The sequence below is a fragment of the Roseivivax lentus genome, from assembly GCF_900156805.1.
In the GTDB taxonomy this organism is placed as follows: domain Bacteria; phylum Pseudomonadota; class Alphaproteobacteria; order Rhodobacterales; family Rhodobacteraceae; genus Roseivivax; species Roseivivax lentus.
Genome location: NZ_FTOQ01000011.1, coordinates 57672 through 113079, shown reverse-complemented (window position 1 = coordinate 113079; position 55408 = coordinate 57672). Strand labels below are relative to the sequence as shown.

Annotated in this window: 58 protein-coding genes, 1 tRNA gene, 1 other RNA gene, 1 pseudogene and 1 riboswitch (2 of these 62 only partly in view); of the genes and pseudogenes, 25 read left to right on the top strand and 36 right to left on the bottom strand. The window is 67.1% G+C overall.

Features of this window, described 5'->3' with window-relative positions:
* The 9 genes in view from BW990_RS15700 to ureG are tightly spaced (at most 11 nt apart) and all read left to right on the top strand, a layout consistent with a single transcriptional unit that may run on beyond the window.
* A protein-coding gene (locus BW990_RS15700) for an urease accessory protein UreD (protein ID WP_234990275.1) crosses the window boundary here: on the top strand, positions 1-792 show its 3' portion. Its footprint begins 9 nt before the window's first position; the window shows 792 of its 801 coding nt (coding positions 10-801); the start codon falls outside the window, past its left edge; its stop codon occupies positions 790-792.
* Position 793: 1 nt separating this feature from the next.
* Positions 794-1096: an urease subunit gamma gene (locus BW990_RS15695; RefSeq protein ID WP_076449433.1), complete on the top strand. Its 303-nt coding sequence runs from the start codon at positions 794-796 to the stop codon at positions 1094-1096.
* Positions 1097-1107: 11 nt separating this feature from the next.
* On the top strand, positions 1108-1413 hold the full coding sequence (locus BW990_RS15690; RefSeq protein WP_076449431.1) for an urease subunit beta: 306 nt from the start codon (positions 1108-1110) through the stop codon (positions 1411-1413).
* Complete coding sequence (locus BW990_RS15685; protein WP_083950650.1) at positions 1413-1769, top strand: lysozyme inhibitor LprI family protein; 357 nt, start codon at positions 1413-1415, stop codon at positions 1767-1769. Before BW990_RS15690 ends, BW990_RS15685 begins: the two co-directional genes overlap by 1 nt.
* 9 nt (positions 1770-1778) lie before the next feature.
* Positions 1779-3539 (top strand): urease subunit alpha, encoded by a 1761-nt coding sequence (gene ureC / locus BW990_RS15680; RefSeq protein WP_076449429.1) that lies wholly within the window; start codon positions 1779-1781, stop codon positions 3537-3539.
* 1 nt (position 3540) lies between these two features.
* The gene (locus tag BW990_RS21535; RefSeq protein WP_143526237.1) at positions 3541-4008 is read left to right on the top strand and encodes a hypothetical protein; all 468 of its coding nucleotides are present in this window, start codon (positions 3541-3543) and stop codon (positions 4006-4008) included.
* On the top strand, positions 4008-4562 hold the full coding sequence (locus BW990_RS15675; RefSeq protein ID WP_083950649.1) for an urease accessory protein UreE: 555 nt from the start codon (positions 4008-4010) through the stop codon (positions 4560-4562). Before BW990_RS21535 ends, BW990_RS15675 begins: the two co-directional genes overlap by 1 nt.
* Positions 4552-5196, top strand: coding sequence for an urease accessory protein UreF (locus BW990_RS15670; RefSeq protein ID WP_076449428.1), 645 nt, complete (start codon positions 4552-4554; stop codon positions 5194-5196). Before BW990_RS15675 ends, BW990_RS15670 begins: the two co-directional genes overlap by 11 nt.
* On the top strand, positions 5193-5819 hold the full coding sequence (gene ureG / locus BW990_RS15665; RefSeq protein WP_076449426.1) for an urease accessory protein UreG: 627 nt from the start codon (positions 5193-5195) through the stop codon (positions 5817-5819). Before BW990_RS15670 ends, ureG begins: the two co-directional genes overlap by 4 nt.
* Positions 5820-5826: 7 nt before the next feature.
* On the opposite strand, the gene BW990_RS15660 is transcribed toward ureG, so the two are convergent.
* From BW990_RS15660 to BW990_RS15600, 13 genes are all read right to left on the bottom strand, one after another.
* Complete coding sequence (locus tag BW990_RS15660; protein ID WP_076449424.1) at positions 5827-6255, bottom strand: c-type cytochrome; 429 nt, start codon at positions 6253-6255, stop codon at positions 5827-5829.
* Positions 6256-6357: 102 nt separating this feature from the next.
* Positions 6358-8931: an HWE histidine kinase domain-containing protein gene (locus BW990_RS15655; RefSeq protein ID WP_076449422.1), complete on the bottom strand. Its 2574-nt coding sequence runs from the start codon at positions 8929-8931 to the stop codon at positions 6358-6360.
* A complete protein-coding gene (locus BW990_RS15650) occupies positions 8928-9497 on the bottom strand; it encodes a heme oxygenase-like domain-containing protein (protein WP_143526236.1) in 570 nt (189 codons plus the stop codon). The genes BW990_RS15655 and BW990_RS15650 overlap by 4 nt, the downstream gene beginning before the upstream one ends.
* A 119-nt stretch (positions 9498-9616) precedes the next feature.
* Complete coding sequence (locus BW990_RS15645; RefSeq protein WP_076449418.1) at positions 9617-12787, bottom strand: valine--tRNA ligase; 3171 nt, start codon at positions 12785-12787, stop codon at positions 9617-9619.
* Between the two features lie 686 nt (positions 12788-13473).
* Entirely contained in the window at positions 13474-13683 is a 210-nt protein-coding gene (locus tag BW990_RS15640) for a DUF1127 domain-containing protein (RefSeq protein ID WP_076449417.1), read from the bottom strand.
* 268 nt (positions 13684-13951) lie between these two features.
* Positions 13952-15040, bottom strand: a complete 1089-nt coding sequence (locus BW990_RS15635) for a TonB family protein (RefSeq protein WP_076449415.1) — start codon at positions 15038-15040, stop codon at positions 13952-13954.
* The gene (locus BW990_RS15630; protein WP_076449413.1) at positions 15037-15426 is read right to left on the bottom strand and encodes a biopolymer transporter ExbD; all 390 of its coding nucleotides are present in this window, start codon (positions 15424-15426) and stop codon (positions 15037-15039) included. Before BW990_RS15630 ends, BW990_RS15635 begins: the two co-directional genes overlap by 4 nt.
* Positions 15423-15815, bottom strand: coding sequence for an ExbD/TolR family protein (locus BW990_RS15625; protein WP_076449412.1), 393 nt, complete (start codon positions 15813-15815; stop codon positions 15423-15425). Before BW990_RS15625 ends, BW990_RS15630 begins: the two co-directional genes overlap by 4 nt.
* On the bottom strand, positions 15812-16420 hold the full coding sequence (locus BW990_RS15620) for a MotA/TolQ/ExbB proton channel family protein (RefSeq protein WP_076449410.1): 609 nt from the start codon (positions 16418-16420) through the stop codon (positions 15812-15814). Before BW990_RS15620 ends, BW990_RS15625 begins: the two co-directional genes overlap by 4 nt.
* 45 nt (positions 16421-16465) lie before the next feature.
* Positions 16466-17215: an ABC transporter ATP-binding protein gene (locus tag BW990_RS15615; RefSeq protein WP_076449408.1), complete on the bottom strand. Its 750-nt coding sequence runs from the start codon at positions 17213-17215 to the stop codon at positions 16466-16468.
* Positions 17212-18201 carry a FecCD family ABC transporter permease gene (locus BW990_RS15610; protein WP_076449406.1) on the bottom strand — a complete coding sequence of 330 codons (990 nt, stop codon included), beginning with the start codon at positions 18199-18201 and terminating at the stop codon, positions 17212-17214. Before BW990_RS15610 ends, BW990_RS15615 begins: the two co-directional genes overlap by 4 nt.
* Entirely contained in the window at positions 18198-19022 is an 825-nt protein-coding gene (locus BW990_RS15605) for an ABC transporter substrate-binding protein (RefSeq protein ID WP_234990274.1), read from the bottom strand. The genes BW990_RS15610 and BW990_RS15605 overlap by 4 nt, the downstream gene beginning before the upstream one ends.
* Complete coding sequence (locus BW990_RS15600; protein ID WP_076449402.1) at positions 19009-20850, bottom strand: TonB-dependent receptor plug domain-containing protein; 1842 nt, start codon at positions 20848-20850, stop codon at positions 19009-19011. Before BW990_RS15600 ends, BW990_RS15605 begins: the two co-directional genes overlap by 14 nt.
* Before the next feature lie 152 nt (positions 20851-21002).
* Positions 21003-21192: riboswitch (cobalamin riboswitch) on the bottom strand.
* Positions 21193-21952: 760 nt separating this feature from the next.
* Between BW990_RS15600 and mraZ the strand changes: the two genes are divergently transcribed.
* The 9 genes from mraZ (at position 21953) to murD (ending at position 32748) form a co-directional block, all read left to right on the top strand.
* On the top strand, positions 21953-22471 hold the full coding sequence (gene mraZ / locus BW990_RS15595) for a division/cell wall cluster transcriptional repressor MraZ (RefSeq protein WP_076449400.1): 519 nt from the start codon (positions 21953-21955) through the stop codon (positions 22469-22471).
* 3 nt (positions 22472-22474) lie between these two features.
* On the top strand, positions 22475-23482 hold the full coding sequence (rsmH, locus tag BW990_RS15590; RefSeq protein ID WP_076449398.1) for a 16S rRNA (cytosine(1402)-N(4))-methyltransferase RsmH: 1008 nt from the start codon (positions 22475-22477) through the stop codon (positions 23480-23482).
* Positions 23482-23829 (top strand): cell division protein FtsL, encoded by a 348-nt coding sequence (ftsL, locus tag BW990_RS15585; protein WP_076449396.1) that lies wholly within the window; start codon positions 23482-23484, stop codon positions 23827-23829. The genes rsmH and ftsL overlap by 1 nt, the downstream gene beginning before the upstream one ends.
* Complete coding sequence (locus tag BW990_RS15580) at positions 23826-25607, top strand: peptidoglycan D,D-transpeptidase FtsI family protein (protein ID WP_076449394.1); 1782 nt, start codon at positions 23826-23828, stop codon at positions 25605-25607. The genes ftsL and BW990_RS15580 overlap by 4 nt, the downstream gene beginning before the upstream one ends.
* A gap of 100 nt (positions 25608-25707) precedes the next feature.
* On the top strand, positions 25708-27198 hold the full coding sequence (locus BW990_RS15575) for a UDP-N-acetylmuramoyl-L-alanyl-D-glutamate--2,6-diaminopimelate ligase (protein ID WP_143526235.1): 1491 nt from the start codon (positions 25708-25710) through the stop codon (positions 27196-27198).
* A gap of 67 nt (positions 27199-27265) precedes the next feature.
* Positions 27266-28696, top strand: coding sequence for a UDP-N-acetylmuramoyl-tripeptide--D-alanyl-D-alanine ligase (locus BW990_RS15570; RefSeq protein WP_076449392.1), 1431 nt, complete (start codon positions 27266-27268; stop codon positions 28694-28696).
* Positions 28697-28729: 33 nt separating this feature from the next.
* The gene (mraY, locus tag BW990_RS15565; protein WP_076449390.1) at positions 28730-29812 is read left to right on the top strand and encodes a phospho-N-acetylmuramoyl-pentapeptide-transferase; all 1083 of its coding nucleotides are present in this window, start codon (positions 28730-28732) and stop codon (positions 29810-29812) included.
* A 259-nt stretch (positions 29813-30071) separates the two neighbouring features.
* Positions 30072-31280, top strand: coding sequence for a Coenzyme F420 hydrogenase/dehydrogenase, beta subunit C-terminal domain (locus tag BW990_RS15560; protein ID WP_076449464.1), 1209 nt, complete (start codon positions 30072-30074; stop codon positions 31278-31280).
* Between the two features lie 64 nt (positions 31281-31344).
* Positions 31345-32748 carry a UDP-N-acetylmuramoyl-L-alanine--D-glutamate ligase gene (gene murD / locus BW990_RS15555; RefSeq protein ID WP_076449389.1) on the top strand — a complete coding sequence of 468 codons (1404 nt, stop codon included), beginning with the start codon at positions 31345-31347 and terminating at the stop codon, positions 32746-32748.
* Here the strand turns inward: murD and BW990_RS15550 are convergent.
* Together BW990_RS15550 and BW990_RS15545 are read right to left on the bottom strand one after the other, a co-directional pair.
* Positions 32721-33410, bottom strand: coding sequence for a hypothetical protein (locus BW990_RS15550; RefSeq protein ID WP_076449387.1), 690 nt, complete (start codon positions 33408-33410; stop codon positions 32721-32723). The genes murD and BW990_RS15550 overlap by 28 nt on opposite strands.
* Before the next feature lie 84 nt (positions 33411-33494).
* Positions 33495-34682: a BaiN/RdsA family NAD(P)/FAD-dependent oxidoreductase gene (locus BW990_RS15545; RefSeq protein ID WP_076449385.1), complete on the bottom strand. Its 1188-nt coding sequence runs from the start codon at positions 34680-34682 to the stop codon at positions 33495-33497.
* A gap of 135 nt (positions 34683-34817) precedes the next feature.
* On the opposite strand from BW990_RS15545, the gene BW990_RS15540 reads away from it, so the two are divergent.
* From BW990_RS15540 to BW990_RS15520, 5 genes are all read left to right on the top strand, one after another.
* Positions 34818-35555, top strand: a complete 738-nt coding sequence (locus tag BW990_RS15540) for an alpha/beta fold hydrolase (protein WP_076449384.1) — start codon at positions 34818-34820, stop codon at positions 35553-35555.
* Positions 35556-35609: 54 nt separating this feature from the next.
* An RNA gene (gene rnpB / locus BW990_RS15535) (RNase P RNA component class A) lies at positions 35610-36020 on the top strand.
* Positions 36021-36124: 104 nt separating this feature from the next.
* Entirely contained in the window at positions 36125-36292 is a 168-nt protein-coding gene (gene rpmG / locus BW990_RS15530; protein ID WP_057816833.1) for a 50S ribosomal protein L33, read from the top strand.
* 116 nt (positions 36293-36408) lie between these two features.
* On the top strand, positions 36409-36918 hold the full coding sequence (locus BW990_RS15525; RefSeq protein WP_076449382.1) for a GNAT family N-acetyltransferase: 510 nt from the start codon (positions 36409-36411) through the stop codon (positions 36916-36918).
* Between the two features lie 111 nt (positions 36919-37029).
* Positions 37030-37899, top strand: a complete 870-nt coding sequence (locus BW990_RS15520; RefSeq protein WP_234990273.1) for a formate/nitrite transporter family protein — start codon at positions 37030-37032, stop codon at positions 37897-37899.
* Positions 37900-38031: 132 nt separating this feature from the next.
* On the opposite strand, the gene BW990_RS15515 is transcribed toward BW990_RS15520, so the two are convergent.
* The 8 genes from BW990_RS15515 to BW990_RS15480 all read right to left on the bottom strand — a co-directional run bounded on the left by BW990_RS15515 (position 38032) and on the right by BW990_RS15480 (position 45356).
* A complete protein-coding gene (locus BW990_RS15515) occupies positions 38032-38505 on the bottom strand; it encodes a hemerythrin domain-containing protein (RefSeq protein WP_076449379.1) in 474 nt (157 codons plus the stop codon).
* A gap of 158 nt (positions 38506-38663) precedes the next feature.
* Positions 38664-39599, bottom strand: coding sequence for an AEC family transporter (locus BW990_RS15510; protein ID WP_076449377.1), 936 nt, complete (start codon positions 39597-39599; stop codon positions 38664-38666).
* A gap of 18 nt (positions 39600-39617) precedes the next feature.
* Positions 39618-40418, bottom strand: a complete 801-nt coding sequence (locus BW990_RS15505) for an MBL fold metallo-hydrolase (RefSeq protein WP_076449375.1) — start codon at positions 40416-40418, stop codon at positions 39618-39620.
* Positions 40418-41221, bottom strand: a complete 804-nt coding sequence (locus BW990_RS15500) for a TatD family hydrolase (RefSeq protein WP_076449373.1) — start codon at positions 41219-41221, stop codon at positions 40418-40420. Before BW990_RS15500 ends, BW990_RS15505 begins: the two co-directional genes overlap by 1 nt.
* 164 nt (positions 41222-41385) lie before the next feature.
* Positions 41386-42528 (bottom strand): DNA polymerase III subunit delta', encoded by a 1143-nt coding sequence (locus tag BW990_RS15495; RefSeq protein WP_076449372.1) that lies wholly within the window; start codon positions 42526-42528, stop codon positions 41386-41388.
* Positions 42525-43157 (bottom strand): dTMP kinase, encoded by a 633-nt coding sequence (gene tmk, locus BW990_RS15490; protein WP_076449371.1) that lies wholly within the window; start codon positions 43155-43157, stop codon positions 42525-42527. The genes BW990_RS15495 and tmk overlap by 4 nt, the downstream gene beginning before the upstream one ends.
* Positions 43154-44353 (bottom strand): D-alanyl-D-alanine carboxypeptidase family protein, encoded by a 1200-nt coding sequence (locus BW990_RS15485; RefSeq protein ID WP_076449370.1) that lies wholly within the window; start codon positions 44351-44353, stop codon positions 43154-43156. The genes tmk and BW990_RS15485 overlap by 4 nt, the downstream gene beginning before the upstream one ends.
* Before the next feature lie 70 nt (positions 44354-44423).
* Positions 44424-45356 carry an SPOR domain-containing protein gene (locus BW990_RS15480; RefSeq protein WP_076449369.1) on the bottom strand — a complete coding sequence of 311 codons (933 nt, stop codon included), beginning with the start codon at positions 45354-45356 and terminating at the stop codon, positions 44424-44426.
* A gap of 217 nt (positions 45357-45573) precedes the next feature.
* Between BW990_RS15480 and BW990_RS15475 the strand changes: the two genes are divergently transcribed.
* Positions 45574-45663 (top strand) — tRNA-Ser (locus BW990_RS15475).
* 349 nt (positions 45664-46012) lie between these two features.
* Here BW990_RS15475 and BW990_RS15470 read toward each other — a convergent pair.
* The 13 genes and pseudogenes from BW990_RS15470 to BW990_RS15420 form a co-directional block, all read right to left on the bottom strand.
* Positions 46013-46312 carry a recombinase family protein gene (locus BW990_RS15470; protein WP_200798060.1) on the bottom strand — a complete coding sequence of 100 codons (300 nt, stop codon included), beginning with the start codon at positions 46310-46312 and terminating at the stop codon, positions 46013-46015.
* 160 nt (positions 46313-46472) lie between these two features.
* Positions 46473-46679, bottom strand: a complete 207-nt coding sequence (locus BW990_RS15465; protein ID WP_076449368.1) for a YdeI/OmpD-associated family protein — start codon at positions 46677-46679, stop codon at positions 46473-46475.
* A 116-nt stretch (positions 46680-46795) separates the two neighbouring features.
* Positions 46796-47152: a phasin family protein gene (locus tag BW990_RS15460; RefSeq protein WP_076449367.1), complete on the bottom strand. Its 357-nt coding sequence runs from the start codon at positions 47150-47152 to the stop codon at positions 46796-46798.
* A 221-nt stretch (positions 47153-47373) separates the two neighbouring features.
* Positions 47374-48909, bottom strand: coding sequence for a peptide ligase PGM1-related protein (locus BW990_RS15455; protein ID WP_076449463.1), 1536 nt, complete (start codon positions 48907-48909; stop codon positions 47374-47376).
* 364 nt (positions 48910-49273) lie between these two features.
* A pseudogene (locus BW990_RS22320) lies at positions 49274-49550 on the bottom strand (transposase); the annotation flags it as partial.
* Between the two features lie 128 nt (positions 49551-49678).
* Entirely contained in the window at positions 49679-50290 is a 612-nt protein-coding gene (locus BW990_RS15445) for a CPBP family glutamic-type intramembrane protease (RefSeq protein WP_076449366.1), read from the bottom strand.
* A 29-nt stretch (positions 50291-50319) separates the two neighbouring features.
* Positions 50320-51186, bottom strand: coding sequence for a tetratricopeptide repeat protein (locus BW990_RS15440; RefSeq protein ID WP_076449365.1), 867 nt, complete (start codon positions 51184-51186; stop codon positions 50320-50322).
* Between the two features lie 37 nt (positions 51187-51223).
* A complete protein-coding gene (locus BW990_RS21930; protein ID WP_159441674.1) occupies positions 51224-51394 on the bottom strand; it encodes a hypothetical protein in 171 nt (56 codons plus the stop codon).
* A 48-nt stretch (positions 51395-51442) separates the two neighbouring features.
* Positions 51443-51616, bottom strand: a complete 174-nt coding sequence (locus tag BW990_RS21925) for a hypothetical protein (protein WP_159441673.1) — start codon at positions 51614-51616, stop codon at positions 51443-51445.
* A 31-nt stretch (positions 51617-51647) separates the two neighbouring features.
* Positions 51648-51842 carry a hypothetical protein gene (locus tag BW990_RS15435; protein ID WP_076449364.1) on the bottom strand — a complete coding sequence of 65 codons (195 nt, stop codon included), beginning with the start codon at positions 51840-51842 and terminating at the stop codon, positions 51648-51650.
* 14 nt (positions 51843-51856) lie between these two features.
* Entirely contained in the window at positions 51857-52582 is a 726-nt protein-coding gene (locus BW990_RS15430) for a hypothetical protein (protein ID WP_143526232.1), read from the bottom strand.
* Positions 52579-53556 (bottom strand): prenyltransferase/squalene oxidase repeat-containing protein, encoded by a 978-nt coding sequence (locus BW990_RS15425; protein WP_076449351.1) that lies wholly within the window; start codon positions 53554-53556, stop codon positions 52579-52581. The genes BW990_RS15430 and BW990_RS15425 overlap by 4 nt, the downstream gene beginning before the upstream one ends.
* Positions 53553-55049, bottom strand: a complete 1497-nt coding sequence (locus BW990_RS15420) for a radical SAM/SPASM domain-containing protein (protein ID WP_083950644.1) — start codon at positions 55047-55049, stop codon at positions 53553-53555. Before BW990_RS15420 ends, BW990_RS15425 begins: the two co-directional genes overlap by 4 nt.
* Positions 55050-55194: 145 nt before the next feature.
* Between BW990_RS15420 and BW990_RS15415 the strand changes: the two genes are divergently transcribed.
* On the top strand, positions 55195-55408 hold the 5' portion of the coding sequence (locus tag BW990_RS15415) for an acyl carrier protein (protein ID WP_159441672.1). Its footprint extends 65 nt past the window's final position; 214 of the gene's 279 nt are visible here — the first part of the coding sequence; the start codon lies at positions 55195-55197; its stop codon lies beyond the right edge, outside the window.

Sequence of the window (55408 nt, the reverse complement as noted above, 5' to 3'; positions counted from 1 at the left end):
GCGGACGGGCAGGGCTGGCTGTCGGTGAAGGCCCGCGACGGGCAGAGCGTGCTAGACCGGTTCCGCACGCGCGGCGCGCTCAAGATGCTGTTCCCGGTGCGCACGCCCCGGGCCGAGGCGATCCTGATCAATACCGCCGGGGGCCTCACCGGCGGCGACCGGCTGCAACTCAGCGTCGAGGTGCAGGCGGGCGCGCATCTGACGATGACCACGCAGGCCGCCGAACGGGTCTACCGGGCGAGGGAGGATACCGCGCGCGTGACCAGCGACATCACCGTAGGCGCGGGCGCGCATCTGTCCTGGCTGCCGCAGGAGCTCATCGTCTATGAGGGCGGCGCGCTCGACCGCCGCCTCGCCATCGACCTCGACGCGTCCGCGAGCCTTCTGATGGTGGAGCCGGTGATTTTCGGCCGCCGCGCCATGGCCGAGACGCTGCGCGCGGGGCACCTGTCGGACCGCATCCGCGTCAGCCGCGCGGGCCGGCCGCTCTATCTCGACGGTACCGAACTGCATGGCGACATCGCCGCGACGCTGGCGCGGCGCGCGCTGGGGCAGGGAGCGGGCGCGATGGCGAGCCTGCTCTACGTCGCTCCGGATGCCGGGGCGCATCTCGATGCGCTGCGCGCGGCGCTGCGCGCGGCGCTGCCCGCCACCGGCGGCGCGTCGCTGCTGGCGCCCGACACGCTGGCGCTGCGATGCCTCGCCGAGGACGGCTTCGCCCTGCGTGCCGCCCTTCTGCCCATTCTCGACCGGCTCAGCCGCGATACACTTCCTGCGTCCTGGAGGCTCTGACATGAACCTGTCACCCCGCGAAAAAGACAAGCTGCTGGTGGCCATGGCTGCCGAGGTGGCGCGCAAGCGGCTCGCGCGCGGCGTCAAGCTCAACCACCCCGAGGCCATTGCGCTCATTACCGACGCGGTGGTCGAGGGCGCGCGCGACGGGCGCTCGGTCTCCGAGATGATGCAGGCGGGCGCCGAGGTCATCACCCGCGATCAATGCATGGAAGGGGTGCCCGAGATGATCCACGAAGTGCAGGTCGAGGCGACCTTCCCGGACGGCACGAAGCTCGTCACCGTCCACAACCCCATCCGCTGAGAGGTGCGCCCATGATCCCCGGAGAGCTCTTTCCCAAAGCCGGCAGCCTGACGCTGAACCCGGACGCCCCGGTGACCACGATCATGGTCGCCAATACCGGCGACCGGCCCGTGCAGGTCGGGTCGCATTACCATTTCGCCGAGGCCAACCCGGCGCTCGATTTCGACCGCGAGGCCGCGCGGGGCCAGCGGCTCGATATCGCCGCGGGGACCGCGGTGCGGTTCGAGCCGGGCCAGCGGCGTGAGGTCAACCTGATCCCCTATTCCGGCGCGCGGCGCGTGATGGGGTTCAACCAGGCCGTGATGGGGGAGCTCTGATGCGCCATCTGATCTGTGCTCTTGCGATGCTCGTGCCGTCGGTCGGCGCGGCGCAGCAATTCGACTGCGCCCGCGACCAGACGCAGATGGCGCTCAACTGGTGTGCGAGCCAGGACTGGGCGGTGGCCGATGCGGAGCTGAACCGGCTCTGGCGCATCGTCAAGCCGCGCGCCGATGCCGCGGGCTGGGGGCAGAGTCTGCTGACCGAACAACGCGCCTGGCTCAAGACGCGCGATGCGCGCTGCGAGGCCGAGCGCGACCGATATGCCGGAGGCTCCATCGCGCCGCTGGTCTATTACAGCTGCATGGAAGAGATGACCTTGCGCCGGAACGACGATTTCCGCGCGATGCGATAGGAGAAAGACATGCCCGCAACGATCAAACGCGCCGATTACGCGGCCATGTTCGGCCCCACCGTGGGCGACCGGCTGCGGCTTGCCGATACCGACCTCATCATCGAGGTGGAGCGCGACCTGATCGCCGAACGCGCGGGCGCAGCCAGCTCCGGCGGGACCGGGGCGAACGCGCTGCATTACGGCGAGGAGGTGAAGTTCGGTGGCGGCAAGGTGATCCGCGACGGGATGGGGCAAAGCCAGGCCACGCGCGCCGAAGGTGCGGTCGATACCGTCATCACCAACGCGCTGATCGTCGACTGGACCGGCATCTACAAGGCCGATGTGGGCCTCCGGGACGGGCGCATCCACAAGATCGGCAAGGCCGGCAATCCCGACACCCAGCCCGGCGTGGACATCATCGTGGGCCCCGGCACCGAGGCCATCGCGGGCGAGGGGCGCATCCTGACTGCGGGCGGGTTCGACAGCCACATCCATTTCATCTGCCCCCAGCAGATCGAGGACGCGCTGCATTCGGGCCTGACGACCATGCTCGGCGGCGGCACCGGCCCCGCCCATGGCACGCTCGCCACCACCTGCACGCCCGGGCCCTGGCATATCGGGCGCATGCTGCAGGCCGCCGATGCCTTCCCGATGAACCTCGCCTTCGCGGGCAAGGGCAATGCCTCGCTGCCGGGCGCGCTCGAGGAGCAGGTCAATGCGGGGGCCTGCGCGCTCAAGCTGCACGAGGACTGGGGCACCACGCCCGGCGCCATCGATTGCTGCCTCTCGGTGGCCGACGCGATGGACGTTCAGGTGATGATCCACACCGACACGCTCAATGAATCGGGCTTCGTCGAGCATACGGTCAAGGCCATGAAGGGCCGCACGATCCATGCCTTCCATACCGAGGGCGCGGGGGGCGGGCACGCGCCCGACATCATCAAGATCTGCGGGCTCGATCACGTGCTGCCATCGTCGACGAACCCCACGCGCCCCTTCACCGTGAACACGATCGAGGAACATCTCGACATGCTCATGGTCTGCCACCACCTCGACAAGTCGATCCCCGAGGATATCGCCTTCGCCGAAAGCCGCATCCGGCGCGAGACCATCGCGGCGGAGGACATCCTGCACGACATGGGGGCCTTCTCGATTATCGCGTCGGACAGCCAGGCCATGGGGCGCGTCGGCGAGGTTCTGATCCGCACTTGGCAGACCGCCGACAAGATGAAGAAGCAGCGCGGGCGCCTGCCCGAAGAGACGGGCGAAAACGACAATTTCCGCGTGCGCCGCTACATCGCGAAATACACGATCAATCCGGCCATCGCGCATGGGATCGCCCACGAGATCGGCTCCGTCGAGGAGGGAAAGCGCGCCGATCTCTGTCTCTGGAACCCAGCCTTTTTCGGGGTGAAGCCCGAGATGGTGCTGATCGGCGGCTCCATCGCCTGTGCGCAGATGGGCGATCCCAATGCCTCCATCCCGACGCCGCAGCCGGTCTATTCGCGGCCCATGTTCGGGGCCTACGGGCGCAACGTGGAGCGCTCCGCCGTGATCTTCGTGTCCGAGGCGGCGCAGGCCGCGAGCGTCGGCAAGGCGCTGGGCCTCGCCAAGGACACGGTCGCGGTGCGCCATACCCGGCAGATCGGCAAGAAGGATTTGAAGCTCAACGACGCGACGCCCGAGGTCGAGGTGAACCCCGAAACCTACGAGGTGCGCGCGGATGGCGAATTGCTGACCTGCGAACCGGCGGAGATCTTGCCCATGGCGCAGCGGTATTTCCTGTTTTGATATGACTTCTGAGAAGGAGCGATACGAGGAGCTTGCGTTAAACTACCTATTAGCCGCACAGAAACTCTGGAAGCCGGATCCGAGTGATTATGGCGATCCAAACCATTTGATTGCTCCAACTCTGCAATGCTTGGCAAACGCGTTCGAGTTAGCTTTCAAGTCTTTGCTTTTAGCAGAGGGGAAATCAAGCGAAGACATTCGAAAAGACTACGGACACGATCTCATCAAGCTATGGGAATGCGAAGCCTTGAAAGGTCCGCGCAAAGAAATGCAGATCAGTGCCATGTATAACGAGTTCTACGAACAGTTTTTGGTCCTGAGCAAAAGGCATATGAATTCAAATGGAGCGAAGTACCTTCTGCGACATCCGTCGGAGGATAGGATAATGGTATATCCGCCAGATGACTTAATTGTAGCTGCAAAAACGATATTGGGTTCAATTATTCACGAACCCAACGGAGTATCGTAATGACCGACCTGCCCATCGCCCAGACCCTGCACCGCAAGGCCGCCCATGACACGGACGCAATCTGCCGGCTCGACTACGCCGCGCGCTTCCTGCGGCGCAAGCGTCTGACCACCGAGGACGGCCGCGCCTTCGTCGTCGATCTTCCGCAGACCACCTCGCTCGACGATGGCGACGTGCTGGAGCTTTCCGATGGCAGCCGCGTCGCGATCCGCGCGGCGGAAGAGGCGGTGCTGGAGGTGCGCGGTGCGAACCTCGCGCGCCTCGCCTGGCATATCGGCAACCGCCACACGCCCTGCCAGATCGAATCCGACCACCTGAAGATCCAGAACGATCCGGTGATCCGGCACATGCTGGAGCATCAGGGCGCGGAGATCACCGCGGCCACCGCGCCCTTCACGCCTGAAGGCGGCGCGTACGGCCATGGCCGGACGCATGCGCATGAACACGGCGCGACGGCGCATTCCCACGGCCATTCGCACAGTCACGCGCACACTCACCAACACGAACACGGCCACGCCGAAAGCCACAGCCATTCCCACAGCCATGACCACTGACACGGACCTCCTGATCCTCGCGCAATGGCTGTCGCCCGCCTATCCGCTGGGTGCCTTCGCCTGGTCGCAGGGCCTCGAGATGGCGGTTGCCGACGGGCATGTGACCGACGCGGCGACGCTGCGGGACTGGGTGGCCGATACGCTCGAGCATGGGGCGGGGCGGTCGGATGCGATCCTGATCCGGCTGGGCCATGCCTGTGAGGCGGACGCGCTGGCGAGGCTGAACGAAACCGCGCTCGCCTTTGCACCTTCGCAAGAGCGGAGGCTGGAAATGACCCGGCAGGGCACGGCTTTCTGCAAGACGACCGCCGCGACCTCCCGGATCGACCTGCCCGACATGGTTCTACCCGTGGCGCTTGGCCGGGCGGCAAGGCTCACAGGGCTGGATCTTGACCTGACCGTGGCGCTCTACCTGCAATCGCAGGTCTCGAACCTCGTCTCGGCGGCGCAACGGCTCATGGCGCTGGGTCAGACCGAGGGGCAGGGCGTGGTCGCCGGGTTGCGCCCGCTCTGCCGGACTATCGCCGAGGCGACGCGGGGCGCGGGTGAGGACGATCTTTACAGCGCGGCCTATCTCGCCGACATCGCATCCATGCGGCACGAAACCCTGCAACCGAGGCTCTTTCAATCATGACCCAGATGAACGGACCCCTGCGCGTCGGCATCGGCGGCCCCGTCGGCGCTGGCAAGACGACGCTGACCGCGCGGCTGGCCGAGCGGCTGAAGACGGACTTCTCCATCGGCGTGATCACCAACGACATCTACACCAAGGAGGATGCCGAGGCGCTGATGCGCATGCAGATCCTGCCCGCGGATCGCGTGATCGGGGTGGAGACCGGGGGCTGCCCGCATACCGCGATCCGCGAGGATGCGTCGATCAACCTCGCGGCGGTGGACGAGATGCAGAAGCGCCATCCGGAGGTGGAGATCGTGCTGATCGAGTCGGGCGGCGACAACCTGTCCGCCACCTTCAGCCCGGAACTGGCCGACGTCACCATCTACGTGATCGACGTCGCCGCCGGAGAGGAGATTCCCCGCAAGGGCGGCCCCGCGATCACCCGCTCGGACATCCTCGTGATCAACAAGACCGACCTTGCGCCGCATGTGGGCGCCTCGCTCGAGGTGATGGAACGGGATGCGACGCGGATGCGGCAGGGCCGGCCCTTCCACTTCACCGCCTTGCGCCACGGCGAGGGCGTGGAAGCGGTCATCGCGACGCTGCAGGAGGCGGGCGGCCTCGTCCGGCAACCGGCCTGAGGCCCGGTCAGGGCACGTAATCGGTCGGCGGCGGCGATTGGATCGTCTCGAGATATTCCACCAGCGCGATCAGGTTGCGCGGGGCCTCCACGGTCACGCCGTTGCCGGTATCGAAGGGCACGAGCGGCGGGTCGAGGAATCCCGAGAAGGCCGGCATTCCGGCCCGCGGATTGGTGCCTTTCGCGTAGCCGTCGATGATCGACATGACCTCCAGCATGGGCCAGATGCCGTCCCGCCGCGCCGCGATGCGGGTCAGGTCCGGCGGCGTGGTGCCCGGGCTCGCCCCGGGGCCGCCGCCGGTCGCATCGCTGCCATGACAGCCCGCGCAATTCTCGGCAAAAAGCGCGCGGCCCGAAACGGGTGGCTCGGGGGTGCAGGCGGACAGCACACCGGCAAGCGCGAGCGGCGGCAGGACGAAGGACGGGATGCGGGACATGGGCGGGCTCCGGCGGGGCATATGTCGGGCCGAGCCTAGGGGCCGCGGGCCTGCGCGTCCTTGATGCGGGTCAAGGTTTGGGTGGGCAGTGTCGGGGGGCGGTCAGGCGTCGCTCAGCCCCAGCTCGACCAGTGCGGCCCCGATCGTGATGGACGAGAACGGCTTCTGGACGATCGCACAGGCGGGATAGCGCGCCCGAAGCTCGCCCAGATCGCCATAGCCCGTCGTCAGCACGATGGGCACGCCCAGCTTGGCCAGCCTGCGCGCGATCTCGAGGGAATCCTGGCGGCCCAGATTGACGTCGAGCAGTGCGACCTCGAAGCGATGCGTGCCGATCAGGTCCAGCGCCTTGCGCACCGTGCCCGCCATCTCGGTGCCGGTCGCACCGAACTCGGTCAGGATGTCGGCGCCATCCATGGCCACGATCATCGAATCCTCGACCACGAGGGCCGGGCCGGTCAGCTTGGGCCGCCCTTTCAGCGCGGCGTTGCGATTGGCGCCAAGCTGCACGACGGCGGTGGTCTCGCTCAGGTAATCCGCGGGCACGACGAAGCGCGCGACGACCCCTTCGGGCGGGAAGGAGATCGTGGATTCGCCGCCCAGTTCGAAGGCGATGGACTTCTCGATGATGGTGGAGCCGAAACCGCGCCGCGTGGGCGGGCTGACCGGGGGGCCGCCGATATCCTGCCAGTCGATCTGCAGCGCCCCGGCCCCGGTGCGGCTGAGAGTGATGCGGACGCGGCCCTTCGGCGCGCTCAATGCGCCGTATTTCACCGAGTTCGTCACCATCTCGTGCACGACCAGCGCGAGGACGGTGTAGACCTCCGAGGTCACCAGCACGTCCGCACCCGAGAGGTCGAGACGCGAGGCGGAGGCGGAATCGCTGAAGGCGGAAAATTCGAGGTTGATCAGTTCCTTGACCGGCAGCGGCGCCCAATCCTCGCGGGTCAGCTGGTCGTTGGCGAGCGCCATCGCGTGGATGCGACCGTCCAGTGTCCGGGCGAAATCCTGCAGCGTCATATCGTCCTGGCGCGATTGCGACACCAGCCCGCGCATCAGGTTCAGGATGTTGCGCACCCGGTGGTTGAGCTCGGCGATCAGCAGCTCCTGGCGCACGTGGCTGCGCTGCCCCTCGTCGACGTTTTCATTGCTGATCCGCAGGAACACCTCGAGCAGAAGGGTGCGCAGGTAACGCGCCGATTGCAGCTCTAGCGGGCTCCAGGGTTCGGATTGGCCGGTGACGGTTTCCTGCCAGGCTTCGAAGCTCTTGCGCGGGGTCAGCCGGATGCCGTTCGGCCCCAGATCCCGCGGTTTCTCGGGCTGTCCAGCCCAGTCCACGTTCTGCGTCACTTCGCGGCGGCACAGGATCAGGTAGTCCCGCGGCCTGCGCGAGAAGGGGATGGCCAGGACGCCCGCGCAGACCGGCAGCAGCGCCGGCGCGCCGGCATGGTCGGTGCCCAGGCAGTCGGTCGCGAAGACCTCGCTCGCCTCAGTGGTGTTCAGAAAGCGCAGCAGCTCGGGCACATGGGCCGGATCCGGGGTCGCGCCCCATTGAAACAGCTTGTCGCCGGTGAACAGGATCGCGCCGTCATGCGGGATCGCCTGCTGCAATTCCGCCGACAGCTCGCGCAGGGCCCGCGCCAGGCTCGATCCGTCCGCCACATGCATCAGAAGCTTGCGGTGCAGATCGGCGGTGCGCGCCTGCGCCTCGGAGATCTCACGCTCCTCGAGGCTCATCAGTTCGTAGGAGAAGAGATGCGTAAACAGCTCGATCGCCGTGCGCTTCTCGAACGGAATGTAATGCGGGCTGCGGTGGTGGCAGGCGAACAGCCCCCAGAGGTCGTCATCCTTCAGGATCGACACCGACATGGAGCTCTTCACACCCATGTTGCGCAGGTATTCCAGATGCACCGGCGAGACCGCGCGGGTCACCGCGAGCGACAGTTCGATCGGCTGACCCTCGGGCGTGCGTTCCGGCAGAATTGCGGCGCCCTTGTCCGAGACATCGGCGATCAGGCGCAGAAGCGCGCGCTTGTAGAGGGCGCGCGCCTGCTGCGGAATATCCGAGGCCGGAAAGCGCAGGCCCAGATAGGACGGGCTGTCGTCGCGCTTGGCCTCGGCGATCACCGTGCCCGACTGGTCCGGGGCGAAGCGATAGACCATCACGGTGTCGAATCCCGACAGGATCTGCATGCCCCGCGCGCCCGCGCGGCATTTCTCCTCGAAGGTGGCGGCCTCCCGGACGCGCTGGATCAGCGGGTAGGTCTGGCTCAGCGCGTCGGAATCCTGGCGTGGCTCGTGGGTTTCGAATTCGAAGATCAGGTGCCGGCCGCTTTGATGGATCGACAGGTCATAGCTGTGCCGGCCCATCGGGAAATCGAAGATCCGCGTGGCCGAGCCCGCGCCGTCGATCGTCCGCATGTGGCCGCGGATACGTTCGAGCGCATCGGCGCCCAGAAGCGTGTCGAGGCCGACGCCGATGGCGTCCCGGACCGCGATGCCGAGCACCGCCGCGAGGTTCTCGGAGGCATGCTGCACGATCCAGTCCGACGAGACCGCCATCAGCGCGCCGTAGGACTGGACACGTCCCAGAAGGTGAATCGCTTCGCGGTCGCAATTCGTCAGGTCGACGCGGGTCTCGGTGCGGCGGGCGCCGGAAGGGTTGGGCGGGCTCATGTCGCCATCTCCGCCGTGCCGAAACCATGGAGGCCGGCCGCGGCGCGGAACAGCTCGAAGCCGCGCCGCGCGTCCTCGATCAGCGCACTCAGCGCCACCTCGTCGCCCTCGAGCCCGTCGATCCGGGTGCGGAAGGCCTGCCAGGCGAGGCTGGGCGGACGGGCGGCGAAGGCGCGGGGGACGGCCAGGCGGGCCTCGGTCAGGCGGCGCTTGATCACTTCCGTGCCGAGCCGCGAGCCCAGGGTCAGGTAGCTCACCGCTTCGGGCAGGAGCGGGCGGCCCTGCGGCAGGCCCGGCAGCACGCGCCCGGCGAGATCGGCGGAAAGATCGTCGATCAGCGCATCGAGAAGGGCGGCATCCTCGGACACCACGCCCGGCCCGCCATGCGCCCGCAGTGCCACGAGCGCGGTCAATTGCGCGGCCATGAAACGGTCGAGATGGGGCGCGGGGGCCGCCATGAAGGGTGCGAAGCACTCTTCGACGGAGCGATGCGCGTCCTGCGTCGCTTCTCTCAGTCGGGCTCGGCTCGCCCCGCCAGCCGGCGTGGCGATGCGCTGATGGATCATCGGTGTTTCCAGTGGTCTGCCGTGCCGGCGCATGGACGCGTCAACACAAATATCGGATCCCACCGTAAACAAATTTGGACATTCCTCGCAATCCACAGGACTGCAAGACCGGTTTTCGCTTAGCCGATTTCCTTCAGGCGAGAAAGCGCCGCCTGCAGGGCCGCGATGTCCTCTTCGCGCGCGGCGAGATTGTCGCGGGTTTCCTCCACGACCTCCTCGGGCGCGCTTTCGGCGAATTTCGGGTTGGACAGCCGACCGCGCAGCCCCTTGGCTTCCTTCTCGATCTTCTGGAGGCTCTTCTCGAGCCGGGCGATTTCTTCGCCGACATCGATAAGTCCTTCCAAAGGCAGGCCAAAACTGGCCGCGCCCACCGGGATCGTGACGGTGCCCTTGGGGAAGGCCTCGACGGTCTCGAGGCTCTCGATCCGCGCCAACCGCTGGATCAGCGCGGCGTTGCGGTCCCAGGCGGCCTGGCCGTCGGCATCGAGCCCGGTCACCAGCATCGGCGCGTAAAGCCCCACCGGCACGCGCATCTGCGCGCGCGCGGACCGGGTGCCCTCGATCAGCGAGATGGCCCACCGCATCTCCGCTTCGGCGGCCGGATCGACCAGCGCCGCGGCGGTGTAATCGGGCCAATCCGCATGGACGCAAAGCGTGTCACGCTTGGCGGACAGATTCCAGAGTTCTTCAGTCACGAATGGCATGAAAGGATGCAGCAGGATCATGCATTGATCGAGCACCCAGCCCATCGTCTCGCGCGTCTCGGCGATGATCGCCGCGTCTTCGGAGGCGTAAAGCGGCTTCGAGAACTCGACATACCAATCGCAGACCACGCCCCAGACATAGGCGTAAAGCGCGTTGGCCGCATCGTTGAAGCGGAACTGCGCCAGCGCCTTGTCGACGGTCTCGCGCACCCGCGCGGTCTCGCCCACGATCCAGCGGTTCGCGGTCTGGCTTGCCTCGGGCGGGGTGGTAGCGGCCACCCGGTCCTCGAAGACGCCGTTCATCTCGGCGAAGCGGCAGGCATTCCAGAGCTTGGTGCCGAAATTGCGGTAGCCCGCGATGCGGTCCTTGGAGAGTTTCAGGTCGCGGCCCATGGCGGCCATGGCCACCAGCGTGAAACGCACCGCATCCGCGCCGTATTCGTCGATGAGGTCCAGAGGATCGAGCACATTGCCGAGCGATTTCGACATCTTCTTGCCCTTCTCGTCGCGCACCAGCGCATGGACATAGACGGTGTCGAAGGGCCGTTCGCCCACCACGGCGTATTGCATCATCATCATCCGGGCGACCCAGAAGAAGATGATGTCGAAGCCGGTGATGAGGACAGAGGTCGGGAAGTATTTCTGCAGCTCCGGCGTCTGTTCCGGCCAGCCCAGCGTGCCGATGGGCCAGAGCCCCGAGGAGAACCAGGTGTCGAGCACGTCTGGATCGCGCCAGACCGGGTAGATCAGATGGGTCGGGTCCTGGCTGACGTTGTATTGCGCGAGGCTTTCGGCCAGCGCGTGCATCGCGGCGTCGCGGTCGGCGACCTCGGTCACGGTGGCCGCGTGCAGCGGCGCGGGCAGGGCGCGCAGGTCGGCGTGGAACTTGTCGGCCACCGCATCGAGGTCGGCGGCGCAATGGAAGGTCGGCTCGGCATGGTTGAACGCGCCGTCGGTCAGTAGGCGGCCCAGCTCGACCTCGTCGAGATCGCCGTCGCCTTCATCGTCGCTGAAACCCGTGTCCCAGACATCGAGCCCGTACCAGACCGGGATCTGGTGCCCCCACCAGAGCTGGCGCGAGATGCACCAGGGCTCGATATTCTCGAGCCAGTGGAAGTAGACCTTCTTGTCGCGCTCGGGCAGGATCTCGACCGTGCCGTCGCGCACGGCGTCGAGCGCCGGACCGACGATCTTGTCGGCGGCGACGAACCATTGATCGGTCAGCATCGGCTCGATCACCACCTTCGAGCGGTCGCCCATGGGCTGCATGATGAGCTTTTCCTCGACGAGGGGGACAAGCACCTCCTCAGGCGGTTTACCGCCTTCCTCGGCGGCTTCCCTGCGCTCCGCCTTGCGGCCGAGGCGCGGATCGTGGGCGGGCACCATGACCGCGAGGCCCTCCTCGGTGATCTGGTCGACGACGCGCTTGCGTGCCTCGAACCGGTCGAGCCCGCGCAGCTCGTCGGGCACGAGGTTGATCGCGTCGACCTCGGCTTCGCTCAGCGTGTCCTCGCCCTTGGCCACCGCCATCGCCGTTTCCGCGGCCTCGGCATAAGGCGCCCCGTCAGCGCGCATAGCGCCCTTGGTGTCCATCAGCCGGTAGCAGGGGATATCGCCGCGTTTCGCCACCGCGTAGTCGTTGAAATCATGCGCGCCGGTGATCTTCACCGCGCCCGAGCCGAAATCGGGATCGGGATATTCGTCGGTGATGATCGGAATTAGGCGGCGATGCTCTTTCGGGCCGACCGGGATCTCGCAAAGCTGGCCCACGATGGGCGCATATCGCGTGTCGGACGGATGCACCGCGACCGCGCCGTCGCCCAGCATCGTCTCGGGGCGCGTGGTGGCGATCGAGATGTAGTCGCGCTCTTCCTCGAAGAGCACGTTCCCGTCTTCGTCCTTTTCCACGTAGGTATAGGTCGCCCCGCCCGCGAGCGGATACCTGAAGTGCCACATATGGCCCTGGACTTCGACATTCTCGACCTCGAGATCCGAGATCGCGGTTTCGAAATGCGGATCCCAGTTCACCAGCCGCTTGCCCCGGTAGATCAGGCCCTTTTCGTACATGTCGACGAAGACGCGGATCACCGCGTCGTGGAAATTGCCCTCTTCGCCCTCGGGCGCATTCGGGGCACCGGACATGGTGAAGGCCTCGCGCGACCAGTCGCAGGAGGCGCCGAGGCGCTTGAGCTGCCCGATGATCGTACCGCGGGACTTGATCTTCTGCTGCCAGACCCGCTCGAGAAACGCCTCGCGGCCCATCTCGGCTCGCGTGGGCTCACCATTTGCAGCCATCTCACGCTCGGTCACCATCTGCGTTGCGATGCCCGCATGATCGGTGCCCGGCTGCCAGAGCGTGTCATGGCCCTGCATCCGGTGCCAGCGCACGAGGATATCCTGCAGCGTGTTGTTGAAGGCATGGCCCATATGCAGGCTGCCCGTCACGTTCGGCGGCGGGATCATGATCGAGAAGGTCGGCGCGCCGGGCTTGGCATTGGCGCCCGCGGCGAAGGCCTGCGCGCTCTCCCACGCTTCGGAAATGCGGCCTTCTGCGGATTTTGCGTCGAAAGTCTTGTCCATTGCCATGGCGCGCGGGCCTCCTTGATCGCTTCCCCGTCTCCTAGCGAAGCCTGTCGGCAAGGGAAAGCGTCCGCGCCGCCCAAATCCCGCAAAATGGCGGTTGGGCCGGGACGCGATGCAAAGGGGGGGCAAGGGCGGGAGGAAGCGGCGACCCCCAAGGGAGGAGGAGAAGAGGGCCGCCGCAGGTCCCGAAAGTCCCCAAGGGAGGAGGAGGGAACTTCCGACCGGGTTGGATGCCGCGCAAGGCGCGTCGCATCCGAAACTCTGGGTGGCGACGACCCCTCAAGGGAGGAGGAGAAAGGGGCCGCCGCCGTATCGAAGACCCCAAGGGAGGAGGAGAGGCCTTCGTCTCGTTCGCCGCTGCGGGATGTGCCCGCGCTGCGTATCAGGTCGCGGCGACCCTCCAGGGAGGAGGAGAGGAGAGCCGCCGCGTGGTCCAAAGGCCCAAGGGAGGAGGAAAGGCCTTCAGCTCTGGTGAGAAAGGGACCTTGCCGGTCCGTTCCTCGAAACGTGTGCGGCGACACCAGGGAGGAGGAGGGTGCCGCCGCGATATCCGAAGGCCCAGAGGGAGGAGGGCGGGCCTTCAAGATCTGCACGGGTAACTGCCAAGACCCGAGAAGGTTTCCTCATAATGTCAGAAACGACATGGTGTTGCGAAACCGCCTCGGTCAGCGTCCGTTGCCCCGGGATGTTCAGTTGTCGTAGGCCGCCTGGTAGGCGACGCTGCGCAGCACCGAACGGTTCAGGCCGAGATCGTTCAACTCGCGATCCGAAAGGCTCATCAGTTCGTTCAGCGTCTGGCGGTAGACTTTGCGGCGCGCCAGCTTCGCGGCCAGGTCGGACTTGATCCGGGCGAAGAGACCGGCATTGGCGCCGCCGGTGTAGGTTTGCGAATAGGACATCGGAATGTTCCTCGAATTCTGGTGTGACTGTGCGTCTGTTTGGGACAAAGATGGGGCGAATGCTGCGGTTGCACAATGGACGGTTCGTCAAAGCTGCCATGTCGTGGTTGCATAAATGATATTGTTTTAATTCAGCGTGTTGCATGTCTTCCTTGATTGGTTCCCCGAAGTGACGCGGCGTCACAATAGCTGTTTTGAGGAAATTTCCGGCAGTTTTGTTATCCGGTAACGCCGCATTGCGGCATGATTTGCGGCGGACGGGTCGTTATTACCGGCGCGCAAAGCTCAAAGGCAGGTCGAAAGCGTAGCTGGCGGCCTGCAGCACGCCCGGTGCCCGCGGCAAGCCCGCGCGCCGCGCGGCCTCGAGCGCGGCACGGTCGAGCTGCGGATCGCCCGCCGACGCCACGAGCGCCACGGAGAGAAGCCGCCCCGAGGGCGCGACGTTGAGGCGGACCGTGGCCCGTCCCGTCGCCCGGCTGCCGCGCGGATAGCGTTGCGCGCGGGCCACCGCCTGCCGGATCGCGGCGCCCCATTGCGCCCGCGCATCGCGAAGGGCTGCCGCCGAGGGTCCGGGCGCCGGGGCGGGGTTTGCGGTTTGCGCGGGCGCAGCGGTTCCGCCCGCGCCCCGCGCCGTCCGTCCAGCCTGGACTGCGGGCGGCGGGGTGGGCGGCTCGGCCCCGGGCGCAGGTTGTGCACGCTGCTCCGCGCGGGCAGGCGCGGGTTCGTGCGCGAGTCCATCCGGGCGCAGCGCGGGCCGGGCGGAAAGACGCGGCGCGCGCGCCTGCGGATTGACCGGCAGGGTCGGCCTCCGGGCGGTTTCGGTTGCCGCCTCGGGCACCGGGTCGCGCGCCATGTCCGGCGTGGCTGGCGTCTGGGGCAGGGCGATCCGGGACGGCGCGGCGGGTGTTGCGGGCAAAAGGGGCGCGGTCTCCCCGGATCCGGTCGGGGCGGCAATCGCGGCAGGCGCGCCGTCGGGCACGGCCAGCGTGCGCGGGCGGAGCGTTTGCTCCGGCATGGCGGGCGCGCCTTCGGGCGCCGTTTCGGGCGGCTGCAGGCGGTCGGGTTGCGGCGACGTGCCGGGGGCGGGCGCTGCTTTCGGGACCTGCGGCGCCACCCCGATGGTAGCCGTCGGGGCAACCGGCCCCGGGATCGCTTCAAGCCGCGCGAGCGGCGCGGTCCAGCGGGCCACCAGCGCCGCGATCTCGCCCGTTTGCGGCATCACGGTGACGTCCTCCGCGCCCCCCGCGCCGCCAGCGGTCCCCCCGCCCACGCGCCCGGTGGCCTCCAGCCAAGCGAAGGCGCCCAGATGCAGGCCGAGGGCCAGGCCGCCGAAGACGGCTGCGACGCGCAGGCTCATGGCCGGGGCACCTGCGTGGCAAGGCTGATCTCGTCCGCGCCCGCAGCGGCCAAATCCGCAAGAAGGCGGGCCAGCGCCGCCGCGGGAAGGTCGGCATCGGCCTCGATCCGCACCGGGCCCGCCTTTGCGGCCGCCGCTAGGGCTTCGGTGCCGCGCAGGTCGCCATGGGACAGCCGGCCATCGGCGGCCACGTAGAGGGGCCGCGCCGCGATCCGTGCCGGGTCCGCCTCGGCCTCGGGCAGGGCGATATCGAAGGGCGCCACGGGCACGATCTGCGCGGTCATCAGGAAGAACACGAGCAGCAGGAAGACCACGTTGATCATCGGCACGACCGCCTCGCGCGAGCGGCGGCGCGGGCGCAGCGACAGACGCGGCGGCGGCGTCATTCGATCACCGCCAGCCGGTGATACCCGGCCCGGTTCAGCCCGGCGACGAGCGCCACCAGATCGCCGGTGCGGGCCGTTTCCCGTCCGCGCAGCACGAGGATGTCCCGGGGCCCCTCGGTCAAGGCGGGCAGGGCCGCGAGAAGGGCCGCCATGTCGGCCATGGGCGCGCCGTTCAGCCACAGCCCGTCGGCGCCCAGCTCGATCAGCCGGGGCGGGCCGGAATAGGCCGCCGCCGCCTCGCCCGTGCCCGGCGCGAGGGCCAGGGCCGGGGCGGTGCCGAACCGGGCCGCGAGCATGAAGAAGACCAGCAGCAGGAACACCACGTCGATCATCGGCGTGAGCGACGGCTTGCGGCGGCGCGCCGCCGGGGAGGCGAGCCCCAGGCTCATGCCCGGTTCAGCACCCGGCTGGCCAGGTCATCGAGGTCATGCGCGACCCGGTCGTTGATCGAATCGAACCACGACAGCGCGACCGAGGCCGGGATCGCCACCGCCATGCCCGCCGCGGTGGTCAGAAGCGCCTCCCAGATGCCGCCCGCCAGCGTCGCGGGATCGGCCTGCGCGCCGGTCTCCTGCAGCGCCTGAAAGGCGTCGATCATGCCGAGCACCGTGCCCAGAAGCCCGACCAGCGGCGCGATGGTGGCAATGAGGTCGAGCGCGCGCAGACCGCGCGCCGCCTCCATCAGCGTGGCACGGGCGACGCGCAGGGTTTCCTCGCGCGCGGCTTCGGGGGGCCTTGTGCGCGCGGCCTGCATGGTGGCGCGCAGGACCCGCGCGCGCAGGCCCGTGCGCCCCGCGAGCGTCGCCTCGGCGGCCTCGGGCGCGTTCTCTTCCCAAAGCGCCACGGCCCGTTCCGCGGGTCCGCGCCGCCACGCGCCCATCCGCGCGAGCGACCATGTCTTCCACAGGATCACCGCAAGCGTCAGCACCGACAGCCCGGCAATCACCCAAAGCGCGGGGCCGCCGCGGTCGAGAAAGGCCAAGAGGTTATCCATCGGGGCACTCCGGTCGGGGGGCGGGTCTGAATGAGCGCGCGGGCGTCATGCCAGCACGCCCCGCGGGTCGATGACAAGGCCAGCGTCGGTCTCGATCAGCGCGGCATCGAGGCGGAAGACGGAGGCGAGGTTGGTTTTGCTCAGCACGTCGCGCGGCGCGCCGTCGGCCACCTTGCGGCCCTTGTCGAGCAGGACAAGCCGCGTGCAATGGCGCGCCGCGAGGTTCAGATCGTGCAGCGAGGTCAGCACTGCGCGTCTGTCGCGCGCGAGTTGCGCGAAGAGCTCGAGCGTGGCGATCTGGGCGGCGGGGTCGAGCCCGGCGATGGGCTCGTCCGCCATCAGCAGCGGCGCCTCTTGCGCCAGCGCGCGGGCGATCAGCACCCGGGCCTGTTCACCGCCCGACAGGGCCGTGGCGCGGCGCGAAGCGAACGTCTCGAGCCGCATGGCCGCCAGCGCGCCCTGGATGGCCGCGCGGTCCGCCGGCGTGCCGCCCCGTCCATGCGGCAGGCGGCCAAGTGCGACAAGGTCGGCCACGCTGAGCCCCCAGGCGATCTCGCGGTTCTGCGGCAACCAGGCGGCGGCCCGGGCGCGGGCGCGGGGCGGCAGCGCGGCCAGCGACGAGACCCCGTCGGCGGCGATGAGGCCGAGCGCGCCGCGCATCAGCGTCGTCTTGCCCGCACCGTTCGGCCCCAGAAGCCCCACCACCTCGCCCGGGGCGACACTCAGATCCACCGCGTCCACCACCGGGCAGGCGCCGCGCCGCACCGTCAGGCCGCGAAGCGTCAGCGCGCTCATGCCAATTCCTTTCGCGTGCGAAAGATCAGGTGCAGGAACAGCGGCGCGCCGATCAGCGCCATGACCACGCCGAGCTTGAGATCGCGGTCGGGCAGGATCAGCCGCACCGCGAGGTCGGCGGCCAGCACCATCGCCGCGCCGCCAAGCGCGCTTGCGGCCAGAAGCGCGCCGGGGCGGGCCCGCATCAACGGGCGCAGAAGATGCGGCACGACAAGGCCCACGAAGCCGATCGCCCCCGCCACCGCCGTGGCCGCCCCGACCGCGGCGGCGGTGCCCACGAGGACCTGCAGGCGCAAACGCGCCATCGACACGCCAAGCGCCTCGGCGGCATCCTCGCCCAGCGTCAGCGCATCGAGCCCGCGGGCTGTCAGCGCCAGCACCGCGAGCCCGGCAAGGATCAGCGGCGCGGCCAGCGACACATGCTCCATCGACCGGTCGGCGACCGAGCCCAGAAGCCAGAAGACGACCTCCGCCGCGGCATAGGGATTGGGCGAGAGGTTCAGCACCAGCGACGTGAGCGCGCCCGCCAGCGCAGACACCGCGATCCCCGCGAGGATCAGCGTCAGCGACCCGCCCCGCGATCCGGCCAGAAGCAGCAGCAGCGCCACGGCGCCCGCGGCAAAGACCAGCGCGGTCAGCGGCAGGGCCAGCGCGAAGGCCCCGGCCAGCCCGGTCTGCAGCGCGATCACCGCGCCGAGGGCCGCGCTGCCCGAGACGCCGATCAGTCCCGGCTCGGCCAGCGGATTGCGCAGAAGCCCCTGCATCGCCGCCCCCGACATGCCGAGCGCCGCGCCCACGACGGCGGCGAGGCAGGCGCGCGGCAGGCGGATGTCCTGCATCACGATCACGGTCAGCGGATCGCCCTGCCCGAAAAGCGCGGCGAGCGCGGGCCCGGGGCGCAGCGGCGCATAGCCTACCAGAAGCGAGGCCCCGATCATCAGGACGACCAGCGCGGACAGCGCGGCAAGGGTCACGGCGCGCATCATCGGGCGTCCTCTGCCAGTGCGCGCAGATCGGCGATGGCCTGAAGGAGCGCGGGCGTCTCGCAGCTCCAGGCAGCCCCCGCCTCGATCCGGCGCAAAGGGGCCACGGCGCGCAGGGCGGGATGGCCGGGCAGGTCCGTCGCGCGCGTCGGGCGGGCATAGGGTGCGGGCGTCAGGATCAGGTCGGGGGCCGCCAGCACCGCCTGTTCAAGCTGCAGCGTGCCATAGCTCAGCCCCATCTCGGCGGCGATGTTGGTCAGGCCCGCGGCCTCCATCAGCGCATCGGCCAGCGTGCCGCGTCCCGCCGTGCTGCCCATGGGATAATAAAGCAGCGTGCGCGGCCCGTCCGGCAGGGGCGGGGTCCGGTCGAGCCCGGCCTCGAACGCGGCGATGAGATTGCGGGCGGCGTCCTCGCGGCCCAGAAGCGCGCCCATGCGGGCCATGTGCTCGGTCACCTGCGAAAGCGACGTGACCGGCGGGAACAGCGCGACCTCGTGGCCCAGACCCTCCAGCATCTCGACGGTGGCGCGGGTGGTGAAGGTGCCCGCGAGGATGAGATCGGGCTCCAGCAGCACGACCTCCTCGGCGCCGCCGCCATTGGCCGGGATATCCGCGAGCGCGTCCGCATAAGCCGAGGAGCGCGGATCATGGGCGAGGGCGGAGACCGAAATCAGCTGTCCGGGTGCTGCCAGCAGATGCGCCAGCTGATCGGTACAGACATTGAGAGAGACGACCCGCGCGGGCGCGCCCCAGGCGGGTACGCCGAGGACCGCGCCGGCGATTGCCAGCGCGGCCCCGAAGCGCATGAGATCAAAACGAGGCACGGACCCCGAAATAGGCCGAACGGCCCGGCGCGTCGTAATCGGGAATGATCTCGTAATCGCTGTCGAAGAGGTTCTCGACGCGCAGATAGGCCTCGATATCCTCGGTGACCGCGTAGGCGACGCGGGCATTGACGACGGTGTAATCGTCGACGCTTTCGACGCTGGAGAAATCCGCGTTGAACGTGTCGGGGAAGTCGGCGACGTGGCGCAGGGTCACCCCGCCCGAGACGCGGTCGGTGATCTCGGCGTCGAGCCCCAGCGCGAGGTCGTAGCGCGGCACGTTCAGTTCCGGATCGTCGCTGGCATCGCGCGCATCGGTGTAGGTGAACGCGCCGGAAAGGCCGATGCGCGCGCCCAGGGGCAGGAAGGCCGCGATCTCGAGCCCTTCGGTGGTCGCGGTGCCGTTCGACTGGGCATAGGCGCCGAAGGGCGCGACGGTGCCGTCGAAGACGATGAGATCGTCGATCTCGGTCTTGAAGAGGGTGGCGGAGACCGATGCGCCGTTGGCATAGACCTTCTCGATGCCGAGATCGTAGCTGAGGCTTTCCTCGGGATCGAGTGAGGCGTCGCCATAGGTCGGATCGTAAAGCTCGTAAAGCGACGGCGCGCGGTAGCCGTTGGCCACGCTCGCGCGGACGGTGATGTCGGGCGTGGCCCGCCAGGTCACGGCGCCGCGCGCGGCGGTGAAGTCGCCGAACTCGGAATGGTGGTCGTTGCGCACCGACAGCGCGAGGTCCAGGTCCGGCGTCGCGGCATAGACCAGCTCGGCGAAGAGCCCGCCCGTCTCCACCTCGTCGGAGGCGACATTGGCCTCCTCGATGGTGCGGTCCGCGCCGAAGGACAGCAGCGTGCCGCCGCCGATATCCCATTCGCCCAGATAGCCGATCTTCTTGCGTTCGCCCTCGAAGGTGGAGGTGCCGAAGCTGTTGGTGGAATCCCGGCCGATGCGGAACTGCGACAGCTCCAGCGTGTGGGTCAGGGCGCCGGTCTGCAGCTCGGCATAGCCGCGATAGCCGCGCTGGTAGGTCTCGAATTCGCCGTCTTCGACATCGGCGGGCGTCAGGCCGAAAGTCGGGTCGAAATCGCCCTTGGAGGCGTTGTAGAAGCCGGTCAGACCGACCCGCAGGGTGTCGGTGACGTCGACATAGGCATCGAAGCTGGCCTGCTTGGCCGCAAAGCCGTCATCCTCGTCGTAGCCGGGCAGGTCCACCGCGCTGTAGCCCTCGGATTGGGTGCCGCCGAGGCTGAAGGCGAAGCCCGCCCGCTCGGTCGCGAGGCCGTAGGAGAGGGTCGCGCTCTGCGTTTCGTAAGCGCCCGCCTCGAGCACGATCTCGCCTTCGCGGCCGGGGGCGTCGGGGGCCTGTGCGGCGGTCAGGGCGATGATGCCGCCCACCGCGTCGGCCCCGTAAAGTGCCGATTGCGAGCCTTTCACGATCTCGGCGCCGGTGACGCCGCCCGAAAGTATGTTGGACCAGTCGAACTGGCTTTGCACGCCCGAGGGATCGGTGACGTCGATGCCGTTCACGAGGACCGGCGCGTAGCGCTGGGGCAGGCCGCGCAGGCGCACGAAGGCGGGCTGGCCCGGCCCGCCGGTCTGGGTGTAGCTGACGCCGGGCTGGGCGGCGACGGTTTCGGCCAGGGTCTGCGCGGGCGCGTCTTCAAGCTCTTCCTCGCCGATGACGGTGGCCGTGGCGCCGGTGCGCGACAGCGGCAGGTCGGTCACGTTGCCGTAGACCGTAATCGGCGCAAGCTCGAGCACGTCCTGGGCGTGAACGGAGAGGGGAAGCGACAGCGCAAGCACGCTGACGCCGGAGAACAGGCGGGACATGGGTGTCCTTTCCCTTGTCTGTGCCGCGGCGCCGTTTGGGCAAACCGCGGCGGTCTGGTTTGGTGTTCTTGGAAAGGACATGCCCTCCCGGTGAACGGCGTAGGATGTCACCACTCCGGAAAGACCGTTTCCCGGGACGCGCCCCGCGCCCGAAAAGGGTGATCGCCGCGGCAGGTCTCCTGGCTTCGCGGGTCGTCACGCTACGCGGGCCTTCCCGGACGTCTGCATCCAGTGGCATGTGCCGCGCGCGCTCGCCGCTGACAGTTGCGGGGGCAGCCGTGGATTCGCACCACGTTCCCTATTCACCGGGCAGTCGCCCGGACCGAGGCCTTTTCGGGGTAGAAGCCTTGCTGCGCGAAATCAAGAGCCGATCGCGCGGCCCTGCCAAAAGGTCGTGCTGCGGTGCGGCGCATGGGATTGCCCGCGCTGCGCGCCTGGCGGGCGGCGCGCTTCGTTCGCGAAATGGGATTGTATGGGTCCTGGCGATCAGCGGGTGTCGGGGGCTGCCTGTTGCAGGTCTGAATCACCGTGGATTTCTATGGGAACGGCCCCGTGCGCGATGGATTCGGCTGCGCTATTCAGGGCTTCGAGGGCGGTGCGGCGGCCGTTTTCGCGGAAGATCGGAGATTTTCTTGGAATTCATGGGAAATGGGTCTCGCCCGAGTTTGCTACCATATTTTGTTATAACTTGTGCGGTTCAAACAATATAAGCGCATAATTAGGTGGTTTTGGTCCACAAGATGTTGTCCAAGGGTCTGCCCGAAAACAACATTTCGCGTCGGGCCGGCAAAAAATTTGTTGCGTACCATGATTTCCCATGTCATCCATTGTTCATCGACGAGGGCAGGGAAGACAGCGGACACAAAAACCAGCCGCGACACTTCTCCCGAAAAACAATAAAAGAGCGGGTTTCATACAGGCACCTCGCTCTCGTCGACCAAAATGGAATTCCAGCGCGTGGGCGAGCAGACATCCCCCCAGGTGGCACGCGCAGCTGGGATCCTCCCGCCCCAAGCGGGACCAGGCGGCGGGTTGATCGATGGCAGCGGATCAACCCGCCGTTTCTACGTTTACCGGGGGCGGACAGTGAAAGGGCCGGGCAGTGGGCCGCAGGCTGAGGTTCAGAGGTGAAGGTCGGCAGAAGGTCGACAAGAAGGGGCGGGTGTCTATCCCGGCCTCTTTTCGCCGTGTCCTCGAAGCGGGCGATCCCGGCTGGGATACCGGCAAGCAGCCCGAATTCGTGATCGTCTACGGCGATCACCGCCGCAATTACCTCGAATGTTACACCATCGCCGCCATCGAGGATGTCGAGGAGCGCATTGAGGAGATGCCCCGCGGCTCCAGCGAGCGACGCCTGCTGGAGCGGACCTTCTCGGGCATGTCGGCGGACGTGGTCGTGGACGATACCGGTCGCTTCGTGCTGACCCAGAAATTGCGTGACAAGATCGGCGTGAACCTCGACAGCGAGGCGTTCTTCATCGCATCCGGCGACACGTTTCAGATCTGGAACCCCGACACCTATGAACAGGAGCAGGCCCGGACCGAGCAGCTGCTCGACGATCTGCCCGAGGATGTGGACGTGCTCGCGCTCCTGCCCAGGAAGAAGCCGCAGGGAGACTAAGCCATGACCGAGGGCGCCGCGCCCAAGCCCGATGCGCCGCATGTGCCTGTCTTGCTGCGGCCGCTTCTGGCGGCGGTGGCGCCGGTCGCGGGCGTCTGGATCGACGGCACGTTCGGCGCGGGCGGATATGCGCGCGGCCTGATCGATGCGGGCGCGGCGCGGGTCATCGGCATCGACCGTGATCCCATGGCGCATGAGATGGCCGCGGCGTGGCTGCCGGAGTATCAGGGACGCATCGAACTGGTTCGCGCCAATTTCGCCGAGATGGACAGCGTTGCCACGGAAGTGGACGGCGTCGTGCTCGATCTCGGGGTGTCGTCCATGCAGCTCGACCGGGCCGAGCGCGGCTTTTCCTTCATGCGTGACGGCCCGCTCGACATGCGGATGGGGCAGGAGGGCCCGTCGGCGGCCGATATCGTCAACGAGGCCAGCGCCGAGACGATTGCCGACATCCTGTTCGTCTACGGCGAAGAGCGCGCCTCGCGCCGCATCGCCAAGGCCATCCTGCGCGAGCGCGCGGTCGAGCCGATCACCACAACCCTGCGCCTGGCAGGCATCATTGAGGGCTGCCTGCCGCGCCCCAAGCCCAACCAATCCCATCCCGCCACGCGCAGCTTCCAGGCGCTGCGGATCGCGGTGAACGACGAATACCGCGCGCTGCATGAAGGGCTGATGGCCGCCGAGCGGGCGTTGAAGCCCGGTGGCGCGCTGGCCGTGGTGACCTTCCACTCGGTCGAGGACCGCATGGTCAAGCGGTTCCTGCAATCGCGCGCAGGCCAGACCGGGCGGGCCAACCGCTTCCAGCCGCAGGTCGACGAGCCCGACCCGCAATTCGAGCTGATCTCGAAGAAGGCCATCGGTCCCGATGCCGAGGAACTGGCGGAAAACCCGCGCGCGCGCTCGGCCAAGCTGCGCGTCGCCCGCAGGACCGCGGCGCCCGCGGGCGGGATCGACGCCAAATCCCTCAACATGCCGGAACTCAGGCCGGAACGCACAAAGGGCGGACGCTGATGCGCACGTTTCTCTACATCCTCACCTTCATGTCGGTGATCGGGCTCGCCTTCTGGGCCTATCACGAGAATTACAAGACGCAGGAGGCGTTGGCCGACGTGCAGGATCTGCGCCGCGACATCGGCGCGCATCGCGAAAGGCTGGCGGTCCTGCGCGCCGAATGGGCGTTCCTGAACCGGCCCGAACGGCTGCGCGACCTCGCGGAACTGAACTTCCCGCGGCTGGAGCTGATGCCCTTCCTGCCCGAGCAATTCGGCCGCGTCGACCAGATCTCCTATCCCGCGCCCCCGATCATCGAGTTCACCGATCCCATCGATCTGTCCAGCGAAGGAGGACAGCGCCCATGATCCGCACGCCGCTGCGCCCGCTGGCGCGCATCCTCGAGGCCCGCCAGAAGGGCGAGAACCCCGACGCGATCGAGCGTGAGAATCTGCGCATCCGGCACGAGCAGATGCGCGACACGGCGCGGGTGCGCGCCGAGGGGCGGCTTCTGGTGCTGGGTGTCGCCTTCTTCTGCGCTTTTGCCATCACCGGCGCGCGCATGGCGACGCTGGCCGCCTCGGAACCGGCAGAGCCGCGAGCGCATACCCAAGGCGCCTCCATCGTGTCGAGCCGGGCCGACATCGTCGACCGCAAGGGCCGCATCTTGGCCACCAACATGGACACCTATTCGCTTTACGCCCATCCCCAGCAGATGATCGAGCCCGAGCGCGCGGCGCAGGCGCTGGCGGGCATTTTCCCCGATCTCGACGAGGCGCGGCTGCTGAGGGATTTCACCGGCAATCGCAAGTTCGTCTGGGTGCGCAAGAAGCTGAGCCCCGAACAGAAGCAGGCCGTGCATGATATCGGCGAGCCGGGCCTGTTGTTCGGCCCGCGCGAGATGCGGCTTTATCCCAACGGCACGCTGGCGGCACACGTGATGGGCGGCACTCGGTTCGGGCAGGAGGGCGTGCATTCCGCCGAAGTGGTGGGCAGCGCCGGGATCGAGCGGTATTTCGACGCGCTTCTGCGCGATCCGGCGCGCGAGGGCGCGCCGCTGGCGCTGTCGCTCGACCTGACCGTGCAGGCGGCGGTGGAGCGGGTGCTCGCCAGCGGCATGATGCTAATGAACGCCAAGGGCGCCGCGGCGGTCCTGATGGATGTGCATACCGGCGAGGTCGTCTCCATCGCGTCGCTGCCGACCTTCGATCCCAATGACCGGCCGATGCCGCCCGTCACCGGCTCGCCCGCCGACAGCCCGCTCTTCAACCGGGCGGTGCAGGGGGTCTACGAGCTGGGTTCGACCTTCAAGATCTTCACCGCAGCACAGGCCATGGATCTGGGCCTTGTCGCGCCCGAGACGCAGATCGACACCAAGCCGCCCATGCGCGTCGGCGGGTTCAATATCGGCGAGTTCCGCAACAAGAATTACGGCACGCTGTCGATCGAGGAGATCATCATTCACAGCTCCAACCGGGGCACCGCGAAGCTGGCGCTGCAGATCGGCAACGAGCGGCAGCAGGATTTCCTGCGCAAGCTGGGCTTCTTCGAGCCGACGCCCGTCGAGATCACCGAGGCGCAGGGCGGCCAGCCGCTGCTGCCGAAGACCTGGACCGACCTGTCCAGCGTGACGATCTCCTACGGGCACGGGCTGTCCTCGTCGCCGCTGCACCTCGCGGCGGGGTACTCGGCCATCGCCAATGGCGGATACGCGGTGAAGCCCACGCTGCTGCGCCAGCCGGGGCCGCAATACGGCCCGCGCGTCATGTCCGAACGCGCCGCCGAGCGCTCGCGCGTGATGCTGCGCAAGGTGGTGACCGAAGGCACGGCCAGCTTCGGCGAGGTGAAGGGCTACCAGGTGGGCGGCAAGACCGGCACCGCGGACAAGCCCCGGGAACGCGGGGGCGGCTATTACGACGACAAGGTGATCGCGACCTTCGCCACGATCTTCCCCGCCCATGCGCCGGAATACGTGCTGGTCGTGACGCTCGACGAGCCGGTGGACACGATGGGCGAGAAGCCGCGCCGCACCGCGGGCTGGACCGCCGTGCCCGTCGCGGCCGAGATGATCGGACGTATCGCGCCGCTTCTGGGCCTGCGCCCAGATTACGGCGTGCCCGATCCGATCCACCTGGCCTCGGACTGAGCGGTCTTCGCCCTTGAAAACCGTTCCGGAAACAGGGCAACAGGGTTGAAACGAGGGTGAGAGGCGCGGGTATCCGATCCCCGCGCGCGGGAACGAGACCATGAACGTGGAAAGCGGCGTGAAATCCTTGGGCGAGCTGGGCCTGACCGCACGGGGCGGGCGCGACGTCGCGGTGACCGGACTCGCCGTCGATTCGCGCGAGGTCCGCGACGGCTTCCTCTTTGCCGCGCTGCCGGGCACGCGGGTGCATGGCGGGGAGTTCATCCAATACGCGCTGCGCCAGGGGGCCGCGGCGATCCTGACCGATGCCGAGGGCGCGGCGATCGCCCGCGACGTGCTCGATGCCTCGGATGCCGCGCTGATCATCGCCGCCGATCCGCGCCAGGCGCTGGCCTATACGGCCGCCCTGTGGTTCGGGCGCCAGCCCGAGACCATGGTCGCCGTGACCGGCACCAATGGCAAGACGAGCGTGGCGAGCTTCACGCGCATGATCTGGCAGGAGCTGGGGCTGCGGGCCGTCAATCTGGGCACGACCGGGGTCGAGGGCGACTGGTTCGCGCCGCTGAAACACACCACGCCGGAGCCGATCACCCTGCACCGCGCGCTGGCCGACGCGGCCGCCGCCGGCGTCGATCACGCGGCGATGGAGGCTTCCTCGCACGGGCTCGAACAGCGCCGCCTCGACGGGGTGCAGCTGCGCGCGGCGGGGTTCACGAATTTCAGCCAGGATCACCTCGATTACCACGCGAGCTTCGAGGATTACTTCGCCGCCAAGGCCGGGCTTTTCGCCCGCGTCCTGCCCGAGGAGGGGGCGGCGGTCATCAACATGGACGACGCGCGCGGCGTCGACATGGCGGCCATCGCCAAGGCGCGCGGCCAGGACCTGATCACCGTGGGCCGCGACGAGGGCGTCGATCTATGCCTGATGGCGCAGCGTTTCGACGCGACGGGGCAGGACGTGCGGCTGCGCCATCGCGGCGCCGTGCGGCAGGTCCGGCTGAACCTGATCGGCGGCTTTCAGGCCGAGAACGTGCTGATCGCGGCGGGTCTCGTCATGGCCTGCGGCGAGGATGCGGATGCCATCTTCGAGGTGCTGCCGCGGCTCGTCACCGTGCGCGGGCGGATGCATCTTGCGGCCACGCGCGAAAACGGCGCGACCGTCTTTGTCGATTATGCCCACACGCCCGACGCCGTTTCGACCGCGCTTCAGGCGCTGCGCCCGCATGTGATGGGCCGGCTTGTCGCTATCGTCGGCGCGGGCGGGGATCGCGATGCGGGCAAGCGGCCGCTGATGGGGCAGGCGGCGCATGACCATGCCGACCTGGTGATCGTCAGCGACGACAATCCCCGCTCGGAGGAGCCCGCCGCGATCCGCGCGGAGGTCATGGCCGGCGCACCCGGCGCGCTAGAGGTCGGGGACCGCGCCGAGGCGATCCTGCGCGGCGTCGATGCGCTGGGCCCGGGCGATGCGCTGCTGATCTGCGGCAAGGGCCACGAGACGGGCCAGATCGTGGGCGACACGGTCTATCCCTTCGACGATGCCGAACAGGCCTCCGTCGCGGTGGCGGCACTCGATGGCGGGGTGCCCTGATGGCCGCCGTCGTGTCTGCGTATTTGCAAAGAGGCAACGCAGCTTTCCGGGCGCGGGAGGGCAGGCGGTGAGCCTCTGGACGAGCGAGGAGGCGGCCCGCGCCACCGGCGGGCGCGCGACGGCGGAATGGCGCGCGCGCGGCGTCTCGATCGACACCCGCACGCTGAAGCCCGGCGATCTTTTCGTCGCGCTGAAGGCCGCGCGGGACGGCCATGACTTCGTGGCCCAGGCGTTGGAGAAGGGCGCGGCGGCCGCGCTTGTCAGCCATATGCCCGAGGGGGTCGCGGCGGACGCGCCGCTTCTGGTGGTCGGCGACGTGCAGACCGGCCTCGAGGCCTTGGGGCAGGCAGCGCGCGCGCGTAGTGCCGCGCGGGTGGTCGCCGTGACCGGATCGGTCGGCAAGACCTCCACCAAGGAAATGCTGCGCAAGGTCCTGGCCGGGCAGGGAAAGACCCATGCCGCCGAGGCCTCCTACAACAATCACTGGGGCGTGCCGCTGACGCTGGCGCGGATGCCCGCGGATACCGAATTCGCGGTGATCGAGATCGGCATGAACCATCCCGGCGAGATCGCGCCGCTGGCGCGCATGGCGCGCCCGCATGTGGCGATGGTGACCATCGTGGCGCCCGCCCATCTGGAAGCCTTCGAGAATATCGAGGGGATCGCGCATGAAAAGGCGTCGATCTTCGAGGGGCTCGAGCCCGAAGGCACGGCGATCTACAACGGTGATGTGGAGACCGCGCCGATCCTGCGCGCCGCCGCGGAGGCCGCCGCCCAACGCGCGGTGAGCTTCGGCGAAAGCGCCGGTTGCGCCTATCGCGGCACCGGCATCCGGGTGGGCGACAGCGCCACGGTGGGCCAGCTGCAGGCGGAGGGCGAAGAGGTGCTCTACAAGGTCGCCGTGCCGGGGCGGCATTTCGCGGTCAACGCGCTCGCGGTCCTGGCCACGGTGGATGCGCTGGGCCTCGACCGGGCGCGGGCGCTGCTCGATCTCGGCGCTTGGACGCCCGGGGCGGGACGCGGCCACCGCGAGCGGATCAGCCTCGACATGGCCTCGCGCGATGCCTGGCTCGAACTCATCGACGACAGCTACAACGCCAACCCGGCCTCGATGGGCGCGGCGCTGGAGGTCCTCGCGGGGGCGGTGCCGCGTCACGATGTGGGCCGCGTCTCGAAGGGCCGCCGCATCGCCTATCTGGGCGACATGAAAGAGCTCGGCCCCGACGCCAAGGCGCTGCACGCGGCGCTGGCCGATCATCCGGCGATGGCGCAGATCGACCGGGTGCATTGCGTGGGGCCGCTCATGCACGCGCTCTGGACGGCGCTGCCCGCCGAGCGGCGCGGCCACTGGACCGAGGAGGCGGACGCCATGCGCGCGCGTCTCGCCCGCGATCTCGATGCGGGCGACGTGGTGCTGGTGAAGGCGTCGCTGTCGATGGGCCTCGGGCGGCTCGTGGATGCAATCCGGAAAATGCGCCAAGGCGCGGCGCCGTCCTGACCGGGCGGCCGATCTGAGAAAGGACCCTTTCGCATGCTCTATTGGCTCGCTGAGCTGTCGGACGGGGGCGGTGCCTTCAACCTGTTTCGCTACATCACCTTCCGGGCGGGCGGGGCGTTCCTGACCGCGCTGATTTTCGGCTTCCTCTTCGGACAGCCGCTGATCAACGTGCTGCGGCGCACGCAAGGCAAGGGCCAGCCGATCCGCGGCGACGGGCCCGAGGGCCATATCGCCAAGGCGGGCACGCCGACGATGGGGGGCCTGCTGATCGTGGGGGCGCTCTTGACCTCGACGCTGCTCTGGGCGCGGCTCGACAATCCCTTCGTCTGGCTCGTGCTCTTCGTGACCATGTCCTACGCCGCGATCGGTTTCGCCGACGATTACGCCAAGGTCAGCAAGCAAAGCTCGGCCGGGGTGTCGGGCAAGGTGCGGCTGCTGCTGGGTTTCCTGATCGCCGCGGTGGCGGGATTCTGGGCGAGCCTCTATCACCCCGAGGCGCTGACCGGGCAGCTGGCCTTTCCGTTCTTCAAGAACTTCCTGCTCGATCTGGGGCTCCTCTTCGTGCCCTTCTCGATCATCGTCATCGTCGGGGCGGCCAACGCGGTGAACCTCACCGACGGGCTCGATGGGCTCGCGATCATGCCGGTGATGATCGCCGCGGGCACGCTGGGCATCATCGCCTACGCGGTGGGACGGGTGGACGTCACCGAATATCTCGACGTGCATTACGTGCCCGGCACCGGCGAGCTTCTGATCTTCACCGCGGGCATCTTCGGCGGGGGCTTGGGCTTTCTGTGGTACAACGCGCCGCCCGCGGCGGTCTTCATGGGCGATACCGGCTCGCTGGCGCTGGGCGGCGCCCTCGGGGCCATCGCCGTGGCCACCAAGCACGAGATTGTGCTGGCCATCGTCGGCGGGCTTTTCGTCGTCGAGGCGCTCTCGGTGATCATCCAGGTCCTGTATTTCAAGCGCACCGGCAAGCGGGTCTTCCTGATGGCGCCGATCCACCACCATTACGAGAAGAAGGGCTGGGCCGAGCCGCAGATCGTGATCCGGTTCTGGATCATCTCGCTGATCCTGGCGCTGATCGGGCTCGCGACGCTGAAGGTGCGCTAGGCGCCGGACCCGCGGGCGGCGTCCGTCCGGGCGGCCTGCTGCCTTCGTGACTTGCGCTCACAAAGCGAGGGGGCTGTCTGCCCCCTCGCGCTCCCCCGAGAGGTATTTTCGGTCCGGCCGTGCCAGGGGCGGCGCGCGAGAGACCCGGGCCCGGGACGCGCGGTCGGGAGGCCGGGCCCGTGGATCGGTGGTTTCTTCGCGGGCGAGTGTCAGCTAGACTTGACAGTGCCACAGCCCAGGAGCGCCGATGCCCCGCGACATGACAGGTCCCACACGTCCCGAGATCGGCGGCGCCGCGCGGCCCGGGCTCTGCACCGATTGCGGCGTGAGCCGGATGGGCGACGGGCGGGCCTGCGGGCGCGCCTGCCAGTTCATCCAGCCGGATTATCCGCGCCTCGAGGCCGCGGTGCATGGCCGCGCCGCGGATGAGGCGGGCGACGAGGCGTTCTTCGGCGTGACGCGGGCCATGTATCGCGCGCGGCTGTCTCCCGCGGCTCCGGGCGCGCAATGGACGGGCATCACCACGGCACTCGGGGCTGCCCTGCTGGCGCAGGGCGCGGTCGATGCGGTCATCTGCATGGGACCCGATCCGGCGGATCGCTGGCGCCCGGTGCCGATGATCGTCACCGAGCCTGCGGACATGGCCCGGGCGCGCGGCATGCGGATGGGCTACGCGCCGCTGCTGGCCGCGCTGGAGCCTGCCCGCGCGGCGGGCCACCGGCGCATCGCGGTGATCGGCATTCCGTGCCAGGTCTATGCACTGCGCGCGCTCGAGGCGGAGATGGGCTTCGACGAGATCACCGTGATCGGCACGCCGTGCTCCGACAACACCACGACCGAGAATTTCCACGCCTTTCTCGCGCGGCTCGACCCGTCGCCGGAGACGATCTCCTATCTCGAGTTCCGGGCCGATTACCGCGTCGAGCTGCGTTTCGACGATGGCCGCAAGCCGCGCACGATCCCGTTCCTGAACCTGCCGCTGTCGGATCTTCCGCCCGATTTCTTCCCGATGACCTGCCGGACCTGCGTCGATTACACCAACCGGCTGGCCGACGTGACCGTGGGCTACATGGCGGGCGAGGGCGCGCAATGGCTGATCGTGCGCAATGCGCGCGGGGCGGCGCTGCTCGATCGGCTGGGGGAGCGGCTGGTGCGCTCCGCGCCGGGCTCGAGGGGCAAGCGGCAGGGCGCCGTGCAGGGCTTCAAGACCAATACCGAACGGGCGGCGGGGGGCCTGCCGTTGCGGCGCATGCCGCGCGCGCTCAGGCCCATCGTGTCGTTCCTGCAGCCCCGGATCGGGCCGCGCGGCCTCGAATTTGCGCGCGCCCGGCTCGAGATGAAGGCGATCGAGACCGTCCTGCATCTGCGCCGCGCCCATCCCGCGAAGATCAAGAACATGGTGCCGGCGCATGTCTGGCGGCTGGCCGCGCGCTACGGGCTCGTCCCCGGACCGGGCGAGCGGCGCTGAGGTCTTTCCAAGCCTGCGCGGATCCCCTAGCGCTTGGGGGCAAGCAGGCAGGCAGGGGGCAGGCATGATTCCGGTGGATGGCGTCGCGGGCGAGAAGGTGGGTGTTCTGGGACTGGGCCGGAGCGGCCTCTCGGCGGCGCGGGCCCTGCGTGAGGGCGGTGCCGTGCCGATCCTCTGGGACGACAACCCGGCCGCGCGGGCCGCGGCGGAGGCCGAGGGCTTCGAGACCCGCGACCTCGGCGCGGCGGGGGCGATGGACGACCTGACGCTCCTGGTCACGAGCCCGGGCATCCCGCATCTCTATCCCGAACCCAACCGGGTCATCGCCGCGGCCTATGCCGCCTGCGTGCCCGTCGACAACGATATCGGGCTGTTCTTCCGGGCGCTCTCCTCCGGGGCGTGGGACGATCTGGAAACGCCGCCCAAGGTCGTCGCCGTCACCGGATCGAACGGCAAATCCACCACCTCGGCGCTGATCCATCACATCCTCTCGGAGGCGGGGCGCGAGGTGCAGCTTGCGGGCAATATCGGGCGCGGCGTGCTCGATATCGACCCGCCGGGCGAGGCGGGGGTCATCGTGCTGGAGCTGTCCTCCTACCAGACCGAACTCGCGCGCGCGCTGACGCCGGATATCGCCGTTTTCACCAATCTCTCGCCCGACCATCTCGACCGGCATGCGGGGCTCGGCGGATATTTCGCGGCCAAGCGACGGCTTTTCGCGGAGGGCGGCCCGGACCGCGCGGTGATCGGTGTCGACGAGCCCGAGGGGCGGTACCTGGCCAACCAGCTGGCCACCGCGCGTTCGGATGACCGGGTGATCCGGGTCTCCGTCGGGCAGAAGTTGTCGGGGCCGGGATGGATCGTGCAGGCGCGCAAGGGGTTCCTGACCGAGTGGCGCAAGGGCAAGCAGGTCGGCGCGATCGATCTGCGCGAGATCCCGGGCCTTCCGGGCGCGCACAATCACCAGAACGCCTGCGCGGCCTATGCCGCGGCGCGCACGCTGGGCCTTGGGCCGCGTCAGATCGAGGCGGCGCTGCGCACCTTCAAGGGCCTGCCGCACCGCAGCCAGATCGTCGCCGAACGGGACGGCGTGCGCTTCGTCAATGACAGCAAGGCCACCAATGTGGACGCGGCGCTGAAGGCGTTGCTGGCCTTCGACCGCATCCGCTGGGTCTGCGGCGGGCTGATGAAGGAGGGCGGGCTTGCGGCGCTGGCGCCGGGTCTGCCGCATGTGGCGAAAGCCTACGTGATCGGGCGGGAGGCGGCGCAATTCGCGCTTGGCCTCGACGGGGTCGAGGCGGAGGTCTGCACCGATATGGGCACCGCCGTCGCGCGCGCCGCGGCCGAGGCCGAGCCCGGCGACGTGGTGCTGCTGGCGCCGGCGGCGGCGAGCTTCGATCAATACGACAATTTCGAGAAACGCGGCGAGGATTTCGCGGCTCAGGTGGCGGCGTTTCTGGGATCCTGACGCAGCGTGTGAAGCACGCCTGCGGCGAGGGCTGCGGGATGCACCGCGCCAAGTTGGGCGGGGATATGCGGCAGGGCCAGCAGCCGGGCCACGGCGAAGCGGTGCATCGCCCCGCCTGACCGGATGAGGCGTCCATCCCGGCCCACATGCACGAGAACACCGCCATGTTCGCGGCGGTAATAATCCGGCGTGTCGATCCTGGGTCGCAATCCTTCGCGCTTGGCGTATTCCCACAAGCGGTCAAGCCGCTCGTAGCGGTTGTCGAGCGCCTCCTGCGAGGTCAGCTGGTCGGGTGCTTCGCCGCGGGCGATCTGCGCGGACAGCTTCTTGTAGATCGGCGTCTCGCGCCACGGCACCCCTTCAAGGAAATGCATCCGGCAGGACACTTCCTTGGTGCTTTCGACGATGGGCGTGACGGCGAGGTCCCAGTCCCCGGGTATCACCTGGCCGGAATTCGACCGCCGGAGCGGCAAGCTCTTGCCGCCCGCATAGGCGAATTGCACGCCGCGCGGGTCGATCCAGATACATTCGTCGCTGAGTGGCGCATCCGGGCCGTAGCGCCATCGGTTCCACGCGTCGCGCAAAGCCTTTCGCGGCACCTGCGCTTCCATGGCGCGGGCCAGCTCGACGAATACGGATTTATCGCGACGGGGCTTGAACATGGCGGTGAATGTAATGGTTCTGTGACGGCTTCAACAGAGCCGTCGCGGAACCTTTTCCGACGTCGGGCGGCTGTTACCGCAGCGTCACATCGTGGCCGCGCCGGAAATCGCCTGACCGGCGGCCCAGCCCGAGGACCAGGCCCACTGGAAGTTGTAGCCGCCGAGCCAGCCCGTGACGTCCACCGCCTCGCCGATCATGTAGAGGCCCGGAAGATGCTCCGACATCATCGTCTTCGACGAGATCCGGTCGGTGGCGATGCCGCCCAGCGTGACCTCGGCGGTGCGATAGCCCTCCGATCCGCCGGGGCGGAGCTGCCAGTCGCCGAGCGCGGCGGCGATCTCGGCGATGCGGGCATCCGACAGATCGCCCAGCCGGCCCGCGAGGTCCATCTCGCCCGCCAAGTACTCGACCAGTCGTTGCGGCAGGTGGCGGGCAAGCTCTGTCGCGATCTGTTTCTTGCCGTCGCTGCGGCGCTTCTCGGACAGGATCGCGCCGAGGTCGATCCCGGGCAGCAGGTCGAGCGAGAGCGCGTCGCCCTCGCGCCAATAGCTCGAGATTTGCAGGATCGACGGGCCCGAAAGGCCGCGATGGGTGAAAAGAAGCGCCTCTTCGAAGGCGGTGCCGTTGTAGGCCGCGCGGGCGGGGCAGGCGACGCCCGACAGGGGCTTGAATCGCCCGTCGGGGAAGGCCAGCGGCACCAGCGCGGGGCGGGTTTCCGTTATGTCATGTCCAAAGCGGCGGGCGATGTCGTAGGACAATCCTGTCGCGCCCATCTTGGGGATGGATTTGCCGCCCGTGGCGAGCACGAGGTTGCGCGCGCGGACCGTGTGGCGGGTGCCTTCCCGCTCCAGTATCGCGGTGAACACGCCATCCGCATGGGACAGGTCCGCGAGCGACGTGCGCAGCCACAGATCGGCGCCCGCGGCGTCCATGTCATGTCGCAGAAGCGCGATGATGTCCTTGGCGGAGGTGTCGCAGAACAATTGCCCGAGCGTCTTTTCGTGCCACGGGATACCGGCTTCGGAGACGCGGGCGATGAAATCCCATTGGGTGTAGCGCGACATGGCCGATTTGTGGAAATGCGGGTTCTCGCCGAGATAGCGGTCGAACCGGATGTCGAGATTGGTGAAATTGCAGCGCCCGCCACCCGAGATGCGGATCTTCTCGCCCGGCGCTTTCGCATGATCGATCACCAGCGTGCCGGGCCCGGCATGGGCCGCACACATCATGCCCGCCGCGCCGGCCCCGAGGATGAGCGTTTTCACCTGCATGCGGCGCGGAAAGCACGGGCGGCGGGCTTTCGCAAGGGGCTCCGCAGCCGGGGGGCAGATTCGCCGCAGCCGATTTGCTAGCCTTCGCGCAAAGGCACCGGCCAACAGGTGCATCAGAGCAGGAAGAGACCGACCGTGAACGTCCCCCTTCGCGCGCAACCGCAATCCGAGGCCCTGGTGCTGATCCCGGGGCTTGCCGGGGATGCCACGCTCTTTTCCCATGCCCTTGCGCGGCTGTCCCGCGCGCGGCCCGTGACGCTGGCCCTCCCGGTGGGCGGCGAGCGGGTGGAGGAGATCGCGAGCGCGATCCTCACGCAGATGCCGCAGCGCGTGGCGCTGGTGGGCCATGGGCTCGGTGGCGTCGTGGCCTTGGAGATCCTGCGCCGCGCGCCGAAGCGCGTGGCCCGACTCGCGCTGATCTCGGCGATGCCCTTTCCCGACACGCCCGCCGAGGCGGCCGAGCGCGACGCGCGGCTGATCGCCCTGCGCGCGGGCCGGATCGCGGACTGGGTCCGGGCGGAGTTCGGCGGGGCCATTCCCGGCGACGCGATCCTGCGCGGCGCGCGGGTGGCGCGCATCGCGGAGATGGTCGAGACGCTCGGCACCGATACGGTGCTGCGCCAGGTACGCGCGCTGCAGCGGCGCGGCGATTACCAGAGCGCCTTCCGCCGCTTCCGCCAGCCGATCCACCTGATCGCGGGCAGCGCCGATCCGGTCTGCCCGCCGCGGCGGCAGCAGGTCCTGTCGGGGCTCGCCCCCGATGCCCGGCTCGTCCGCATCGAGGAGGCGGGGCATTTTCCCATGCTGGACGCGCCCGAGGCGGTGACCGAGGCGCTCGAGGCCTTCGTCGAGGCGCCCTTGGTTCTGCGCTGAGCCGCGGCCTGCGCGATTGACCGCCTGCGCATCGCGGCGTATGCCCGGGCTCGCGCGGAGGGCCGGACGGCCGCTTCGTCCCGCGTCTTCGGGCCGGGACGGGGAGGAAAGTCCGGACTCCCTGAGGCAACGGTGCCGGGTAACGCCCGGGCAGGGCAACCTGACGGACAGCGCCACAGAAAACAGACCACCGCCGGGCAACCGGCGGCCAGGGTGAAACGGTGGGGTAAGAGCCCACCGGGGGACGGGCAACCGGACCCGCACGGCAAGCCCCACCGGGAGCAATGCCAAATAGGGACCTCGCGCGGGCTGATCCTTTCGGGGATATCGCCGCAGGGCCGCTTCAGCCCGAGGGGTCCGGGTTGGCAGCTTGAGCCGCTCCGCGAGGGGCGGCCCAGAGGAATGGTCGTCTGGGACGGGCTCGCCCGTCCGACACAGAATCCGGCTTACAGGCCCTCCGCGCATGATTTCCGGCCCCACGCCGGTTGACAGTGGGCGCGCCATGCGTAAAAGGCGGGTCTGACCGATTTCACGGACCCCGCATCCGGTCCGTTGCAGGAGACTTTATCATGGCGAAGCCGACCACCATCAAGATCCGCCTGAACTCGACCGCGGGCACCGGCCACTTCTACGTGACCAAGAAGAACGCCCGGACCATGACCGAGAAGATGTCGATCCGGAAATACGACCCGGTCGCGCGCAAGCATGTCGAGTACAAGGAAGGCAAGATCAAGTAAGAACGCCTCTTATTTGACTAGCTGTCGCGCCGTCCGTGTCCCGGGCGGCGTTTTTTCTGGGCCGACGGGGCATTGCCGTTATCCTTGGGATCCATTCACCGGGGATGGAGGACCCCATGAATTTTTTCGATCGTTTTTCAATCCGTACCGCCCAGGCCAGTGATTTTACCGCGGTCGACCGGCTGTTCAGCGAAAGCTATCCGGTCCTTCTGCGGACGGCCTATTCCGAAGATATCTGCACCAGGGCGTTGCCGCTCATCTCGCGGGCGCAGCCCGACCTCGTGCGGTCGGGCAAGTTCTTCCTCGTGCATCGCGGCTCGAAGCTGGTGGGCGCGGGGGGCTGGACCCGCAGCGCGCCGGGCACCGGGATCGTCACCCCGGGCGTCGGCCATGTGCGCCATGTGGTCAGCGATTACCGCTTCCAGCGGCAGGGCATCGGGCGGCGGCTGCTCGATTACGTCATGATCAACGCGCAGGGCGACGGGTTGAGCGCGCTGCGCTGCTTCTCGACGCTGAACGCCGTGCCGTTCTACACGGCGATGGGCTTCACCGAGGAGGGGCCGGTCGATCTGCCGCTGCCGGGCGGCGTGCATTTCCCCGCGATCCGGATGCACGCCACGCTCTGACGGGCCGCGCCCGGCGCATTGCGGGGGCTTGCGGGAACCGATCGTTCCGTTGCTGGTTGGGTCTTGTCGCGCGACGCATTCTGCCGCGCTCTTTGTCTCCGAAGGAACGATATGAGTAAAGATATGCCTCGAAAGGCCGACGAAAGCGAAGCGGACAGGGATATCTATTCCAACGAGGAAGCCTCCCAGATCGCCCGGCATCGCTCGCTGGCGCCGCGGGCCGTCTACGAGGTCATCAACCTCGAAGGGCGGGAGGAACTGAGACGCCCCCTCTGGTCGCTCTGGTGGTCGGGCATCGCCGCGGGCATCTGCATCTCCGCCTCGGTGCTGGCCGAGGGGATCCTGCACGTGATCTTCGAAGGGCATCCCTACCAGGGCCCGATCGAGAACCTCGGCTACACGGTGGGCTTCATCCTGGTGATCCTCGCGCGGATCCAGCTGTTCACCGAGAACACGATCACCGTCGTGCTGCCGGTCCTGAAGGAAAAATCGCTGACCATGCTGACCTGCGCCGCACGGCTCTGGGGCGTGGTCTTCGCGGCCAACATGGTGGGCACGTTCTTCGTGGCGTTCCTGAGCATCTACGGCGGCACGGTGATCCCCGAATATGTGGAGGGGATGAAGGCGATCTCGCATCATTTCGCCCATTATTCCCCGGTCGAGGCGTTCAAATACGGCATCCCCGCAGGCTTCTTCATCGCCGCGATCGTCTGGATGCTGCCTTCGTCCGAGGGCTTCGAGATCTTCGTGATCTTCCTCTTCACCTATCTCATCGCGATGGGGGAGTTTACCCACGTGGTGGCGGGCTCGAAGGAAGCGTTCCTGCTGATGCTGGCGGGCGATATCTCTGTCGCGACGGCGTTTTTCGGACTGATCCTGCCGGCCTTCCTCGGCAATGTGCTGGGCGGCACGGGGCTTTTCGCCTTGCTGGCCTACGGTCAGGTGGCGTGGGAGATTGATCCCGAGACCAACGGGAAGTAGCGCCGTTCCTTAGCTAGCATTCACGCGCCGGGATCGGCTCCGGCACGCGGATACAAGAAAGCCCCGGCGGATGGCCGGGGCTTTTTCGTTGGATGCTCTGGGCGCGGTATGAGGGCTGGGGCGGCCGTCGCGTCAATCCTCGAGGGAATCCGCGCGCTTCTTGTCGACCAGCGTCATCTCTTCGGCCTTGCGGTCACGGAAGCGCTGGCCGTAACCCTCGATCTCATCCTCGGAGATCACTTCGCGGGCACGGCCGAAGACCTCGTCCTCTTCCTCTTCCATGTGATGCTCGTAATCGTGGCGCAGCGTGTTGAACTTGTTGAGCCATCCGGGGCTCGACATGTCCATGTCGTTCAGTTCCTCCATCAGATCGTCGAGCGCGCCGTGTTCCTCCACCGAATGGCGGGCGCTGTCCTGACCCCAGGTCTTGGACATCAGCTTGGAATAGAAGGTCTCTTCCTCCGCCGCGGCATGGCTTTTGACGTCGTAGAAGAATTCCTTCCACGCGGCCTTGCGGTCCTCGCTGGCGCCGGTCGTGTCGGCGATGCGGGCCATGAGCGTGCGGTGGTTCTCGTGATCGGCGATGATCGCGTCGTAGATGGACATGGAATGCGCTCCCTCTCGTGGGTCGCATCATCATGCGCCCGGTGTTTCAGCTCGACCAGCCTGCAGGACGAAACGGGACCTGGGGATAGAGGCGGCGTCGCGCGGATCGCAGGCCGGTCGGGAAAGAAACGTGTAAGTCGGGGTCAGGTTCCACCGGGTCAGGGCAGAATCGCGAGCCAGACCCAGACCGTGCCGACCGACAGCCCCGTCGCGAGCAGCACCGAGGACGCCGCGACGCGTTTCGCGCGGCCGTACATGTTGGCGAAGACATAGGCATTGATGCCCGGCGCCATGGCCGCCGTGATGACCGCCGAGCGGAACTCGGCCACATCGAGCGCGAAGGCCTTGCCCAGCGTCCAGGTGATGGAAGGATGCAGCACCAGCGACACTGCGCAGACGAAGGCGATGATGCGGAAATCGCCCTCGGGCCGGTAGCGGTAAAGCACGCCGCCCATGCCGAACAGGGCTGCCGGAAGCGCCGTGCGCACCATCATGTCGAGCGCGTCCTCGACCGGGCGCGGCAGGCCGAGATCGAAATAGTTGAAGAGCGCGCCCAGCACGATCCCGATTACCAGCGCATTGCGGAACATCGCCTTCAGCACGGTGCCCGGCAGCGACGTGGCGGGCGCGCCGTTGTTGCGGGCGCGCACGATCTCCATCGTGGTGATGCCGAGCCCGTAGCAGAACGGCGAATGCATCGCGATGATGGCGAAATTCGCCTCGAGCGCGGTCTCGCCATAGGCGCGTTCGGTGATCGCAAGGCCGATCAGCACCGAGTTGGCGAAGAGGCAGCAGAAGCCGATGGCGACCGCGTCCTCCCATTCCCGTTTGAAGAGGTATCGGCCCGCGAGAAGCCCCGCAAAAAAGCCGGTGGCGGAGCCCGTGTAGAACGAGATCAGCAGCGCGGGGTGGAAATTGTCGCCCAGATCGAGCGTCCAGAGCGCCCGGAACAGCAGGCAGGGAATGGCGAATTGCTGGGTGAAGACCATCAGCCCGTCGACGGCGCTGTCCTTGAAGAGGCCCCGCCAGACGGCGACATAGCCCGCGCCGATCAGCACGAAGACCGGCAGGATGACCTCGAGCAACGCCTGCATGCGCCTCAGGCCCAGTCGTCAGATGTCATAGCGGATGACCATGCCGTCATAGGCCGGGGTGATATGCTCGGGCGTCTCGGCTGCCAGCGTGGCGTAATCGAGGTCGATATGCATGTTGGTCAGCACCGCGCGGCGGGGCTTCGCGCGTTCGATCCAGCCCAGCGTCATGTCGAGATGCGCATGGGTCGGGTGCGGCGTGCGGCGCAGCGCGTCCACCACCCAGCAATCGAGGTCGTGCAGCTTGGCCCAGCTGTCTTCGGGGATCTTCGCCACGTCGGGAAGATAGGCGAAATCGCCGACCCGGAAGCCGAGCGCGTCCATGGAGCCGTGTTCCGCCTCGAAGGGCGTCAGGGTGACCGGCCCGCCCGCGCCGTCGATCGTGAACGGGCCGTCATGGATCGTGTTCATGTCGAGGATCGGCGGATAGGGGCTGTCTTCGGGTTGGATGAAGGCATAGCCGAAGCGCGCATAAAGCGCCTCCTGCGTCGGGCCGTCGGCCCAGACCGGCAGGCGGGCGCGCATGTTGAAGACGATCATGCGCAGATCGTCGATGCCGTGGACATGGTCCGCGTGGGAATGGGTGTAGACCACCGCGTCGAGCTCGCCCACGCCGGCGCCCAGAAGCTGCGCGCGCAGGTCGGGCGAGGTGTCGATCAGCACGCGGGTGGTGCCCTCCGCGCCTTCACGCTCGATCAGGAGCGAGCAGCGGCGGCGGGTGTTCTTGGGGTTCTCGGGGTCGCAATCGCCCCAATGCCCGCCAAGGCGGGGCACGCCACCCGAGGAGCCGCAGCCGAGGATGGTGAAGCGCAGTTCGCCCATCACGCGGCCTTGGCGTATTGGGCGGCCTTCCAGAAGAGCCGGTCGAAATTGGCCTCGGTCCGGGCGGCGAAATCGGCGTAATCCATGCCGAAGACCTCGGCGCCCACGCGGGCGGTGTGCACGGTGTAGCCGGGCTCGTTGCGCTTGCCGCGTTGGGGCGGGGGGGCAAGGTAGGGGCTGTCGGTCTCCACGAGGATGCGTTCGGGCCGCGCGGTGGCGAAGATGTCGCGCAGATCCTGGCTTTTCTTGAAGGCGGCGATGCCGGACATCGACAGGTAGAAATCCATCGCAAGCGCGCGACGGGCAAGCTCCGGCCCCGACGAGAAGCAATGCATCACGCAGCTATAGGGCTTTTGCGCATAGCCTTCCTCGAGGATGTCGGCCATGTCGTCATCGGCATCGCGGGCATGGATGATGAGCGGCAGGCCGGTTTCCTGCGCCGCTTCGATATGGATGCGAAGCGAGGTTTGCTGACGCTCCGCGCTTTCGGCGGTGTAGTGGTAATCGAGCCCGGTCTCGCCCAGCCCCACGAATTTCGGATGCGCGCTGAGCCGCACGAGTTCCTCGACCGAGGTCATCGGCTCGTCCGCAGCGCTCATCGGATGGGTGCCCGCGGCATAGAAGACCTGCGGGAAAGCCTCGGCGATGGCGCGGACCTGGGGTTCCTGGCGCAGCCGGGTGCAGATCGTGACCATGCGGTGCACCCCGGCCTCCGCCGCGCGGGCGACGATCTCGGCGCGTTCGCCGTCGAAATCGGGAAAATCGAGGTGGCAATGGCTGTCGGTGATGCGCGGTTCGCTCATGAACGCTCCTCGGGCCTTCGGTTGTGGCTCGGTATCTAGGATGGGGCCAGAGGGGTCAAGGTGGCCCGGGGACCTGCGCCGGATCCTCGGGCGGGCTTGCGTATTTGCAAAGAGGCAAACCAGCAGGGGCCCGCGCCGAGACGGGTGGGCGGGCGCGCGCCGTCTCAGCGGCGCAGGGCCGAGGCCGTCTCGCGCATCTTCATCACCGTGTCGAGCACCAGCGAGGCGGGATCGACATTGACCGCCCGGCCGTGCCGCGCCCGGTCGCTCGTCACCTGCGCGATGTCCGCCCAGGCGCGCCCCGCCGCAGGGCCCGGCGCGAGGCGGGCAAAGAGCGCGGCTTCCTCGGGGGCGGCGGGCCGGGCCGGGGCCGCGCCGGTCACGCCCGTGCGCGCAAGCCGCGCGAAGGCCAGATCGGCCAGCGTGAAGAACAAATCGCGCCGCTCTTCCTGGCCGCGCTGGGCGAGGCTGTCGGCCAGCTTCAGCGTGCGCGGCATGTCGAGATCGGGCATCGTGCCCATCACCTCGAGAAGCGCCCGGTAGAGCGCCAGCCCGTCCAGCCCGACGATCCGCATCGCCGCGCCGACCGAGCCCGAGGATAGTTCCGACAGGGCGGCGGCTTCCTGCGGCGAGAGCGCCGCGCCCGCCTGATCGAGCGCCTGGGCCATGTCCTCGGGTCCAAGCGGGGTCAGGCGCAATTCGCGGCAGCGCGACCGGATCGTCGGCAGAAGCCGGGCGGGCTGGTGCACGACCAGAAGAAGGACGGTGCGGGCGGGCGGCTCCTCGAGGAGTTTCAGAAGCGCGTTGGCGGCGTTCACGTTCATCTCGTCGGCGGCATCGACGATCACCACGCGCCGCCCGCCATCGGTGGCCGAAAGGGCGAAGAAGCTCTTGAGCTTGCGCACCTGGTCCACCCGGATCTCGGCCGCGAGCCGGTCGCCCTTGTCGTTGGGCCCGCGGGTCAGCGCGAAGAGGCCGGGTTCGGACCCCGCGCGGCTGCGGCGCATAACCGGGTGATCGGAGCCGATATCGAGCGTTTCGGGCAGCGGCGCGGGGCCGAAAAGCCCCGCATCGCCCGCGGGGTCGGGATCAGGCGTGGCCAGCAGAAAGCGCGCGATGCGCCAGGCCAGCGTCGCCTTGCCCACGCCCTTCGGCCCGACCAGCATCCAGGCATGGTGCAGCCGCCCGGTATTGAAGGCGTCGAGAAAGGCGGCCTCGGCGGGGGCCTGGCCGATCAGCCGCGGGGTTTCGCGCGGATGCGGCGCGCCTTCGACCTGGGTCGGATCGGGAAGCGTCTGGTCCTTCATGGCCGCCGCTCCAGGTGGTCCGACACGATGCGGGCGATATCGGCCTCGACGGCCTCGGGCGGGCGGTCGCCGTCGACGACCCGGATGCGCGCGGGATGGGATTTCGCGAGGTCGAGGAAGAAGCCGCGCACCTCCTGCTGCAGGGTGAGGCCGAATTCCTCGAAGCGCAGTTCCGCGCCGCCGCGTTCCTCCGCCCGGGCGAGGGCGGCGGCGGGGTCCATGTCGACGAGGATGGTCAGGTCGGGCTCCACCCCGATCATCAGCGCGTGCAGGTCGTCGACCATCCCGCCGAGCCCGCCGCGGGTGCGGCCCTGATAGGCGCGGGTGCTGTCGGCGAAGCGGTCGCAGATCACGATGGCGCCGCGTTCGAGGGCCGGGCGGATCGTGCGTTCGAGGTGGTCGCGGCGCGCGGCGGTAAAGAGCAAGAGCTCGGTCTCGGCGGACCAGCGGTCGGGATCGCCCTCGAGCACGAGCTTGCGGATGTCCTCGGCCCCGGGGGAGCCCCCGGGCTCGCGGGTCAGCACGACATCGCGGCCCTCGGCCTCGAGGCGCCGGGCGAGGCGGCGCGCCTGGGTCGACTTGCCCGAGCCGTCGATGCCCTCGAAACTGACGAAGGTGCTCCGGCTCACGAAGCCTCGGCGGCCTCTGGCGCGCCGTCATCGGCGCCGCCGCCGCTGGCCAGCGCCCGGCCCAGCAGGACCTGCGCGACGGTCATCACCCGATCGACGAAGCCCGCGCCGGGCACGTCGGACGCGGCGACCAGCGGCACGCGGTGATCGGGCAGGCCTTCGGGACGGATGATGAGCTCGGCCAGTTTCTGGCCCGCCTTGACCGGTGCCTGCAGCGGGCCGGTATAGACCACCTCAGCCGCGAGGGGCGCGCCGGTGAGCGTCGGGATCAGCAGCGTCACGTCCTCTTCGGCGACGAGGCCCACGCTGTCGGCGGCGCCCATCCAGATATCGGCGGAGGCCACGACGCGGCCGCCGGTGACGACTTCCTTCTCCGCGAACTGGCGGAAGGCCCAGTTGACGATGGCCTCGCTTTCCTCGGCCCGGGCGCGCTGGCTGTCGAGGCCGGTGATCGCGAAGATCACCCGGCGGTCGCCCTGCTTGGCCGAGCCGACGAGGCCGTAGCCCGCTTCCTGCGTATGGCCGGTCTTGAGCCCGTCGGCGCCGATGCCGAGGCCCAGAAGCGGGTTGCGGTTCGAGACGTTCTGCGGCGCGCGCCCGTCGAACTCGAAAGTCTGTTCGTCGAACATATCGTAGAAGTCGGGGAAATCGGTGATGATGCGGTTGGCGAGCAGCGTGAGGTCGCGCATCGACATCAGGTGCCCGTCCGCAGGCCAGCCGGAGGCGTTCTTGAACACCGAATTGGTCATGCCCATCTGCTGCGCGCGCCGGGTCATCAGGTCGGCAAAGCCGCGCTCGGTCCCGTTGGGCGACAGCGCCTCGGCGATCACCGCGCAGGCGTCGTTGCCCGACAGCACGATGATGCCGCGCAGAAGGTCCTCCACGGTCACGCGGTCGGTGGTGTCGAGAAACATCGTCGAGCCGCCATAGGACATCGCGTGGCTCGACACCGGCAGACGCTCGTCGAGCGCGAGGCGCCCGTCGCGGACCGCCTCGAAGGCCATGTAGAGCGTCATCAGCTTCGACATGGAGGCGGGCGGCAGGGCCTCGTCGGCGTTCTTGGCCAGAAGCACCGTGCCGGTCTTCTGGTCGAGCACGAAGGCGGCGCGCGCGGAGGTGTCGAAGGCCGCCGCGGCGCTGGCGGTGAGAAGCGCCGCGCAAACCGCAGCGGCGAGGGACTTGAAGAGGGCGGTCATGGGGCAGCTCCAGAACCTGTGTCGATGAAGAGGGTTCCGGACACGCGCGGTGCCCGGAACGAAGACGGGATCAGTTTGACACCGCGTAGGCGTCGGTAAAGCCCTCGGCGCGGATCTTTTCGAGCAGCGCGTCGATCTCGGACTTGGATTGCGCGGGGCCGACGACGACGCGCCAGAAGGTCTTGCCCGAGGCGCTTTGTTTCTTGACCGTGGGCACCATGCCCGCCTGGCGCATCGCGGTCGCGGTGTTCTCGGCGTTCTGTTCGACCGAGAAGATGCCGATCTGCACGAAGGGCCGCGCGAGCGATCCGCTGCTGGGCGCGGGGGCGGGGGTCGGCCGTGGAGCAGGGGCGGGGGCCGCCGCGGTCTCGACCGGGACGGGTGCCGGCGCGGCACCGGTCGGGGCGCCGGGCGCCGCATCGAGCACGGCCGCGGCGCTGGCGGCGACCGGGTCCAGCGTGCTGGCCTCAATCTCGCCCGCAGCGCTCATGGCCTCGCCGCCCGTAACGGCGGAACCGTCGCTTGCGACGGCGGTCTCGGGCGCGGGGGCCGCGACCTCCTCGCGGCGCAGGGCCACCACATGCAGGTTGGTGGGCGCGCCCGCCAGCATGCCGATGGCCGCGGCCGCATCAGAGGAGACCTGCAGGCGCGGGCCCGGTGTCTCGCGTTCGCGCTTGAAAAGCGCGCCGATGACGAATTGGCCGTTGGAGAGGTTGCGGATGATGACGCGTTCGGGCTCGGTCACATCCGGATGGGCGACCCAGACGCCGCCCAGCGACGGGCGTCCGTCCCAGAGCCCGGCCTCGCGGACCTCGAAGACCTCGGGTGCCTCGACGTCGCGTTCCGTCGTGGCGCCGCGCGTGACGCTTTGCTCCGCCCCGTCCCCGCCCGAGGGCTGGGCCTGCAGAAATCCCGGCATGTTCACGCTGTCGCAGGCGCCGAGCGCCAGAAGCGCCGCGCCGAGCACCGCCGCCCTGCCGTTCAGCCTGGTGTGATATCGCATTGTCCCGCTCCGCCTTGCCTGTCCACCCGTCCCGGTGACGTCTCGGGATCTTCCGTCCCGCGCGCATGACCGGACCGCGCACTGCCTCAAACGCACGCGGCTGGCGCGACGATACAGAGCCCGCAGGCACATGAAAAGCCCGGGCGGACAGATCGGCGATTTTCCACGCGGCTGCGGCTTTCAGAATCGCGTGAACGCGGCTAAGCCTCGCGCCGCCGGAGGAGTGGCAGAGTGGTCGATTGCACCGGTCTTGAAAACCGGCGTGCGTGAGAGCGCACCGTGGGTTCGAATCCCACCTCCTCCGCCATCGAGCCCGATCTCATTTCAAAATGCCGAAATCAGGGAAGATCCCGCAGTCATTCCGGGCGCTTTCTTCCGTGCGGCTTTGACTAAGACGCACCGAATGCTGCGCGCGGGCGCGGATTCCAGGCTCGATCTCTGTCCGCTGATTTGGCGGGTGAGGTTTTTGGACCTTTTCCCTGATAACCCGAATTTTGCAATATTGGGGCTCTTGGCGTCCAAAAATGCGTAAGTCGCATGGGATCTTTCAAGTGTTTTTGGAGAAATTCCCTGGTCAGCCGAACAGGGAGTTTTGAGCATCGAACTGGAAAATTCGCACCTGAATCAGGGTGAAAGGTGGGCGAACAGGGGAGCGCTCATCCACCTTCGAAATAGAAATTGAACAATCGCCTCACAATTTCGGCTTCCGCAGCATTGACGACGAGTTCTCGTCGGGTGAGATCGGGATGCGGGTCGTAACCGGGTGGCGCAAGCCCGCCCATCCAGACCCCTTTTTTCCTCGATGCGACGATCTTGTCCCGGATCCTACCGGCGGTGACCTCACGTTCGAGCTGCGCGAACGATAGAAGCATATGAGAGACTTCCTGATGCGCATTCATGATGGGCCGCAAAAGGTGCATCAGGTTATTCGCGAAGACATTCGATCCGCGTTGCATAAAGTCGATCTATCTCATGCCCGCGACTTGTTCGCTGTCCTGCGTGGATTTCTTGCGCACCATCCCGAAGCCGCGTGCAAAACCGGATCATAGGGACCGCAACAGGCACGTCTTGAACGGCATCTGGACAGGCCGTGTTCCGGCACGGATCAGGCTTGTTTTACCGGCGCGCGTGCCAAGGCATCTTCATGTAGGCGTCGCCCGAACGCAGCTCGTCCAGCATCTGGTTGAGGCGTTTCATTTTGGTCTCTTCCCGCTTGGCGCGAGAAATCCAGCCGAGATAATCATTGCGCTGATACCAGGGCCTCTGGTCATACCGCGTTTTCAGATCATGATCTTCCAGCGCCTGCAATACGAAGTCGGGCATCGGATTTGGCGGTCTTGCCAAAGCTGCTTCCCTTCTGGATCGATCTCGTATTTCAGATCCGATCAGCCCAATCGCGTTGGAGCGACTGACTTCACCAATTGATACGTCGAATCCTGCTATAGCGGGATATCGTCATAGCGACGCGCATGGCCGGTCTTCATTTCCGTGGCGATATCCTCCGTGGCTTTGCTCATCCGTTTCGAAAGACGTTGAGCTTCCTGCGTATATTGCTGAATGGCCTTCTGGATATAGTCCGATTGGAGACGCAGCAGATCCGCGGGCGTCCGGCATGCCAGCAAGGCTTTCTGCGTCTCGATATCTTCATGCAGCCGGGTCGTTACGAATTGCGCACTTTCGGACATGAGGTCCATCCAGGCCTTTGTCGCTGCAGGGTTTACCGCCATGATAGCCGCCGAAAGAGTCGGCATACCTGCACCAAGGGCGAGGTCAGGGGTCTCATTTTTCGGGGGCATTTTCATACTCCTTTTATCCGCACCACTTCAGTCAAGCACGATACGGCAGGACTGCACAGTCACTTTTCCCGGGGGGCCATGTCGGGTCCGATGCGCGCCTTTCACAAGCGAAAATCCGCTGCTGCCTCCGGGTTGAAAAGGGGCAAAAAATCCGCTCTCGACGCGGATGCCGGTGATGCTCCGTCCAGCCTGGCCCTAAAGGTCCTGCCAACAGTGCAGGGTCAGTCCCGCAGCGCTTCGCGATCCAGAACGGCCAAGGTCTCTTGATAAAGCTGTGCGGCCTCTTCGCGGGACCCCGAGACGCAGATTACCCCAAGCTTTCCGAATTCCGACAACGACCCGATCAAATGGAACACCACGCCTGTCTGTTTGGCGCCGTGGAAATGGAGCCCGTTTTCGACCGCGATATCAATGAGGTCTTCGGGCAGAAGACCGCGGTAGCTCGGCGAAACAAGGTTGTCCGAAGCGTAATAGTGACAGGGTTGTCCGCCATGCGTGGTGAAGGATCCGGTTTGCGGATCGTATGTGCCATCGGTCAGAAATTCCAACATCAGAAAGGGATGAGTCGTCCCACCCTTCCGCAGGTTGATCTCGACCGCGTAATGCTGCCAGCTCGCCTCCTCGCGCACCGAGATGAAGTCGATGCCGAACCGCCCCAGAACACCGCGCTGTGCAAGGATGCGCCCGGCCTTGAGCCCGGCCTCTTGAATCTCCAGTCGATAGGCCTCGTCCGCCGGAAAACGGCACCCGAGGAAGACCTGCCCTGTTTGGTCATCGATCACCTGATCATGCGTTGAAATCACGCAAAGGCGGCCAAGGGGATCGATCCTGTATTGCGCGGAGGGAGAGCTTTTGACGGCGCCTTCGATGAACTCCTCCACGATCGCGCCCATCTCGCAGATCTTGGCCGAATAATCCTCCCAGGTCATCTCCGCAGCCGCAAAAGCCATCGTCGGCAGCGACACCCTGACCCAATCCGCCAGCAAGCTGCCCTTCGGGGCGTCTTCGAAGTGGACAATGGCGTTGCCTTCCCCGGAAAACCCTTCGTTCAGTTTCACCACGGCGCGCTGCATGTCGGGATTGCGGCGCTTCAATTCGGTGAGCGCCTCGGCGACCTCCGCCACGTCGGACAGGTTCTCGAACCCATCGGCCATGCGCAGCCCGGCCTCTCGAAAGACCTCTCGGGACCCGCTCTTGGAGCCGATCGGCAGCAGATCGGGATCGCACCCGTAAATCGGAATGCCGAGCCGGACCGCGAGGCTGCGCTCAAGAGCGGAGACGTTGAAACAGGTCATGTGCGCGCTTCCACCTGCGTTCAGCGTCTGCCGGATCCGGCGCAATAGGCGCGGTCGCTCAAGGATCTTTTCGGTCAGAGGGCGCGCGGACGCGTCGTGGCAGGACAGCAGGGTCAGGCGCTTCAGCGCGTGTTCGCGAGGCACGCCGGGCAGAAGCTGCAGGTAGTAGTCGATGATCGACGAAGGAAGCGGCTGGCTGGTGACGAAAACGATTCGCGTATGGGGCATGCGCAAGAGCAGGAGGAGGCACAGCATACGTTCTTCGTAATGCGTCGCCCCGGTTATGCGCGCCATGACATCCTGATCGAGCGTGAGGCTGGGAATGACCAAGACGGTACGGGGGGCTGACGGGTCTGGAAATATCCTTTGGAACTGCTTCGGCAGCGTCTTCTGCAGGCGCTTGAATTCCTCGAGAGCGGCCTGGGCCGAAACGCTTTGTGCTGATTGCCGGGCCGACGTCATGATCTGCAACCTTCGAAGGTCGCTCCGGAATGAAGCACCACCACCCATGGAGCATGCCGCATTCTAAGCGGCGTTTCGTTCGCGCGGCAAGCTGCAGCGTCCGCCAGACCGCGCATCCGGAATTCCACCCTTGTCGCGGTTGGCGCCTCTGCGCGTTGGAGCCGAGACGGTCCTTCGGCTTGCCCTTTGTCCGGCAGGCGATTTGCAGCCCGCATCGAGTAGACAGGGGCTCCGCTCCTCCGCTCAAGCAGAATGTGCGGATGCCGCTTGCGGACCCGATGCGGGGACTGAACACCGGGGCATATGCGCGAGCACGTGTTTACGTCTGAGACGGGAAACATCACCGATGGCGCACCTGACGTGCTTCGCGCGGATGCGCCATGGCATCGCGGCGGGCCGCGGGTGTCGCCATTTCTTCGATGCAACGCCTCGCGGCACGGTATTCTCCGGCATCTGTTCGGCCAACGGCATCTTCAGCTTCGCGGTCTCGTCTTCGAGCGCCGTGAGCCGTTGGACGTCCGGTACCTCGGCCCCCCGGACTTGGCCTTCCACTTTTGGAAAGACACCGAACTGATCCCGCGTTGCCGGCACATATCTGCCGTCTCCACGCCGCTCTCCTGCTGCTTCAGGATCGCGAAGATCTGCTCATCGCTGAGCCGTGATCTCTTTGCACCGTCCGTCTCCTTCGTTGAGGCGGACTCTACCTCAAGATGTAAGAGGAAACGGGGCTCAGGTCAGGTCGCCCGCACCGAGGGCCGGCTTGGACGGGCTACACTTGGTCGCCGTGTTCCCTTTCTCCACCTTCCCGGGCTGCGAAGATGGCGACGTTTCGCATCGCATGCGCCAGTGCTGCGGGCAGCAGGGCGTCCGTCGCAGCAACAAGCGCGCCCAGGGTGAAGGCGAACAAGGCAAACTCCGCAATTTGCGCCGTTGCGACGCGATGTTGGTAAATTTGGGCATGACGCGCGGTGAAAAGGCCCGCTGTGGCCAGTAGGGCCAGAGGACCTCCGCCCAATATCGCCGTCTGCAACGCTCCGCGCCACGCGGTTTCCTCGAATGCGGCCCGAAGGACCTGACCCGCACATCGGCGTCTTGGAAGACGGCACAGGCCCCGACGCAGATTTTTGAATTCCACGACCAGAGCACTGGTATTGCAGCGGGATAAGACCCAGACGGCAAAAGCGAAACTGCACAATCCAATTGCGCAGCCGCCGACGACTTCCAGAACACTGACCGGCATCAGCCACATCTTCCAGGCGCCCGAGACGACGATCGCGGCTGCCAGAACCGCGTTGCGCAGATAGGGGTTGTCGACGGCGCGGCGTAGTGGTGAGCGCCGCCGGACCCGGCGCCCGTGCCGGGCGTCTGCGTCGATGTTCACAGGACCCGATCCCGCCCGCGATCTGGCGCTTATTGCCGTGCCGTACTCTGCAATAGCGCGTTCGACGTGTAGGGATGGTATCGACCCGTCTTGTCGAGCGCGATGGCTTTTTCGGCGCTTTCACGGCCCGCATCGTTGTCGCCTGCCCGCGAGAGGGCAAAGGACAGCCCGATCAGCGCGCCGATGGAGTTGGGCGCAGCTTCGACCGCGTTGCGATAGTGTTCGACGGCCGCATCCCGATCGCCACGTTGTGCGGCGATCGACCCCAGGAGTTCGTGCACGACGACGCTGCGGGGATGTTTGCGCGACAACCTTTCGGCAACCTCCTGGGCGCGGTCGGGTTCTCCGTCCTGTCGATAGGCATATGTCAGCGCGAAGGAGGCGAAATCGCCGATCGCGTCGCTGTCGATCAGCTTTTCGAGCTCTGTGCGGCCGCGTTTGCTCGTTGTGGTGAGGCCCATCATGTTCAGCGCCTCGAGCATCGCCAACAGGGTCGCGAAGAACTCCTTTTCCTCACGGATGGCCTGGCTAGATCGGCGCATCTCGCGCAAGGCCAGGGCCGCCTTGTCGCGCATCGCGATCATCTGGCTTTGAATCCGCAAGACCGTCAGCATCGCATCGGCGAAGCGAAGATGCGGATCGTTCATTTCCGTCATCTCGACACGCTTTTCCGAAAGATCGGCTTCAGCCGCATCGAGGTGCCGGGCCACGTCTCCCTGCGCGGCGTAGAAGTCGTTCGAAAATCCGGCCAACATCGCCAATGCCAGCTGAAATGCGGGCTCACCGGGATCCTTCTTGGCAAGTTCGGAAATGCGGACCGATGCACGTTCCTTGCCGGAACCGACAACACCGTTTACCGCCTCGACAAAACCATCAAGCAGATCAGTATCAATCATTGGTCTATTCCTCTTTCTCAATGTGTCGCGAAAATGCTCAGCCGCCGTAAACACCGCAGGCTTCGATATCCACATCGTCGACGACACAGATTTCAACTTCGCAGTGATCGTCGCAATCACAGGCGGCGAGCGGCCCTTTGACCGGAGCCGGATGAGACTCGGGTTGGATGCGTTTGATTTCGAAAATCTCTTTCTCCGGGATATCCATCAGCAATTCCCTTTCAAATATCTCCATTATTCGAATTATCGGCAAAGATTAGCCGCCATATACGCCGCAAACATCGACATCCACGTCATCGCCAACGACGCAGACTTCGACTTCGCAATGATCATCGCAATCACAGGCTGCGAGCGGTCCCTTGACCGGCTCTGCCTTGGCCTCGGGCTGGATGCGTTTTATTTCGAATATCTGATCGGTTTGATTGTTCATCCTATTCTCCATCGCAATATGCATGCCTTGGTTATCCGCCATAGACGCCGCAGGCCTCTGCCTCGACGTCGTCAATTCCGCAGATGTCGATGTTGCAATACTCGTCGCAATCGCAGGCCGGCAGGGGACCTTCGGTCGGACGTGCCGGCACCGGTTGCAAGCGCTTGACCGCGATCACCGAATGAGCGGTATCCGCGTGTCCTTCAGTCATCTTGTCTTCTGGCATGCGGTTTTCCTTTCTCAGGGCACTGGTTCGGCACTCAGCGTTACGATGGCTTGCGCGATGGCACGCGCCGCGGCGGCCATCTTTTCCAAGCCCGCCACGCGGGCGGCCTCTTCCACCTGGTGGGCCGTGCGCGTGCCGTGTTCCAGGCGTGCCGGGGAAACGGTTCTGCGCTCTTCCAGATCGTCGAGCAACTGAACAACGACGTGGAAGTTTTCGATGATGTCTTCGAGTGTCGGAAGCTGGTGCATCGCGTCCCAGCGCAGGCAGAGAGCCGCGGCGCTTATCTTGAGCGGAGACAGCTTCTGCCCGATGATTTCGTTGCTCCGCTCGCCGGCGGCTTCGGCGGCCAAAGCTGCATAATATTCCGTCCAGTACCGGTGAAAGAGCGGCCAGAAGGCGGGAGTGTCCGTCATCAGCCCGCGGTAGGTCTCGGTGCATCGCAGCATGTAGATGGAGGCAAGCGCGTCCAGCATGGGCGTCACCGCATCGCCGTCGATGACGTCGTCCTGCATCAGGCAGGCATATGATCCGAAGAGATTGCCCAGCGTCACGAGACGGATCCCGTCGACATCGTCTTGTCGGCCTTGCGCATCCGCCAGCCACCCGGGAAACTCCGTAACCACCGATCTGTGGCGTTCGCGACGCCGGTGCAAACGGTGGAGTGCCGCCAGATGCGCTGGCAAGCCTGCGCGTGCCACTTCGAATTCGCGGCTCGCCCATATGACGGGGTCGGGTGTCATGACATGTCTTGCACCCCCATCAATGCGGCGGCTGTCGCGAAGACACCTGTCTGCCCGGATGCCAAAGGGGGATGTGCCGCCGCCGCCTTGGCAGACAGCGCCGGGACGCGCATGACGGCCTCGTTCGGCCAAATCCCGTTCTCGCCCTGAAAAGACACGAGGGCGGCAAGCCTGGCCGCGTTGTCGAGCCCTGCCGCCGCCAGACAGCAAAGGGCCATGGCCGTCTCGAAAGCGCTGTCGCGGCTGTTGCCGTTGGAATCCTTGATGCACCACGCGCCGTTCGGGCGTTGTTCTTCCTCTATGCGCCGCGCCGTGCGGTGGATCATCTCGCGGGCTGCGGGATTATCCGGCGCGGCCGTCGCAAGCGCTTGGACAGCGATGGCCTGCAGATAGGTATGGCCTTCCCACCAGTAACTCGACCAGCCTTCGGTGCCGCCGCCTCGGCGCAGCAGGGTGGCGACCAGCGCGCCGGTCTCCCGGCCCGCGGCGTGCAGCGCAAGCACCACGTTCGCCGTCACGCAATCGCTTGGCTTGGCATATCCCGACCCGGTCGGAATGCCGCGCGTACCGGATGGGTAGGTCGCGACACCGTCCGCCTCGATCCAGCTTTCCAACAGATCGGCGGCCTTGTCGGTGGCTACGTCCGCGGGGCCCGTGGCGAGCAGGGCGCGCAGACAGGTCGCGGTGGAATCGGCATCGGCAGGTGCCGTCGGATGGTAGCCCCAGCCTCCGTTGCCCCGCTGACTATTGTGCAGAAAAGAGCGCGCCCGGGGCAGGCCTTTCGCGTTCCATCCGGGTGCCGAATTCTGCCGCGCGAGGGAGAGCAGCACGAAACCCGTGATCCACTCGATCCCTGGAACGTTGAACACCTTGAAATCGCTCCAGTTTCCCTCGCCTCGTTGAAGGGCGCCGAGGGCGGTCGTCCCGGCGAGCACAGCCTCCCGCGGCGTGCGGAGATCCGCGAGCGTCGTCATTCGCCCGGCACCGCCGCTTCGGCAGCGGCCTGGGCGCCCCGCGAGACCCGCGGCGCGTTGTCGGGGTCGAACAGGCGCGCGACAAGGTCGGGCCCAAGCTGCGCGTAAGTGGCGACACAGATGGCCGTGAGTCCGCGCTCTATCCGGCAGCGCAAGGGATCGGGGTCGGAGATTTCACCGGTGGCCTGCAGCGCCTCGTGGGCGCATTTCCCGCCGCAGGTATACCGTGCCCAGCAGGAGGCGCAGGGTTCGCGCTGATCGACCGTGTTTCCTGCAAACCGGTCGCGAATGTCCTCGTCCACGCCCGGCGACTGGATGTTGCCCATTTTCCAGCCGTCCTCGCCGACGAACCTGTGGCAGGGCCAGACGTCTCCGGACGGGTCGACGGCCATGTAGGCCAAACCCGCCCCGCAGCCGTAACGCGTGCGCTGGCGTTTGTGGATTTTCTTGAGATACTTCAGGATGTTGCCAACGGGTGGCTTCTTGCCGCGCCGTACTCTGGCCACGAACTCATCCGCGACGCTGGACCATTGTGCGATGATCCGATCGGCCGTCTCGGTTGTCATGTGTTCGCCCGTGGGCGTGGTCAGGGCGGGCTCCATCGCGACGTCGGTGACCTCTTCATCGTCGATCAGGGACCAGACCGAGGCCTCGACCTGCGGGACGTCCGCGCTGATCGTGCCCCGGACGATTGTACCGCCCTTGCGGGCATTCAACCGCCGCAGGCCACGTTGCACCACGCTGTAGGAGCCGGCGCCGTTTTCGAAAACACGCAGCTTGTCATGCTCTTCGGGGCTGCCATCGATGGACACCTGAACGCCGACACCGTTGTCTTCCAGAAAATCGATTTCGCGCTCGCCGAGAAAGGTGCCGTTGGTGGTGACGTGGAAGCCGATCCGCTGACCGGTTTCATCCGACCGCGCATGCGCATGGGCCACCGTCGACCGCATGGTCTTCATATTCATCATCGGCTCGCCGCCGAAGAATTTGACGCGCACGCTGGGCCGCGAGCCGCTTTCCCCCATCAGCCAATCGACCGCTTTCGCCGCTGTTTCCGGCGTCATCATCTCGCGCGGGCCGCCATAATGCCCTTGTTGGGCAAAGCAGTAAGGGCAGCGCAGGTTGCAATCATGTGCCACGTGCAGGGCGACCGATCCCAGCCCGTCGCGCGGGGCCTCATCGGGTTCGGACAATGCCGCGTCAATTTCTGCTTCGAGGGTCACGAGCGCATCGCCCACCGGCCCGGCCAGCGTCAAATCGGGGGGGTGTTTTGCGCCATCCGGATGATCGGGACCCAGCGCGAAGGCGTAGACGGGTTCCGGAACCTCGAAGAGATTGAGGGTCTCGAAAGCGTATAGGTAGAAGCGATCATCGACCTGAAATGGCAGATATCTCGACTGAGCGTCGGTCGCAGTTATCCAATCACCTGAAGGCTGCATAATGACCCCTAGATTGTTTTGAAAATCTTGAAAACTGAACGGTTTACGGAACATCAATTAACTGCTAAATTGTACTAAATCAGCGGGTAAATTTCAATCCTGAACGTAAGAATCCGCCGTTGGACCGCCTTCCCTGGCATCGATTTCGGAAGGCCTGATACGCTTCGGGATCCGGTTATTTTCAATCATGGAGCTCGCCATGAAAGACGGTCCCGATTTCGAAAAATCGATTGAGAGCGACGACATCCAGACCCGCGTCATTGCGGCCATCGCGGACGCTGCCGACCTTGAGCCCGCCCGGATAGAACTGGACGATGACATCTTCGTCGATCTCGGCGTCGACTCGCTGGGCGCAGTGACCGTGTTCGTGTTGCTCGCCGACGATTTCGGCGTCCGCGAGCCAACGGACGAAG

Coding starts and splice junctions, on each gene's coding strand:
- BW990_RS15460 (WP_076449367.1), bottom strand. CDS start 47,152: ATGCCCCCGAAAAATGAGACCCCTGACCTCGCCCTTGGTGCAGGTATG.
- BW990_RS15600 (WP_076449402.1), bottom strand. CDS start 20,850: ATGTCCCGCCTGTTCTCCGGCGTCAGCGTGCTTGCGCTGTCGCTTCCC.
- BW990_RS15465 (WP_076449368.1), bottom strand. CDS start 46,679: ATGCCCGACTTCGTATTGCAGGCGCTGGAAGATCATGATCTGAAAACG.
- BW990_RS15420 (WP_083950644.1), bottom strand. CDS start 55,049: ATGTTCCGTAAACCGTTCAGTTTTCAAGATTTTCAAAACAATCTAGGG.
- BW990_RS15645 (WP_076449418.1), bottom strand. CDS start 12,787: ATGGCAATGGACAAGACTTTCGACGCAAAATCCGCAGAAGGCCGCATT.
- BW990_RS15650 (WP_143526236.1), bottom strand. CDS start 9,497: ATGATCCATCAGCGCATCGCCACGCCGGCTGGCGGGGCGAGCCGAGCC.
- BW990_RS15510 (WP_076449377.1), bottom strand. CDS start 39,599: ATGCAGGCGTTGCTCGAGGTCATCCTGCCGGTCTTCGTGCTGATCGGC.
- BW990_RS15505 (WP_076449375.1), bottom strand. CDS start 40,418: ATGGGCGAACTGCGCTTCACCATCCTCGGCTGCGGCTCCTCGGGTGGC.
- BW990_RS15660 (WP_076449424.1), bottom strand. CDS start 6,255: ATGTCCCGCATCCCGTCCTTCGTCCTGCCGCCGCTCGCGCTTGCCGGT.
- murD (WP_076449389.1), top strand. CDS start 31,345: ATGATTCCGGTGGATGGCGTCGCGGGCGAGAAGGTGGGTGTTCTGGGA.
- mraY (WP_076449390.1), top strand. CDS start 28,730: ATGCTCTATTGGCTCGCTGAGCTGTCGGACGGGGGCGGTGCCTTCAAC.
- BW990_RS15525 (WP_076449382.1), top strand. CDS start 36,409: ATGAATTTTTTCGATCGTTTTTCAATCCGTACCGCCCAGGCCAGTGAT.
- BW990_RS15610 (WP_076449406.1), bottom strand. CDS start 18,201: ATGATGCGCGCCGTGACCCTTGCCGCGCTGTCCGCGCTGGTCGTCCTG.
- ftsL (WP_076449396.1), top strand. CDS start 23,482: ATGCGCACGTTTCTCTACATCCTCACCTTCATGTCGGTGATCGGGCTC.
- BW990_RS15635 (WP_076449415.1), bottom strand. CDS start 15,040: ATGAGCCTGCGCGTCGCAGCCGTCTTCGGCGGCCTGGCCCTCGGCCTG.
- BW990_RS15440 (WP_076449365.1), bottom strand. CDS start 51,186: ATGATTGATACTGATCTGCTTGATGGTTTTGTCGAGGCGGTAAACGGT.
- BW990_RS15495 (WP_076449372.1), bottom strand. CDS start 42,528: ATGAAGGACCAGACGCTTCCCGATCCGACCCAGGTCGAAGGCGCGCCG.
- BW990_RS15670 (WP_076449428.1), top strand. CDS start 4,552: ATGACCACTGACACGGACCTCCTGATCCTCGCGCAATGGCTGTCGCCC.
- BW990_RS15695 (WP_076449433.1), top strand. CDS start 794: ATGAACCTGTCACCCCGCGAAAAAGACAAGCTGCTGGTGGCCATGGCT.
- BW990_RS15690 (WP_076449431.1), top strand. CDS start 1,108: ATGATCCCCGGAGAGCTCTTTCCCAAAGCCGGCAGCCTGACGCTGAAC.
- BW990_RS15435 (WP_076449364.1), bottom strand. CDS start 51,842: ATGCCAGAAGACAAGATGACTGAAGGACACGCGGATACCGCTCATTCG.
- BW990_RS15480 (WP_076449369.1), bottom strand. CDS start 45,356: ATGCGATATCACACCAGGCTGAACGGCAGGGCGGCGGTGCTCGGCGCG.
- ureG (WP_076449426.1), top strand. CDS start 5,193: ATGACCCAGATGAACGGACCCCTGCGCGTCGGCATCGGCGGCCCCGTC.
- BW990_RS15470 (WP_200798060.1), bottom strand. CDS start 46,312: ATGCAACGCGGATCGAATGTCTTCGCGAATAACCTGATGCACCTTTTG.
- BW990_RS15430 (WP_143526232.1), bottom strand. CDS start 52,582: ATGACACCCGACCCCGTCATATGGGCGAGCCGCGAATTCGAAGTGGCA.
- BW990_RS15655 (WP_076449422.1), bottom strand. CDS start 8,931: ATGAGCCCGCCCAACCCTTCCGGCGCCCGCCGCACCGAGACCCGCGTC.
- BW990_RS15550 (WP_076449387.1), bottom strand. CDS start 33,410: ATGTTCAAGCCCCGTCGCGATAAATCCGTATTCGTCGAGCTGGCCCGC.
- BW990_RS21535 (WP_143526237.1), top strand. CDS start 3,541: ATGACTTCTGAGAAGGAGCGATACGAGGAGCTTGCGTTAAACTACCTA.
- rsmH (WP_076449398.1), top strand. CDS start 22,475: ATGACCGAGGGCGCCGCGCCCAAGCCCGATGCGCCGCATGTGCCTGTC.
- BW990_RS15575 (WP_143526235.1), top strand. CDS start 25,708: ATGAACGTGGAAAGCGGCGTGAAATCCTTGGGCGAGCTGGGCCTGACC.
- BW990_RS15545 (WP_076449385.1), bottom strand. CDS start 34,682: ATGCAGGTGAAAACGCTCATCCTCGGGGCCGGCGCGGCGGGCATGATG.
- BW990_RS15485 (WP_076449370.1), bottom strand. CDS start 44,353: ATGACCGCCCTCTTCAAGTCCCTCGCCGCTGCGGTTTGCGCGGCGCTT.
- BW990_RS15685 (WP_083950650.1), top strand. CDS start 1,413: ATGCGCCATCTGATCTGTGCTCTTGCGATGCTCGTGCCGTCGGTCGGC.
- ureC (WP_076449429.1), top strand. CDS start 1,779: ATGCCCGCAACGATCAAACGCGCCGATTACGCGGCCATGTTCGGCCCC.
- BW990_RS15640 (WP_076449417.1), bottom strand. CDS start 13,683: ATGTCCTATTCGCAAACCTACACCGGCGGCGCCAATGCCGGTCTCTTC.
- BW990_RS15620 (WP_076449410.1), bottom strand. CDS start 16,420: ATGGATAACCTCTTGGCCTTTCTCGACCGCGGCGGCCCCGCGCTTTGG.
- rpmG (WP_057816833.1), top strand. CDS start 36,125: ATGGCGAAGCCGACCACCATCAAGATCCGCCTGAACTCGACCGCGGGC.
- BW990_RS15515 (WP_076449379.1), bottom strand. CDS start 38,505: ATGTCCATCTACGACGCGATCATCGCCGATCACGAGAACCACCGCACG.
- BW990_RS21930 (WP_159441674.1), bottom strand. CDS start 51,394: ATGGATATCCCGGAGAAAGAGATTTTCGAAATCAAACGCATCCAACCC.
- BW990_RS15615 (WP_076449408.1), bottom strand. CDS start 17,215: ATGAGCGCGCTGACGCTTCGCGGCCTGACGGTGCGGCGCGGCGCCTGC.
- BW990_RS15455 (WP_076449463.1), bottom strand. CDS start 48,909: ATGACGTCGGCCCGGCAATCAGCACAAAGCGTTTCGGCCCAGGCCGCT.
- BW990_RS15625 (WP_076449412.1), bottom strand. CDS start 15,815: ATGAGCCTGGGGCTCGCCTCCCCGGCGGCGCGCCGCCGCAAGCCGTCG.
- BW990_RS15580 (WP_076449394.1), top strand. CDS start 23,826: ATGATCCGCACGCCGCTGCGCCCGCTGGCGCGCATCCTCGAGGCCCGC.
- BW990_RS15675 (WP_083950649.1), top strand. CDS start 4,008: ATGACCGACCTGCCCATCGCCCAGACCCTGCACCGCAAGGCCGCCCAT.
- BW990_RS15560 (WP_076449464.1), top strand. CDS start 30,072: ATGACAGGTCCCACACGTCCCGAGATCGGCGGCGCCGCGCGGCCCGGG.
- BW990_RS15520 (WP_234990273.1), top strand. CDS start 37,030: ATGAGTAAAGATATGCCTCGAAAGGCCGACGAAAGCGAAGCGGACAGG.
- BW990_RS15425 (WP_076449351.1), bottom strand. CDS start 53,556: ATGACGACGCTCGCGGATCTCCGCACGCCGCGGGAGGCTGTGCTCGCC.
- BW990_RS21925 (WP_159441673.1), bottom strand. CDS start 51,616: ATGAACAATCAAACCGATCAGATATTCGAAATAAAACGCATCCAGCCC.
- BW990_RS15500 (WP_076449373.1), bottom strand. CDS start 41,221: ATGAGCGAACCGCGCATCACCGACAGCCATTGCCACCTCGATTTTCCC.
- BW990_RS15630 (WP_076449413.1), bottom strand. CDS start 15,426: ATGACGCCGCCGCCGCGTCTGTCGCTGCGCCCGCGCCGCCGCTCGCGC.